The following is a 57671-nucleotide window of genomic DNA, read 5'->3' as shown; positions in this document are numbered from 1 at the left end:
GGAACATACCGCTATGGGGCGCCGCTCCTGCACCGTACCGATTCCGGCCGCCCCCGCCCCGTCCGGCAGGATGGACCCGCCCCGAAGGCCGGGGCCGGTGAAGGCGCGGCGGCGAGGAGAGCGGACGGTGCAGCACGGCGGGATGTCCCCGGAGTTCCTGGAGGGGTACACCACGCTCCTCGCCGAGGTCTCGGACACCGGGCGGCTGCCCCGGCGCGCGGAGCTGGACGCGCTGCGCGAAGTGGGGGAGCGGGCCGCCGAGTCGGGGCACGGGCTGCGCGAGGCGGTCGGGCTCTTCCTCGGGGAGACGCGGCGGGTGTGGGGCACGCTGCCGGGGGTCGCGCGGGCCGCGGGCGCCGCGGAGCGGGTCCGTACCGGCGACGCCGTGCTGGGGGCGGTGGACGCCGCGATCGCCGCGTTCGGCGAGGGCCACGAACGCGCGCAGCGGCTCGCCGTACGCCAGGAGGAGGCCGAGCGACGGGAGTTCGTCGACGACCTGCTGTACGGGCGCAGCGACCTGGGCCGGCTGGCCGAGCGCGCCGAACGGTTCGGGCTGCGGCTGGCCCACGAGCACGCGGTCGCGGTGGCCGAGGGGGACGAGCCCTTCGACGACATCCATCCGGTCGCCCGCCGGGTCGAACGCGAACTGCTCGGCCGGTTCGGCGACCGCGATGTGCTGATCACCACCAAGGAGGGTCGGCTGATCTGCGTCGGCGCGAGCCGCGAACGCACCGTGCTGGACGCCTTCGCCACCTACGCGCGCTGGCCCGACGTGGGCCGTCCCGGCGCCCGGCGGGTGGCCCTCGGGCGGCCGCACTCCGGCGCCGGCGGCGTGGTCCGCTCGTACGAGGAGGCCCTCGGCGCGCTGGAGCTGGCCGAGCAGCTGGACCTGGACGAACCGGTGCTGCGCGCCGCCGACCTGCTGGTCTTCCCGGTGCTGCTGCGCGACCGGGCGGCCATGGCCGACCTCGTCCGTACGGTCCTCGGCCCGCTGACGCAGTCGCGCGGCGGCGCCGGGCCGCTGCTGGAGACGATCGGGGCGCTCGCGGCCTCCGGATACGTCAACGCCGAGGCCGCCCGCCGCCTGAAGGTGAGCGTGCGCACCCTGTCGTACCGCCTGGAGCGCATCAAGTTCCTGACCGGCTACGACCCGTCCGACGGCCTCCAGCGCTTCACCCTGGAAACGGCGGCGATGGGCGCGCGGCTGCTCGGCTGGCCGGACAAGCCGCTGTAGAGCGCCGGGGAGCGGGCCGCAACGGCCCGCCCAGGGCGGAATCCGGTCGCGACCACCTACCCTCCGGCCGCCCCGGACGGCAAGACCGCTGCCCGTTAACAGGACATCAGGAACGCGTAAAGATTGCCGGAATCCGGCAATGTGCCGCACCCCCTCCCCTTGCCACCATCAAGGAACCGGCAGGAACACACGAACGGGGGACGGACGGCCATGGGCGACTTCGGGGCATTCACACGGGCCGCGCTCGCCTTCCCGGCCGTCCTGTTCACCTTCGCGCTGCTGGTGGTGGCCGCCTACTGGCTGCTGGTGCTGGCCGGCGGGGCAGGCGTCGACATCCTCGACGGGGGTGAGGGTGTCGACGGCGGCTCCGCCGGCGCCGCCGGACTGCCCGTGACGGTCACCCTCTCGCTCGGCGTCCTGATCGCCTGGACCATCACCCTGACCGGCGCCGCGCTGACCGAGAGCCCCCGGCTGCGCGCCGCCGCACTGGGCCTCGCGCTGTGCGCCGCCTGGATCGGCGCCCGCGCCGCGGCGCGCCTCGCCCGCCGCCTGCTGCCCCCTGAACGGGTCGCCTCCCGCGACGACTTCGTCGGCCGGGTGTGCGTGATCCGCACCGGCCGGGTCACCGCCGACTTCGGCCAGGCCGAGGTGCGCGCCGACGACGGATCGACGGCCGTGGTCCAGGTCCGTACGCAGGAGAGCGGCCTCACCGCCGGCAGCAGCGCGCTGATCTTCGATTACGACGCCGACGGCGAATTCTTCCGGGTCGCGCCTTTCGACGCCGCCCTGGACCCGCACGGCGCGGGCGCCTGAGCGCCGACCGGGAACCCGTACGGCCCGGCCGTACGGACGCCGACCGACCACCGACCGGAGCGCGCCGCGGCTCCGACCGCGCCGCCGCGCCCGTCGAACTCCCCGACACCATGCAGGGATTGATTCACCGATGGATGCCATCACCGTAGGAATCGGCGTGACCGTCGCCGTGGCCGTGCTCATCGTGTTCGTCACGGTGCTCGCGCTGACCCGGCTCTACCGCAAGGTCCACCAGGGCCAGGCCCTGATCGTCTCCAAGTACCGCAAGGTCGATGTGACCTTCACCGGCTCGGTGGTGCTGCCGGTGCTGCACAAGGCCGAGGTGATGGACATCTCGGTGAAGACCATCGAGATCGGCCGCACCGGCCACGAGGGCCTGATCTGCCGGGACAACATCCGCGCCGACATCCGCATCGCGTTCTTCGTCCGCGTCAACAAGACCCGCGAGGACGTGGTCAAGGTCGCCCAGGCCATCGGCACCGAACGGGCCAGCGATGTGAGCACGCTGCAGGAGCTGTTCAACGCCAAGTTCTCCGAGGCCCTCAAGACGGTCGGCAAGCAGCTCGACTTCCAGGACCTCTACACCAAGCGGGACGAGTTCCGGGACCGGATCATCGCCGTCATCGGCACCGACCTCAACGGCTACAGCCTGGAGGACGCGGCCATCGACTACCTGGAGCAAACCCCGCTGGACCAGCTCGACACCGCCAATATTCTCGACGCGCAGGGCATCCGCAAGATCACCGAGCTGACCGCGATCGAGCATGTGCGCACCAACGAGTACCGGCGCAACGAGGAGAAGGAGATCACCCGGCAGAACGTCGACGCCCGGGAGGCCGTACTGGAGCTGGAGCGCCGGCAGGCCGACGCGGAGATCCGCCAGCAGCGCGAGATCGCCACCGTACGCGCCAAGGAGGAGGCAGAGACGGCCCGTGTGCAGGCCGAGGAGCGGCTGCGCTCGCACTCCGCGCACCTCAGGACGGAAGAGGCACTGGGCATCCAGAACGAGAACCGCGAACGGGAGATCGCGGTGGCCCGGAAGAACCGCGAGCGGGTCATCGCCATCGAGAACGAGCGCATCGAGAAGGACCGCCTCCTGGAGGTCATCGCCCGCGAGCGGGAGACCCAGCTGACCCGGATCGCCGCCGACAAGGAGGTCGAGGCCGAGAAGCGGGAGATCGCGGACGTCGTACGGGAGCGGATCGCGGTCGAGAAGACCGTCGCCGCGCAGGAGGAGGAGATCAAGAAGCTCCGTACGGTCGAGGAGGCCGAGCGGGAGCGCCAGGCGATGATCATCCGCGCCGAGGCCGAGGCGCAGCAGCGGCTGGTCAAGGACATCAAGGCGGCCGAGGCCGCCGAGCAGGCGGCCACGCACCGCGCGGCGGAGGAACTGGCCCTGGCCGAGGGCCGCCGCAAGGCCGCCGACCTGGACGCCCAGGCCAAGATCCGGCTCGCCGAGGGCACCCAGGCCAAGATCCGGCTCGCCGAGGGCACCCAGGCCGAGGCGGCCGCCGCCGGACTGGCCGAGGTGAAGGTACGCGAGATGAACGCGGCCGCCGTCGAGAAGGCCGGCCGGGCCGAGGCGGAGGCGGCCGAGGCGCTGCTCAGGGCCGAGGCGGCCGGCCTCACCGAGAAGGCCGCGGCGATGGCCGCGCTGGACGCGGCGAGCCGGGAGCACGAGGAGTACCGGCTGCGGGTGGCCGCCGACAAGGAGGTCCGCCTCGCGGGCCTGGACGCCCAGCGGCAGATCGCCGAGGTCCAGGCGAAGGTGCTGGCCACCGGCCTGGAGAACGCGAAGATCGACATCGTCGGCGGGGACAGCGTTTTCTTCGACCGGCTGGTCGGCTCGATCGGCGCCGCCAAGGGACTGGACGCGCTGGTCGAACGCTCCGAGACGGTCCGCACGGCCGCCGGACCGTGGCTGGACAAGAACAACTCCACCTTCACCAAGGACCTGACCACCATGCTCGGCGGACTCGGCGCGGCCGGCCTGCGCGACCTGACGCTGGCAGGAGCCCTGACCAAGCTCATCGACCGCGGCGGCCCGCAGTCCGGCCGGCTCCAGAACCTGCTGGACGCCGCCCATGCCAACGGGCTGGCGGACACCCGGATCGGCGAGGTGGCGGCGGAGTCGTCGGTCAATGGTGCGGTGGTGGCGGGGGCGTAGCGGGGGGCCGCGTGCGGGGCGGGGTGGCGCCCCATGCGCGGTGTCGACAGGTGGTGCCGGTACGGGGGGTGGCGTGCGCGTGCGGAATGTGGCGGGCCGCGGGGGTTGAAGGTCAGCCCGTATCCAGGGGCAGGACCTCGTACTGGACGCCGCCCACGCCAACGGCCTCGCGGGCACCCGGATCGCCGAGGCCGCCGCGGCGAAGTGGTCGGGGGCGGCCGTGTGCGGGGCGGGTTGGCGCCCCGTACACGGTGTCAACAGAGTGCGGTGGCGCACGAGTTGGCGTACGCGTGCGGACCGCGGGCGTTGAAGACCAGCCCGTATCCAGGGACAGGAGAAAGATCTCGTGCAGGACCTCGTACAGGACGCCGGGCGGGACACCGCGCAGAACCCCGTGGCGGAGACGGACGCCGGTGCGCCGGACCAGGCTCCCGGCCACGGCGGCGGCCTCGCCGACGGTACGTACGAGGTGCTGCGCGACCGTCTCGCGCGCGCCGCCGCCGACCTCGCCGGGCGGGCCCGTGACCTCAACGCCCGCCGCGTTGCGACCTTCGGCGGTACGGACCTCGCCCTGCTCGGCACCGGCCGTGTGCACACCGCCGACCCGGTCGTCCTCCGCGACGCGGTGGCGGTCGGCGGTCTGCTGCTGACCGGCCGCAACGGGCTGCCGGAGCCCGGCGCGCCCGCGACCACCGTCCCGGACGTCTTCGCCCTGCACCGCATTCATGTCGGCGAGGACGACGTACGCCTTGAACCGGCGGACACCGACGCACTGCCCGGACTCCTGGACGACCCGCGCTTCCAGCGGGACTTCGAGGAGCTGTACCGCTACTACCGACAGGCCCGACTGCTCCGGCTCCGCCGTACGGGCACCCTGCTGCTCGCCGTCTTCCAGACCGGCGAACGCCTCGATGACCTGCGCGTCCTGCGCTGGAAGCTCCCCACGGCCGGGGACGCGGCGCCCGTCTACCTCGACGCCAAGGGCGACCGCGACCACACCGCCCCGCCCGCCCACGACTTCCCGTGGACGCCCGCCACCCGCGAGAACCAGATACCGGGCCGCTTTCCGCAGCTGTCCATAGAGGACGAGGTGTTCCTCTCGACCGCGGGCGGCGCGCTCACCCTGAAGGCCGAGCCCGACACGGAGACGGCCGACGGCCTCTACTCCGAGCCGGTGGACGAACCCCTCCAGTCCCTCGCCGACGCCGAGGTCGCGCACGCGCGCGTCGGGCCGCTGATCCTGGTGCGGGTCCGGCCGTACAAGGAATCCGGACACCGCCACCTCGTCTTCAACACCCGCACCCGGGACGTACGCCGCATCGACGCCATCGGGCAGGCGTGCCGCGCGCTGCCCGAGGACCAGGGCATCGTCTTCCCCGGCGGCCACTACCTCACCACCGGCACCACCCGGATCTTCGACACCGACACCACCGGCCTCGCCTTCGACCGGGAACAGCGCTCCCCGAACGGCGAGGACGTCCTCTACGCCTTCCACGACCGCGCCGACGGCCGCACCCTGCTCCTCCCGTACAACCTCGTCCGCGAGGAGGCCGCCACCCCGCTGACCGCGTACGGCCACGCGCTTCTCGACGACGGCACCCTGGCCGTCCTGCGCGGCGCCGGGGAGCCCGGCCGCGTCCACCCGGTCCAGATCTGGCGCACCCCGTTCACCTCCGACGCGCACGCCGCGGCGCAGCCGTCCGGCGGCGGCCCGCTGGCCCGCGTCGGCAACGCCGAGCTGGTACGCGGTGTGTCCGACGCGCTCTCGGTCGCCCGGATGGCCACCGACATGGCCCCGGCGGGACCGGTGTTCGAGGCCATCGCCGCGGCGGCCGCCCGGGTCGCCGACCGCCACCACTGGCTGGACGAGGCGGACCTCGGCGCGCTGGGCGAGCCGCTGGAAGCCGTACGGGCCGCCGCCCACCAGGTCGTCGAGGAGTTCGCACGCGTCACCGAACTGCGGCACCGGGCCGCGACCGCGCTGGCGGAGGCCACCGAACGCACCACCGCGCTGGTCCGGCGCATCCGCGGCGAGCAGCCCACGACCGCCGACGCGTGGGTCAATGGCCTCACCGAACTGCGCCACGCCCAGGGCCACCTGGAAACCCTGCGCGAGACCCGCCACATCGACCTGGACCGGCTCGCGGAACTCTCCGCCGGCCTCGCCGACGACCTGGCCGACGCCGGACGCCGCGCCGTCGCCTTCTTCAGCGGCGAGGACGCCTTCGCCGCCACCCACCGCGCCGTCGCCGAGCTGACCGCCGAAGCCGCCGCGGTCGCCACCGCCGCCGACGCCGAACCGCTGGCCGCGCGCATCGACGCCCAGGCCGAAGGACTGCGCGTGGTCACCGAGGTCGTCGGCACCCTCGACATCGCCGACACCACCGTACGGACCGCCGTCCTGACCCGCGCGGGCGACGTGCTCGGCGCCGTCAACCGGGCCCGCGCCACCCTGGAGGCCCGGCGCCGGGAACTGCTCGACGCGGAGGGCCGCGAGGAGTTCGCGGCCCGGCTCGCGCTGCTCGGACAGGCCGTGGCGGGCGCACTGGCCGCGGCCGGCACACCCGAGGCGTGCGACGACGAACTCGGCCGTCTGCTCCTGCAACTGGAGAACCTCGAAGCGCGCTTCGGCGCGTCCGACGCGCACCTGGAACGGATCGCCGCGCAGCGCGAGGAGATCCACGAGGCGTTCGCCGCCCGCAAACAGGCCCAGCTCGACGCCCGCGCCCGGCACACCGACCGGCTCGCCGGATCGGCCGCCCGCGTCCTGGCCACCGTCACCCGCCGCGCCGCCGCCCTCACCTCCCTCGACGACGTCCACGCCTTCTTCGCCGCCGACCCGCTCGCCGCGAAGGTCCGGGCCACCGCCGGCGAACTGCGCGACCTCGGCGACGGCGTCCGCGCCGACGAACTGGACGGGCGTCTGGCCGCCGCGCGCCAGGAAGCGGTCCGCGCGCTGCGCGACCGCACCGACCTCTACGACGCCACCGGCACCATCCGGCTCGGCCGCCACCGCTTCGCCGTCAACACTCAGCCCGTCGACCTGACGCTGGTCCCGCACCGGGACGGCCTCGCCTACGCCGTCACCGGCACCGACTACCGCGCGCCCGTGCACGACGCGCGCCTGTCCGCCCACCGCGCCTTCTGGGACCAGCCGCTGGTCTCCGAATCCCCGCAGGTCTACCGGGCCGAGCACCTGGCCGCACTGATCTTCGCGGGAGACGGGGCGGAGACGGTCCCGGACCTCGCCGCGCTCCAGGAGGCGGCGGCTGCCGACGCGCTGCTGCCGCTGGTACGCAAGGTGGCCGAGGCCCGGTACGACGAGGGGTACGACCGGGGCGTCCACGACCACGACGCCACCGCGATCCTCGCCACCCTGCTCCGTCTGCACACGGACGCCGGGCCCCTGCGCTACCCGCCGCACCTGCGCGCCGCGGCCCAGCTCTTCTGGGCGTACGGCACCGACGACCGAGCCCGCGCGCTGTGGACCACCCGCGCCCGCTCCCTCGCGCGCGCCCGGTCCGTATTCGGGCCGGCGCCCGGGTGGGGAGCGCTGGCCGAGGAGATCGAGGCGGCAGCGGTCGGGTTCATGGGGGAGACGGGGCTGTACGGTCCGGCGGGTGCCCCGGGCGCGTGCACCACGGATGACGCATCTGTGTCCGTACCCGACCCGGCCCTCCTCTCCGGCCTCGGCGACTACCTCATGCGCGAGCTGGCCGAACCGGCCGACGCGGACCCGTCCGCCGCCGCCCGCCCCCGCTTCGCCACCAGCGCCGCCGCCCGCGACCTGCTCGCCGGATTCCGGCAGGCCCTCGGCGGGCCGGACGCGCCCGCCCTCCAGGAGTTCGCCGCGGACCTGCGCGCCCTCGACGGGGACCTGGCCGCCCGCCACCAGCTCGTCACCGCCTGGCTCGGCGCGTACACCGAGGCGCGCGGCACCGCGCCGGACGCGCTGCCCGAGGCCACCGCGATCGAGGTCTGCGGCCCGGCCCTGGACCGGCGCGACCTTTCCGCGGCCACCGCCGCCGACGTACCCGGCCTGCTCGGCAGCCACCCGCGGATCACCGCCGGGGGCACCCTTCCCGTACGACTGGACGAGCTGCTGACCCGGACCGAAACGTTCCGCCGAATCCGCGTCCCGGCGCACCGCGCCTACACCCGCCGCCGCGCCGAACTGCTCGCCGCCGAACGCGACCGGCTCCGCCTGGACACCTACCGGCCCGAGGTCATGTCCGGTTTCGTCCGCAACCGCCTGATCGACGAGGTCTACCTGCCACTGATCGGCGACAACTTCGCCAAACAACTGGGCACCACCGCGGGGGAGGGGCGCCGTACCGACAGTCAGGGCCTGCTCCTGCTGCTGTCGCCGCCCGGCTACGGCAAGACGACGCTCATGGAATACGTGGCGGCCCGCCTCGGCCTCCTCCTGGTCACGGTGGACGGCCCGGCCCTCGGCCACCGCACCACCTCCCTCGACCCGGCCGCGGCCCCCGACGCCGCCGCCCGCCGCGAGGTCGAGAAGATCTCGTTCGCGCTGGAGGCGGGCAGCAACGTCCTCCTCTATCTGGACGACATCCAGCACACCTCGCCGGAACTGCTCCAGAAGTTCATCCCGCTGTGCGACGCGCAGCGGCGGATGGACGGGGTCCGGGACGGCCAGGCCCGTACGTACGACCTGCGCGGCAAGCGCTTCGCCGTGTGCATGGCGGGCAACCCGTACACCGAGTCGGGCCGGCGCTTCCGCCTGCCGGACATGCTCGCCAACCGCGCGGACGTGTGGAACCTCGGCGACGTGCTCAGCGGCAAGGAAGCGCTCTTCGCCCACTCGCACATCGAGAACGCCCTGACCGCCAACCCGGTCCTCGCCCCGCTCGCCGCCCGCGACCGCGCCGACCTCGACCTGCTGGTCCGGATGGCCGAGGGCGACGACTCCGTACGCGCCGACCGGCTCGCCCACCCCTACGGCACGGCCGAGCTGCGCGAGACCGTCTCCGTACTGCGCGGTCTCCTCCATGTCCGCGCGGTCGCCCTCGACGTCAACCGCGCCTACATCGCCTCCGCCGCCCAGGCGGACGCCACCCGCACCGAGCCGCCGTTCCTCCTCCAGGGGTCGTACCGCAACACCAACAAGATGGCGGCGCGCCTGGTCCCCGTGATGAACGACACGGAGCTCGCGTCGCTCGTCGACGACCACTACCGGGGCGAGGCACAGACCCTCACCACCGGCGCCGAGGCGAATCTGCTGAAGCTGGCCGAACTGCGCGGGCGCCTCGGCCCCGGGCAGGCGCGGCGCTGGGCCGAGGTGAAAGAGATGTGGAGATCCCGAGTGATCGAGAAGGTGTGAGCGGCCCGGCCCGTTAAGAAAGCGTAGAAATCCCGCGGCTCCGGACGGCGGTCTTCACGGAGGCATGGAAAACGCCCGGCGTTAAGAAGCCGTAGAGAAGGAGAAGGGGACCGGCGGCGTCGGCCCGCGCTGTGCAGGGACGATGAAAGCGCTGGTGGCCGTCGAGGCCGCGGATCGCGGTGCTGGCATACGGGCTCATCGCCGCCGCCCACACGGGTGGCGGGTGGGCGACCACCTTGACGAAGGCTTAGCATCCTCTGCGTGTCCAAACTGACCGACGTGCCCAAACGGATCCTTATCGGGCGCGCACTGCGCAGCGACAAGCTCGGAGAGACCCTTCTCCCCAAGCGCATCGCGCTCCCCGTGTTCGCCTCCGACCCGCTCTCGTCCGTGGCCTACGCCCCGGGCGAGGTGCTGCTCGTCCTGTCCGTCGCGGGTGTGTCGGCGTACCACTTCAGCCCCTGGATCGCGGTCGCGGTCGTGGTGCTGATGTTCACGGTCGTGGCGTCCTACCGGCAGAACGTGCACGCCTACCCGAGCGGCGGCGGTGACTACGAGGTCGCCAACACCAACCTCGGGCCCAAGGCCGGACTGACCGTCGCCAGCGCCCTGCTGGTCGACTACGTCCTGACCGTCGCCGTCTCCATCTCCTCCGGGGTGGAGAACCTGGGCTCGGCGATCCCGTTCGTCACCGAGCACAAGTCACTGTGCGCGATCGCCATGATCGTGCTGCTGACACTGATGAACCTGCGCGGCGTCAAGGAGTCGGGCAAGCTCTTCGCGATCCCGACGTACATCTTCGTCGCCGGCGTCTTCATCATGATCATCTGGGGCGTGGTGCGCGGCGTGATCATGGGCGACACCATGAAGGCGCCCACCGCCGACTTCACCATCCACGCCGAACAGGGCGGCCTCGCCGGCTTCGCCCTGGTCTTCCTCCTGCTGCGCGCCTTCTCCTCCGGCTGCGCCGCGCTCACCGGCGTCGAGGCGATCTCCAACGGCGTCCCGGCCTTCCGCAAGCCCAAGTCCAAGAACGCCGCCACCACCCTGGCCCTCATGGGCGGCCTGGCCGTCACCATGTTCTGCGGCATCATCGGCCTGGCCATGGCCACCAACGTGAAGATGGCGGAGACCCCGGCCACGGACCTGCTGCACAACGGCGTCCCGGTCGGCCCCGGCTACACCCAGAACCCGGTCATCTCGCAGGTCGCCGCCGCGGTCTTCGGCGACGGCACGTTCTTCTTCGTCGTGCTCGCCGCCGCCACCGCCCTGGTGCTCTTCCTGGCCGCGAACACCGCGTACAACGGCTTCCCGCTGCTCGGCTCGATCCTCGCCCAGGACCGCTACCTGCCGCGCCAGCTGCACACCCGCGGCGACCGCCTCGCCTTCTCCAACGGCATCGTGCTGCTGGCCGGCGCGGCCATCGTCCTCGTCTACCTCTACGGCGCGGACTCCACCCGCCTGATCCAGCTCTACATCGTCGGCGTCTTCGTCTCCTTCACGCTCAGCCAGGTCGGCATGGTCCGCCACTGGAACCGCCACCTGAGCGCCGAGAAGGACCAGGCCAAGCGCCGCCGGATGCACCGCTCCCGCGCGATCAACGCCTTCGGCGCCAGCCTCACCGGCCTGGTGCTGGTCGTCGTGCTGCTGACGAAGTTCACCCACGGCGCCTGGGTCGCCGTCCTCGGCATGGTCATCTTCTACGCCACCATGACCGCGATCCGCCGCCACTACGACCGGGTCGCCGAGGAGATCGCCGCCGAGGACGTCCCCGGTGACGAAGCGGTACGCCCGTCCCGCGTCCACTCGATCGTCCTGGTCTCCAAGGTCCACAAGCCCACCCTGCGCGCCCTCAGCTACGCCAAGCTGATGCGCTCGGACACCCTGGAGGCGGTCAGCGTCGACGTGGACGCCGCCGAGACCAAGGCCCTCAAGGCCGAGTGGGAACGCCGCAACCTCGACGTCCCCCTGAAGGTCCTCGCGTCCCCCTACCGCGAGATCACCCGCCCCATCATCGACTACGTGAAGTCCCTGCGCCGCGAGAGCCCGCGCGACGCCGTCTCCGTCTACATCCCCGAGTACGTCGTCGGCCACTGGTACGAACACCTCCTCCACAACCAGAGCGCCCTCCGCCTCAAGGGCCGCCTCCTGTTCACCCCCGGCGTGATGGTGACCTCCGTCCCCTGGCAGCTCGACTCCTCCGAAGCCGCCAAACGCCGCGCCCGCAAGCGCGCGGAGTGGAACGCGCCGGGAGCCGTCCGGCGGGGCCCGGTGTCACAGCCCAAGAAGGAGAAGGCGGCTACGCGGAAGTAACCGCGCGCCGCACTGCCCGGGGCCCGGGCCTGCCAACCGGTGGGTCCGGGCCCTTGCGCTTCCGCTCCCCCCGTCCGGTTCGGACTCCGCCCACTCGCCCCGTAGACTTGCAGGTCGGCATCGGCCGCCCCGTACCCCTTCCTCCACCCACCCAGGAGCTCCCCCACCATGCAGACCGAACCCAAGAAGTCGCTGGTAGGCGAGGAGTACGAGGTCGAGGTCGGCCCCGTCGCGCACGGCGGCCACTGCATCGCCCGTACGGACGAAGGCCAGGTCCTCTTCGTACGGCACGCCCTCCCCGGCGAACGCGTCGTGGCCCGCGTCACCGACGGCGAGGAAGGCGCCCGCTTCCTGCGCGCCGACGCGGTCGAGATCCTCACCCCGTCCAAGGACCGCATCGAAGCCCCCTGCCCCTTCTCGGGCCCCGGCAAGTGTGGCGGCTGCGACTGGCAGCACGCCGCCCCCGGCGCCCAGCGCCGCCTGAAGGCCGACGTGATCACCGAGCAGCTGTCCCGCCTGGCCGGCCTCACCCCCGAGGAGGCCCGCTGGGACGGAACCGTCGAACCGGCCCCGGGCGACAAGGTCCCCAAGGGCGAGGTCCCGGCCTGGCGCACCCGCGTCCAGTACGCCATTGACGCCGAAGGCCGCGTGGGCCTGCGCAAGCACCGCTCCCACGAAGTCCAGCCCATCGACCACTGCCTGATCGCGGCGCCGGGCGTCTCGGAACTCGGCATCGAAAAGCGCGACTGGCCTCAGATCGCGACGGTCGAGGCCATCGCCGCCACCGGCTCGAACGACCGCCAGGTCGTCCTGACCCCCCGCCCCGGCGGCCGCCTCCCCATCGTCGAACTCGACAAGCCCGTCTCCGTCCTCCGCGTGGGCGAAAAGGACGGCGGCATCCACCGCGTCCACGGTCGCCCCTTCGTCCGCGAACGCGCCGCCGACCGCACCTGGCGCGTGGCCAACAGCGGCTTCTGGCAGGTCCACCCCAAGGCCGCCGACCTCCTGGTGGAAGCCGTCATGCAGGGCCTGATGCCGAAGAAGGGCGACATGGCCCTCGACCTGTACTGCGGCGTCGGCCTTTTCACGGGCGCACTGGCCGACCGCGTCGGCGAAAAGGGCGCCGTCCTCGGCATCGAGAGCAGCAAGCGGGCAGTGGAGGACGCCCGCCACAATCTGCAGGACCTGGACCGCGTGCGCATCGAGCACGGAAAGGTCGAGCAGGTGCTTCCGCGTACGGGCATCTCGGACGTGGACCTGATTGTTCTGGACCCGCCGCGGGCGGGGGCCGGGCGACAGACGGTTGCGCATCTGGCGTCGTTGGGGGCGAGGCGTATCGCGTACGTGGCTTGCGATCCGGCTGCGCTGGCGCGGGATTTGAAGTACTTCGCGGGGGAGGGGTATGTGCCGCGGAGGATGCGGGCGTTTGATTTGTTTCCCGTGACGCATCATGTGGAGTGTGTGGTGATTTTGGAGAGGGCCGCGAAGGGGGTCTGACTGGATCTCGCCTGTACTTCTGTGCGTTGTGCGAGCGGAGGCGTCGGCGGTTCCGGCTGAATGAACAGTTGGCTCCGTCGGCTCCGTCGCCGAGGCAGACTCGACCGGTCATGTCTGACCGGTCGGTGTGGTGCGATTCTTCCGGGGAACCTTCAACGGATGAGCGGCGCCAACAGGTTCTCCGCATTCCACAAGTCGTCCACACTTCTGCGGAGAAAAAGCAGCGCGTCCTCTACGGTGACGTTCTGGCAATGCTGCTCACGGAGGGCTCCGGGTCCGGCAGGCAGGCTGTTGAGTGCGCTGAGAAGGTGGTATTCGACTGCGACTCGGGCGTCGCAGTGCGAGGGATGGGTGATGAGGCTCGCCACCACTTTGATGACATCCTGCGTTATCCAATCCGGCGCTGTTTCGTACTCGTATGCATGCACGAGGGAAATGACTTCCGCGTCGCCCTGATGGCTTATGGCTGATGGCGACATCGTGCTTCAGTGTGAAGCCTTCGCCGAGAGAAGGTCGTAAACGTCTTGCCGGGGCCTGTCTTCGAGGTGGTGAGTCATCTTTAAGTGCATGCGTCATCCGGCACAGTTCCTCCACGCCATCTTTGAGGAAAGTGAGGGCCTCTTCGAGAGGTACGCCGTCGAGCCGTCTCTCGTGCAGGATGCTCTCCCCTTCCGCGACGCTGCCCATTGCCGCGTCGAGATGGACGTCGACGGCGACCCGTGCCGCACAATCGGAGCGTGTCACTTATAGGCGCGTAAGCAGATGGCTGAGAAGAGCGTGCAGGGTCTGGCCGCTCTCGTCCTTTTCGATGCGAAATTGATGGCCCGCACCGGCTTCACGTCCGAAATCGTGACGCGCCAAGAGGTCGGTGGAGAATCCAGTGAGTCGATCGTGGATTTCCCGCATCGGCAAGGGAAGTGCGGATGTCCTGGTAGCGCATCTGTGTGTTGTTGTCTTCTTTCCTGGTGGCGGGGTGGCCGGCGGCGCCCTCAAGGGAAGGGGCGTGCGTGTGGCGTTCCGCGCTTATGGCCGCTTCCGTTCGAGCGGGCCGAAGACGGCCGGTCATTGGCCCGGCACGCCAGTCGGCACAACACTGCCGTCGCCGACCCCGGGCACCCGGTGCGTATCGTGTGCCTCGCGCCCGCCATGCCTCGGTCCGGCCCGTGGGGCGGCGGAGACGCGACTGGCGACGCTACCCTACGCACGCGAAGCGGATCTTCGCTATCGGTAGATGCCTAAGTAACAAGTAAGAAAAGACACAAAGGGTGTTTGGTGTGATTCATCGCCTAATGCCCGACTTGTTGCCCGGGTGACAGGTGTGACCATGTGCTTGGATCTGGCATCTCCGAGATTGAACTGCCCAACTGTCCAACTGCCTTTGCGCGCCTGAACACCGCCTCATCTCAGGGTGGCGCACGGCGCGGTCGATCCACGCTTCCCACGGGGGGATTTCGCATGAAGCTCGCACGGCGGATCACTGCCACCGCTGTGGCTGTCGCGGCTGGTTCCGCGACGGTGGCCGACACGTCACGCTTGCCGAGCGCTCCTCCGTCGTCGGGCTGCCCCCAAGGGGGAGTGGACGCCGGTCGGGGAGCCCACTGACCGAGGCAAGCGAGCGAGTAAGCAGGCAAGAACCGTACGACTCGGGCAAGACCGGCGCGGGCGTGCCTCCGTTGCCTGTCTTCCTCCCCGCTCCGTCATTGCTGTCATGGGCCTGTGCGGTCACGGGCCAAGCAACCTGAGCCCACCTGCCTGGGCGGACGGATTTCTTCCGGCAGGTCCGGCGCCGAAAGTGCCAGGCCCGGCCAGCAGGATCACCGCTCTCCTGCCCGCCACATCGGAGCGGCGTATCACCTACGTACCCGCGGGGCTTGTGCAGCCCGTGGATCCTTCGGACCAGGAGCGTTCCTGACCAGAGCGCTGGGGGGAGCAACATGAGCGAGCGTCGCTCGGGAAACAGACTTGCCGCACTGGACGGACTGCGGCTGCTGGCCGCGCTGATGGTGGTCTTCTACCACTACGTGGCCCTCGCCCGGCCCTGGGGCCATTCCACGGAGACGATCTTCCCGACCGCTCACTACGCGGCTCAGTACGGGTGGCTCGGGGTGGAGGTCTTCTTCCTGATCAGCGGCTTCGTGATCTGTATGAGCGTGTGGGGCCGTACGGTGGGCGAATTCGCCGTGTCCCGGCTCACCCGGCTGTTCCCCGCCTACTGGGCCGCCATCCTGCTCACCGCGGTAGTGGTGAAGCTGTGGCCGGAGGTCACGTCCCTACGGGGCTGGGGCCACGTGATCACCAACCTGACGATGCTCCAGGCCGGCAACAACACGCCCAACATCGACCCGGTGTACTGGACGCTCTTCGTGGAGCTCAAGTTCTACCTGATCGTGTTCGTGGTCATGCTGTGCGGCGTCACCTACCGCAACTGCCTGATTCTGTGCGGGGTGTGGACAGCGGCTGCGGCCCTCGCACCGGTCATGGACACGCCGTTGCTCACCGCGTTCGCGATGCCGCAGTACGCGCCGTTCTTCATCGCCGGCGTCGCCTTCTACCTGATGCGCCGGCACCGGCCCAACGCGATCCTGTGGGCGATCGTGGTGCTGCAACTGCTGCTCGCCCAGCGCTACATCGACTACCGGCTGGCCACGAGCCTCGGCAAGGCCGTCGCCCAGACGCTGCCCACCTGGCCCGCGCGCCTCGTCATCATCGCCGGCTTCGCGCTCGTCGGTGCCATCGCGCTCGGGCGCTTCGACCGGATCCAGTGGAAGTGGCTCACCACCGCGGGGGCGCTCACGTACCCGCTCTACCTGATCCACATGAACATCGGCATGACCCTGATACACCACTTCCGCAACCGGGTCCCCGCTCCGGTTCTGGTGGCTTCGGTGACCGTCCTCATGCTGATTGCCGCCTGGCTCCTCCACCGCCTGGTCGAACGGCCCGTCGGGAAGTGGCTCCGTACCACCATGCGGCGCGGCATCGATGACGTGCGCCGGCAAGTCGTACCCCGTCGCCGCCACGCCCGACGCCTCGGGCCACAGGCGCCCGTCGCATCTCACATACCAGAGGTGCCCGTCATGCCTCACGCATCACAGATGGCCGCCGTGTCGCACGCGGCGCAGGAGGACCTGGCGTTCTCCCGGGCCCGGATCACCGACTGAGCGCAATCGGCCGCGTGCCGGACCCGGGGACGATCACCCCGCCGGGCGGACGTTCCCGGGACGGGGGAACGGCGCGTCGAGGTGGGGGATCGCGGTGAGGGACGTGGTGAGGCGGGTGTGTAGGCAGGCTGCGGTCTCGGGTGTGAACGTGTCTGCCGAGTAGATCAGTTGGCCTGTGATGCCGGCCGGGGCGTTGTCGGGGGTGCGTTGTTCGTGGAGTTCCAGGAGAAGGTCGAGTTCGGTGTGGGGGCGGTGGCCCGGGGCCAGGTGGACGGTCAGGGGTTCAGGCCAGTGAGGGGTGCTGGTGCTGGGGGGATGGTGCAGGTAGGTCATCGCCACCTGGAACAGGGGGTGGTGGGTTTCGGAACGGGGTGGGTTGAGGAGGGTCACCAGGTGGTCGAAGGGGAGGGATTGGTGTTCGTGGGCGGCCAGTAGGCGGTCGCGTACCTGGGTGATCAGGGTTCGGGGGGTGGGGGTGCCGGTGGTGCGGGTGCGCAGGACGACGGTGTTGATCAGGCACCCGATGAGGTTGTCGAGGTCGGGGGTGTCGCGGCCGCTGAGCGGGACGCCTACGGGGATGTCGTCGCCTGCGCCTGCTGCGGTGAGGGCGGCTGCGAAGGCTGCGTGTACGGCCATGTAGGTGGTGGCTGAGCACTGTCGGGCCGCGGTTTCCAGGGCGGTGTGGAGGTGGGGGGTGATGGTGAAGGGGAGGGTGGCGGCTTTCCCGGTGCGTGCGGGGTGGGAGGGGCGGTGGGTTCGGGGGAGGGGGAGTGGGGTGGGGAGGTTGGTGAGTTCTTGGGTCCAGTAGCGGGCTGCTGGGCTGTCGGGGTGGACCTCGTCCGCGGTGTGGTGGTGCCGGGTGAGGGTGTAGTCGGCGTATTGGGGGGCGGGGGCGGGCCAGGTGGGGGGCTGGCCTGCGGCTCGGGCCGTGTAGGCGGTGGCCAGGTCGCGGTGGAGAGGGGCGGCCGAGTGGCCGTCGAAGGCGATGTGGTGGATGGCCAGGAGGAGGGTGTGCCGCTTGGCGTCGTGGTCATGGAGGTATAGGCGGGCGCGGAGGGGGAGGTGGTGCTGGAGGTTGAAGGGGGTGGCCAGTTCGGTGGAGATGGCGGCGTTTAGGGCTGTGGTTAGGTCTGGGTCTTGGGTCGCGGTGAGGTCTGGGTTCAGGGCTGCGGTCAGGTCCGGGTCTTGGGCCGCGGTCAGGTTTGGGTTTAGGGCTGCGCTCAGGGCCGGGTCTGGGGTTGGAGCCCGGTCCGAGTCCAGGGGGACAGCCAGGTCTGAGCCCAGGGCTGCGTTCAGGGCCGCTTCCTTGTTGAGAGTGGTGGTGCGGAAGTCCAGGGGGGCGGTGTCGGCGGGGAGGATGCGTTGTTCCGGGCCGGTTTCGCCGTACGGGAAGACGGTGCGGAGGACTTCGTGGCGGGTGGTGAGGTCGGTGAGGGCCGCCTGTAGGGCGTCGGTGTCCAGGGGGCCTTCGAAGGTGAAGAGGAGGGCGCTGATGTAGTCGGGGCGTCCGTCGCCGAGGTAATTGATGGTCCAGAGGCGGGCTTGGGCCGGGGAGAGGGGGAGGGGGGTGGGAGTGGAGCGGGGGGACGGTGGGGTGGCTGGCAGGGGCTCGTCGGGGGTGAGAGCGGGCGCGTTGGGTGTGGCATTGGTGAGGCGGGATTCCAGGGCCAGGACTGTGGGGGCCTCGAAGAGGTCGCGTACGGAGATCGGGTGGTGCAGGGCTGCGCGGACCCGGCCGATCAGCCGGATGGCGGAGAGTGAATTGCCGCCGAGGGCGAAGAAGTTGTCCGTGGTGCCGACCGCTGTGTCCCGGTCCAGGGCTTCGCGGAAGATGGTGGCGAGGATTTCCTGGCGGGGGGTGCGGGGTTCGGTGGGCAGGGTGGTGCGGGGGGTGGGGAGGGCGGTCAGGTCGATCTTGCCGTTGGTGCCGAGGGGTAGGGCGTCGAGGGGGACGATGTCCGCGGGTACGAGGTGGCTGGGGAGGCGGGCGGTGAGGCGGGTACGCAGGGCGGTGATGTCCAGGCTCGCGGTTCCCGGGCCCGAGTTGTCCGGGCCCGGGCTGTCCGGACCCGAACCGTCGGGGCCGTTGGTTCCCGGGCCCGCGCTGTCCGGACCCGCTCCGTTGAGGTCGTCGGTTTCCGGACTCGCGCTGTCCGGGCCCGAACCGTCGGGGCCGTTGGTTCCTGGGCCCGTGCTGTCCGGGCCCGCTCCGTTGAGGTCGTCGGTTTCCGGACTCGCGCTGTCCGGGCCCGCCCCGTCCGGACCGTTGGTTCCCGGGTCCTCGCTGTCCGGGCCCGCTCCGTCGGGAGCTTTGGTTCCCGCGCGCCCGGTGTGTGTCACGTAGGCGATCAGGGCGCGGCCCGTCGCGCCGGTGCCGCGGACGGTCACGACGGCACCGGTCACCTCGGGATCGCGGCGCAGGGCGGCCTCGACCTCGCCGGGTTCGATCCGGAAGCCGTTGATCTTGACCTGGCGGTCCTGGCGGCCCAGGAAGCGCAGCCGGCCCTCGGTGTCCCACCGTCCCAGGTCGCCGGTGCGGTACATACGGCTGCCGGGCGGGCCGTACGGGTCGGCGACGAAGCGGGCCGCGGTGCGCGCGGGGGCGCGGTGGTAGCCGTTGGCGAGGCCCGCGCCGGCCAGGTAGATCTCGCCCGGTACGTCCCTGGGCACGGGGCGCAGGGCGGAATCGAGCAGGCGGACGCGGGTTCCCGTCAGGGGGTGGCCGATGGGGAGGGAAGGTTCAGCCGCTGCGAGCGGGCGTCCGTCAGCGGCGATGTCGTGGCCGAGGGAGAAGGTGGTGTTTTCCACGGGGCCGTAGAGGTTGGCCACGTGGAGGTGGGGGACGGCCCGGCGGGCGCGGCTGACGGCGGCCGGTGGGACGACGTCGCCGCCGGTGGAGATCCGGCGCAGGCCGTGCAGTGCGCCGGGGTCCTGGTCGGTGAGGACGTCGAAGAGGCCCGCGGTCAGCCATGCCGCGGTGACGCCGCCCGTCGTGATGATCCGCCGGTAGTCCCCGGGCTCGAGGTCGCCCGGTGGTGCCACCACCACGCGGCGCCCGGTGAGCAGCGGCATCCACAGCTCGTAGACGGTGGTGTCCCAGGAGTACGGGGAGTGGAAGAGCATCCGGTCGTGGTCGGGGCCGCGCCAGGCCGGGTCGCCCGCGCGCGCCAGGATGTTGCGGTGGGTGACCTCGACGCCCTTGGGTTCGCCGGAGGAGCCCGAGGTGAACATGACGCAGGCGACCGCGTCGGGGAGGAGCGGGGCCCGGAGGTCGGCGGGGCTTTCCGTACGCGTTGCCCGGGCTTCGAGGGTGGCGAGGGTCTCGTCGTCGAGGACGAGTGTGGTGCCGGTGTGGTCGAGGATCCAGCGGACACGTTCGGCGGGGAAGCTGCTGTGCAGCGGGACGCAGATGGCGCCCAGCTTGGCCAGGGCGAGGAAGACGACCGCCACCTCGGGTGAGCGGCGGAGGGCGACACCCACGGGTGTGCCAGCACCGACGCCAATCGATGAGCCAGGGCCGACGCCCACCGGTGTGCCGAGCCCGGTGCCCACCGGTGCGTCAGGCCGGACTCCGGAATCGGTGCTCACCGGTGTGTCAGGCCCGGTGCCGGAGCCGGTGCCCACCGGTGTGTCAGGCCCGGCGCCGAGCCCGGTGCCCACCGGTGCGTCAGGCCGGACTCCGGAATCGGTGCCCACCGGCGCGTCAGGCCCGACGCCGGAATCGGTGCTCACCGGCGCGTCCAACCTCACGCCCCCGCGGGCCAGATGCCGCGCCAGCCGATTGGCCCGGCGGTTGAGCGTGCCGTAGCTGACCTGCTTGCCCTCGTACCAGAGCGCCACACGCCCCGGGTGGGCGGCCGCCACGGCTTCAAAGGCGGAGGCGAGGGACACCCCGCCCGGTGCCGGGTCGGCACTCTCGCCCACCGGGGCGACACCCTCGCCCACCGGGTCGGCACTCTCGCCCACCGGGGCAGCACCCTCGCCCACCGAGATGACCCCTTCCCCATACCGAGGCCGCCGTGCAGGCCCCCCGACCCCCAGGCCAAGAACTTCCGACTCCCGCTCCGCGGGCAGCAGTCGGACACGGCCCGCGAGGCGGTCCTCGCCCTGGTCGGCGAGCGCCGCGCAGGCGGCCAGCAGCCGTTCGCGGAGAACATCGGCTCCGCCGCACCAGGCGAGTGCGGCCGGGCGGACGGTGAGCCGGAAGGTGAGGCGGCCGTCGCGGGGGAGCACCACGAGGGCCACGGGGTAGTGCGTACCGTCGTGTACGTCGATGCTGCCGACCCGGATTCCGGCGGCCGGCGCTGCCAACTCGTCCGCGTCGAGCGGATAGTTCTCGAAGACCACGGCCGTGTCGAAGAGGGAGCCGGTGCCCGCCTCCTCCTCGATGGCCGCGAGGCCCAGGTGGTCGTGGTCCCACAGGCCCGCGCGGTCCTGCTGGATCTGCCGGGCGAGGCCGGACAGCGGGGTGCCGGGGCGTAGCCGTACGCGTAGGGGGACGGTGGTGAGGAGCAGGCCGACCAGGCGTTCCGCGTCCGGGAGGGTGGCCGGGCGGTCGGCGACGGTGATGCCGAAGACGATGTCGTCCTGCCCGGTGAGGTGGGCGAGCAGCAGGGACCAGGCGGTCTGGACGACGGTGTTGAGGGTGACGCCCCACTCGGCAGCCCGCGCCGCCAGCCCCTCCGCGACCGCGTCGGGCAGCGTGAACGTATGACACCGGGCACTTTCCTCAAAGGGCTCCCGTGCGTCCCCCGAGTCCCCTGCGTCCCGCCCCGAGTCCCCTGCGTCCCGGCCACCCTGCCCGTCCCGCCCCTCCCGACCGATCCGGGTCGGCACGCAGTCCGTCAGCGCCGCGCGCCAGGCGGCACGGGCGGCTCCGGCGTCCCGCTGGGTCAGCAGGCGCAGGTAGGCGCTGTACGGGGGAGCCGGCGCGAGCGGGGTGCCCTCGTACAGGGCGAAGAGTTCCTTCAGGACGCGCGGCACCGACCAGCCGTCGAGCAGCACGTGGTGGTGCGTGAAGACCAGCTGCCAGCGGTCCTCGGACAGTCGCAGGAGGCTGAAGCGAAGGAGCGGTGGTACGTCGGGGGTGAAGGGGCGGTGGTCCTCCTGCGCGAGCTCCGCCGCCCGCACCTCTCGCACCGGTTCGGGCAGGTCGGTGATGTCGGTGAGGTCGACTGTGCGCCATGGCACCTCGACGGCGGACGGTACGGCCAGCATGGGCCGGTGCGCGCCGTCGTCGGCCAGGAAGGCGCCGCCGAGGTGCGGGTATCGCCGCAGCAGGGCCTCGGCGGCGGTACGGAGTCGGTCGGCGGCGAGGGGGCCGGTGAGGTCGAGGGTGAGTTGGACGAGGTAGGGGTCGGGGTGGGCGGCGGACGCTTCGGCCCCACCCGTCCCCTCAGACCCGCTCGCCGCGCCTACTCCACTCGCCGCCCCCACCCCGTACAACGTATGGAAGAGCAGCCCCGTCTGGAGCGGGGAGAGCGGGAGCAGGTCGGCGAGTTCGCCGTGGGTGGCTTCCAGGGCGGCCAGCCGGGCGGGCTCCACGCGGACCAGCGGGAAGTCCGACGGCGTCCGCCGGGACAGTTCCGCCGGTGCGTCACGGTGTCGTACGTAAGAGGTCAGTACGGTGTGCCAGGAGTCGGCCAGCGCGCGGACCGATTCGGCGTCCAGAACCCCGTCCGGCCAGGTCCACACCGTGCGCATGCAGGGGCCGTCCGGGCCCTGTTCCACGAAGATGTCGACGGAGAGTGCGTGGGCGACCGGCAGTGCGGGGTCCGCCTCGCCGCGGAAGCTGCCCGGTTCCAGTTCCCAGTCGCCCGGCTCCTGGGTGTCGAAACGGCCCAGGTAGTTGAAGGCGATTCCGGCGCCGGGAAGGTTCTCCAGCCGTCCTCCGGGGCGGCGGAGCAGGCCGTGGCCCGCGCCGCGGTGGGGGATGGTGCGCAGGTGGTCGGCGATGTGCCGGGCGGCGCGGGCCAGCCCGGCGCCCGTCGTCCGCATGGCGTCCCAGTTCTCGGCGCGGGCGTCCAGCAGTACCGGATGCAGCACGGTGAACCAGCCGACGGTTCGTGAGACGTCCAGGTCAGGGGCCTGGCCATCTTCGTACGGCCGGTCCTGTCCGGCCAGTTCGCCCAGGTCGATGTCCCGCCCGTGGCCCTCGATGTCCACGAGCACCGGCCCGCCCGAGGCGTTGCCCGGCCACCGGTGCAGCGCCATGGACAGGGCGGCCAGCAGCACGTCGCGGGTCGCCGTGCGGAAGGCGTCCGGGACCTCGGCGAGCAGGGGCGCGGTGTCGTCGGTGCCGAGCACCGTGCTGAGCGATTCGGTGGTGGCGACGGTGTCCCGCGCCGGGTCGAGCGGGCGGCTGCCGACCGGACCGCCGGCGCGGGCGGCCAGGGCCCGCCACCACTCCGCCTCCGCCTGGAGGCGCGGGGACTCGGCTGCCGATCGCAGGGCCAAGGCCCAGGACCGCAACGGTACGGGTACGGGCGGTAGTTCGGCCCGCCCTCCGCGTACGGCCGCGGTGTGCGCCGCCGCCAGGTCGGGCAGCAGGATGCGCCAGGAAACGCCGTCCACCGCGAAGTGGTGTACGACCAGCAGCAGTCGGCCTTCGTCCGGGGCGTCGAGCCAGACGGCCTGGAGCAGCACGCCGGACGCCGGGTCCAGCCGCCTGCGTGCCTCGCGGCGCTGTTCGTCGATCAGCCGGTCCAGCCCGGCCCGGTCGGTGATGCCCTCGCGGGCGGGGGAGACGCGGTGCAGCAGGGCGTCCGCGCGTACGGCGCCCGGCGGCCGGACCTCGAAGCGCCACGGCGTCTCCGCAGGGCCGCTCCACCGCAGCCGCAACGCGTCGTGGTGGTCGAGCAGTTGTTGCAGGGCCGCTCGCAGGGTGCCGATCGTAGCCGTACGGGGCAGCCGGCACACCACGGACTGCGCGAAGCCGTCCACCGGGCCGCCGAGCGAGGCGAGCCAGTCCATGATCGGGGTGCCGGGCAGCTCGCCGAGGGCCTGGTGCCCGGTGCCTTCCGGAGCGGCGGCGGGGACGGCCCGGTCGGCCGCCGTGGCGAGGGCGCGCACGCTCTGGTGGGTGAAGACGTCCTTGGGGCTGATCAGTACGCCGCCGGCGCGGGCCCGGGTGACCAACTGGACGGCGAGGATGCTGTCGCCGCCGAGCTGGAAGAAGCTGATGTCGGGGTCGATCTGGGCTCGGCCCAGGAGGGAGCGGAAGAGGGCAGAGAGGAGTTCTTCGGTGGCGGAGGCGGAGGGGGCCTCCCAGGCGGTCGATGCGGATGGGATCGGGGCCGACGGAGTGGTGGGGGCTGGAGCCTCCGGAGCGGCGGGGACCGGTGCCGACGGAGCGGCAGGGACCGGTGCCGACGGAGTGGCGGGGGCCGGTGCCGATCCCGGCACACGCAGCGTCCCCACCTCCTCCGCCTCCACCACCATGATCGTCCCGTACGGCCGTTCCGGCTCCTCCAGCACGCCCCGCACCAGCCGTTCCAGCGCGCGCACCAGCAGCGCGGCCGTCTCCTGGCGGAAGGCGTCGGCGGCGTATTCGAGGGTGCCCTCGATGCGGCCGTCACCGCACTCCGTGAACTCGAAGAGCAGCGTGAACTTGGCCATCGCCCGGTCCAGGGGGAGCGGGGCGCAGTCGAGGCCGGGCAGTCGCAGCGTGGTCCGCTGCCGTCCATGCATGGTGATCATGGTCTGGAAGAGTGGGTGGCGGCCCAGTGCGCGGGGCGGGTTGACCGCCTCCACCACCCGGTCGAACGGTGCCTCGTGCGCGAACGCCCGGATATCGGCCGCGCGGACACGGTCGAGGACGGCGGCGAAGCCGGGGCCGCCGGACAGATCGGTGCGCAGGACGAGGGTCTGGGCGAAGAAGCCGACCAGGTTGTCGAGCGACGGGTCGGCGCGGCCCGCCGTGACCGTGCCCACCGCGATGTCCGTCCCCGCGCCCAGCCTGCTGAGCAGGCACGCCACGGCGGCGTGCAGGGCCATGAAGGTCGTCGCCCCGCGCGCCGCGGCGAGCTGGGTGAGGCGGGTGCCGAGGGTGGCGTCGAGCGCGAAGGTCACCGTGCCGCCGGGGTGGGCGGGTACTTCGGGCAGGCGGTGATCCGTCGGGAGGGGGAGCTCCGCCGGTGCGCCGCGCAACGCCTCGCGCCAGTGCGCGAGTTCGGCCGACAGGGGGCTGTCCGGATCGTCCTCGCTGCCCAGCGTGCCGCGCTGCCACAGCGTGAAGTCGGCGTACTGCAAGGGCAGGCGCGGCAGCGCCGGGGCGTGCCCGGCCGACCGCGCCCCGTACGCGGCGGCCAGATCGCCGAGCAGGGGGCGCAGCGCGTGCTCGTCGGCGGCGATGTGGTGGACGACGAGCAGCAGGACGTGGGTGTCGGGGGCCAGGGTGAAGAGCACCACGCGCCACGGGACTTCGGCCAGCAGGTCGAAGGGCGCGCGGGCGTGGGCGGACAGCGCGGCGGGCAGCTCGTCCTCGTCCGTCGGCAGGACGGTGAAGGGTGCGTCGGGGGCTTCCAGAATGTGCTGGCAGGGCTCGCCGTCGGTGTCGGGGAAGACGGTACGCAGGCTCTCGTGGCGGTTCTGTACGTCGGCGACCGCGGCCCGCAGCGCCTCGATGTCCAGCGGCCCGGAGAGCCGGGCGGCGAGCGGGATGTGGTACGTCGACTCCTGGCCGCCGAGCCGGTGCAGGAACCACAGGCTGCGCTGGGCGTACGAGGCGGGAATGCGCGCCGGGCGCGGACCGGCGGCCGGACGGAGCGGGGCCGCCTCCCGGGTCCCGGCAGCCCCGGATTCCGTGCCGTCGATCAGCGCCGCCATCCCGGCGACCGTCGGATGCTGGAAGAGGTCGCGTACCGAGACCGTCGCGGGGATCTCCGCGCACAGCCGCATGACGAGCCGGTTGGCCAGCAGTGAATCGCCGCCCAGGGCGAAGAAGTTCGCGTCTGCGCCGAAGGACTGCGTGTGCGGCAGATCGGTACCTGCCCCCGGCACCTCCCCGGCCGCCGCCCCCAGCACCTCCCCGAACAGCCGGTGTACGGCCGTCTCCAGCTCCCCCGATGGCGCGCGCCCGGCACCCGGGCCCGTCACCGGCCCTTCCGTGGCGAGGCGGCGCAGCGCCCGCTCGTCCAGCTTGCCGTTCACGGACAGCGGGAACGCGTCCACCACGACGAACGCGGACGGCACCATGTGGCCGGGCAGGACCCGCGCCGCCCGGCGCGCCACGTCGCCCGGTTCCGTCGGGGCGCCGTCCGGCACCAGATAGGCGACGAGGCGGCGGTCGCCCGGTCCGTACGTCGTGGCGAGGACGGCGGCGTCCGCGATGCCGGGCAGCTCCGCCAGCCGGGCCTCGATCTCGCCGGGCTCGATCCGGAACCCGCGGATCTTCACCTGCCGGTCGGCGCGCCCGAGGTACTCCAGGCTTCCGTCGGCCCGCCGCCGCGCCAGGTCACCGCTGCGGTACAGGCGGCTGCCGGGCGGGCCGTACGGGTCGGCGACGAACCGCTGGGCGGTCAGCCCCGGGCGGTGGAGGTAGCCGAGGGTCACGCCGGGCCCGCCGACGTACATCTCCGCCGGTACGCCCGGCGGCACCGGGCGCAGCGCGGCGTCCAGCAGGTGTACCCGCAGGTCGGGCAGCGGCCTGCCGATGCCGGCGACGGCGCCGGCGGCCGTTGAGGAGTCCAGCGGCCCGTCGGTGACGTGCACGGTGGTCTCGGTGATGCCGTACATGTTGACCAGGTGGGGCGCGTCGTCCGCGTGCCGGGTGTACCAGCCGGCCAGCCGCCAGGGCTCCAGCGCCTCGCCGCCGAAGACGACATGGCGCAACCGCAGTCGGGCGCCCACCTCCGGGCGTGCCGCGTCGGCCTCGGCGAGCTGGGTGAACGCCGACGGCGTCTGGTTGAGTACGGTCACCCGCTCGGCCACCAGCAGGTCCAGGAACTCGGCGGGGGAGCGGGTGATGTCCTCGGGCACCACCACCAGCCGGGCGCCGTGCGCGAGGGCGCCCCAGATCTCCCAGACCGAGAAGTCGAAGGCGTAGGAGTGGAAGAGCGTCCAGGTGTCCGTGTGGTCGAAGCCGAAGCGGGCGGTGCTGTGGGTGAGCAGGCGGGCCACGTTGTGGTGGGTGACCATCACGCCCTTGGGGCGGCCGGTCGAGCCTGAGGTGTAGATGACGTAGGCGGGGTCGGCGGGGCGGGGCGTATGGCGCAGGCCGTCCACGCTGCCCGCCGGGGCTTCGGCGTCCGGCCGGATCAGCGGGAGGTCGCGCGCCTCCGGGGCCCCTGGCGCGCCTGGACCGCCCGGCGCACCCGGCCCGCCCGGCCGCCGGTCCGCGATCACCAGCGCCGGAGCCGCGTCGGCCAGTATCGAGGTCAGCCGGTCCGGCGGGGACGCGGGGTCGAGCGGGAGGTACGCGGCACCGGTCCGCAGTACGGCGAGGAGGGCCACCACCAGGTCCGTCGACCGGGGCAGCGCCACCGCCACCAGCCGGCCGGGCCCCGCGCCCGCGGCGCGCAAGGCGCGGGCCAGCCGTTCCGCGCGGGCGTCGAGCGCGGCGTAGGACAGTCGGTCCTCGCCGCAGACCACCGCTGTCGCGTCGGGCCTGGCGGCGATCTGCCGCGCTACGAGGCTGACGAGGGTGTCGGAGGAGGCCGCAGGAGTGCTGCCAGGGGGCGCGGGCGTTTCTGCCGATCCCGACGAGCCGGTACGCAACGCACCGACCCGGGTCCCCTCCGGGCACTCCGCCACGGCCGTCACCAGCTCCAGCAATCGCCCCAACTGCCCTGCCGCGTCGGCCGGCCCGTAGCGGCGTCCGCCCGCGTCCACGTCGACGCGCAGGTCCGGTTCGCCGTTGTGGTAGACGCCGAGGGTGAAGCCGTCGGTCAGGCCGGGGGAGATCTCGTGGACGGTGGCCGCGATGCCGCCGAAGTCCAGGTCGCGGTCCATCGACATCATGTTGAGCCGCGGGCCGACGATCCGGTGCTCGTCGAGGAGGGCGGAGGCGTCGCGGAGCATGTCCTCCAGGCGGTAGCGCTGGTGGCGCAGGATGTCCCGGGTCTCCGTCGCCACGGCCCGTACCAGGCTCTCGACGGACGCCGCCGGGTCGACGCGCACCCGTAGCGGCAGCACGTTGGAGACCGTGCCCAACGCCTCCCGGCGCAGGCGGCCGTTGCGTGCCGGTACCGCCAGGCCGAGCACGATGTCGCGCTGCCCGGTGTCGGCGTGCAGTGCCAGGGCGGCCGCCGCCGAGAAGACGGACGGCCAGCGCTCGCCCCACGCCTCGGCCCGTTCCCGTACCCGCGCCCAGTGTCCGCGCTCCAGCCGCGCGCTGTGCCGCAGATGCTCCGCCGCGTCCGGCGCGACCGGACCGGCGGAGAAGTGGGGCGCCTCCCCGGCACCGGTCAGCCGCTCCGCCCAGAAGGCGGCGTCGCTCCGGAAGCGGTCCGAGCGGCGGTACGCGCGGTCCTCGGCGACCAGGGTGTCCAGCGAGTCGAACCGGCCCCCGGGCAGCGGTTCGCCCGCGCACAGCGCCGTGTACGCGGCGGCGACGCGGCGGATGAGGGCCGCCATGGCCACGCCGTCCACCAGCAGATGGTGCATTTTGATGCACCACAGGTACTCCGTCGCGCCGGTCCTGATCAGGTGGTGGTCGAAGGGCGGCGCGGCGGTGAGGTCGTACGGGACGTCGTACAGCGCGGCGATGTGCCGCTGCGCCGCGGCGGACGGGTCGGGGTGGCTGCTGAGGTCTACCCGGTGCGGCGGGCGGCCGGCGGCGTCCGGGTCGAGGATCTGGATGATGCCCTCCGACGTCCGCGCGAAGCGCACCAGCAGCGATTCGCTGTCGGCCATGGCCGCGCGCAACGCCTTCTCGAAGCACCCTTCGTCCAGGGCCCCGTGCAGCTGGACGTACTGCCCGACGTTGTAGCGCCGCCCGGTGGTGTCGAGTTCGTGGCCGAACCAGATGCCGGACTGGGCGGCGGTCAGCGGCCACCGCCGCTCCGCCGTGCCCCTCCCGCGCTGGGCCGCACGGTCCGTCCCCTCCGTCATGGCGTCCGGTTCCTCTCGTGCGTGGCGTGCGGTTCGCGGGTGCGCAGCTCGGTGGTCAGGATGCGGCCGATCTCGGCGAGCGCGGCGGGGCTGCCCAGGTCGGGGTGGGCGAAGTCGCTGTGGTGCACCGTGACGCGGCCCTCGGTGACGTACGGGGTCCACAGCTCGGGGGTGAGCGCGGGGACCGGGTCCGGCACGTCCCGGCGGGCGGCGACGAAGAGCAGGTCGCCGGCGAACTTCGCGGGGCGGAAGTCCGCGGCCAGGGCGACGTTGTTGCGGTAGACCCTGCCCATGGCGAGCAGCTGCTCGGCGCGGATGCCGGAGAGCGGGTTGTCGGCGGTCCGGACGATCTCCAGGAACCGTTCCGGGGTGAGTTCGTCGGTGGTCGTCCAGGCGCCGGGACCCTGCGTACCGGCGGGCAGCCCGGCGTAGTCCAGGAGCGCGCCGTACAGCGCGCGCTCGCTGCCGAAGGCGTCGGCCGGCGGCAGCCCGGGGGCATCGGCCATGACGTACGCGTCGAGCAGCGCCAGCAGGCGAACCGTTTCGCCCTGCTCCTGGAGGGCGGTCGCCATGGCGTGCGCGACCATTCCGCCGTACGACCAGCCGAGCAGGTCGTACGGTCCGGTGGGGGCCACCGTACGGATCTCGGCGAGATAGTCGGCGGCCATCTCCTGGACCGAGCGCGGCAGTTGACCGTTGCCGTCCAGGCCGCGGCACTGCAACGCGTACAAGGGGCGCTCGCTGCCCAGGTGCCGCATCAGGGCGGCGTACATCCAGCCGATCCCGCCCGCCGGGTGTACGCAGAACAGCGGCGGCGGGCCGTCCGGGGCGCGGACGGGGCGGAGCGGGAGCAGGACATCGAAGGCCAACGGGCGCTGATCGTCCGTGCCGAGGTGTCCGGCGAGCGTGGCGACGGTCGGCGCGGCGTACACCACCGAGGTGTCCACCCGCCCGGCCCCCGCCGTCTCCAGCCGCCGGGCCAGCCGGGTGGCGAGCAGCGAGTGACCGCCCAGGTCGAAGAAGTTGTCGTCGATGCCGACCGACGGCAGGCCGAGGACTTCGGCGAACACCGCGCACAGGCGGCGCTCCTGCGCGGTGCGCGGCTCCCGCCCGGCGGTGCCCGTGGAAAGCTCCGGGTCGGGCAGCGCGGCGTGGTCGGTCTTGCCGTTGGGGGTACGGGGCAGCGCGGGCAGTACGACGACGGTGGCGGGCACGGCGTACTCCGGCAGCGTGCCGCGCAGGGCGTCCAGCAGGGTGCCGGGCAGCCGGGCGAGTCCGGCCGCGACGGCGGGGTCGTGCACGGCCTCCGGACCGGCGTCCCGGTCTGCGGGACGGTGGACGTCCCGGAATCGTTCGGCGCAGTCCCCCGGGGCCCCGGGCACCAGCACCGCGTCGAACTCGCCCTCGGCGGCGGACGGCGTCGCCAGCACCCGGTAGCCGAGCCCCGAGCCCAGGTCGGCCAGGTCCTCCGGGTGGACGCCCGGTCCGGCCGGCGGGGCGGCGAGCGCACCCACCCGGGTGCCGGGCGGCGCGGACACCAGGGCGTCGAGCAGCGCCGTGTCGGTGGCGAGCCGGGCGTCCGGAATGCCGGACACCCGTACGGGCATCGGGGCCGCCGCCGCGCGCAGCAGCGCCGCCAGTTCCTCCGGCGTGCGCACGTCGGTGCCCCACCGCAGCTCGATGGCGTCGCCGACGGGCACCACCCGGGCGTCGGAGCCCTTGTGGAGCACCACGTCGTAGCGGTACCGGGTGAGTTCGTTGTCGCGACGGCCCCGCTTGAGGCGGACATCGGCCCCGGCCCACCCGTCCAGGGTGCCGAAGAACTCCGGTGCCACGGCCAGCTCTTCATCGAGGAGCGTGCGCCGCCCGGCGGCGAGCAGGACGGCGGACACCGGGGCGGTGGGGGCCGCCGCGGCGCGTTCCGCCGCGGTGAACAGCCGGTCGCGCAGCCGGGCGTCGCGGACATCGCCGAGGAACAGCGCGCCGCCCGGCGCCAGCAGCTCCCGCGCGCCCTCGATGACGCGCAGCAGATAGGCCCGCGACGGGAAGTACTGGATCACCGAGTTCAGCACGACCACGTCGAACGCGCCGGGCTCCAGGCCGCAGAAGTCGTGTGCCGCCTGGTGCCGCACCTCGGTCCGGGCCGCCAGTTCCGGACTGCGGGCGAGGTCGGCCCGCAGCCCCTCGACGGCGGGCAGCGAGAAGTCGGTGGCCACGTAGCGGTCGCAGTGCGGCGCGACCCCGGACAGGATCAGGCCGTTTCCGGCGCCGATCTCCAGTACGCGGGACGGCCGCAGTTCGCGGATCCGCCGTACGGTGGCCGTCCGCCACTCCCGCATCTCCTCGGTGGGGATGGGCGCGCCGTCGTACGTGCTCTGCCAGCCCGAGAAGTCCGCCGCGAAGGGCTCGCGCGGCGCGGGCGGGGCCTCCTGGGTGCGCAGGTCCGCGTAGACGGATTCCCACTCCCGGATCAGCTCCGCCTCGGTGGCGGCCCCGGTTGCCGCGGCCTCCAGGCGCTGCCGCTCCGGTACGACGTACGCCACGAGCCGGATGTCGTCCGGCGCCGCGGCCCACGGCCGTACCGCCGCGCCCGCCACGGCGGGGTGCCGCGCCAGCGCAGCCTCGATCTCGCCCGGCTCCACGCGGAAGCCGCGTACCTTGACCTGCCGGTCGGTGCGGCCGAGGAACTCCAGCTGCCCGTCGGCGTTCCACCGGGCCGTGTCCCCGGTGCGGTACATCCGGCCGCCGTCGGACGCGAACGGGTCGGCCACGAAGCGCTCGGCGGTCAGCGCCGCCTGCCCGAGGTAGCCCCGGGCCAGGGCGGCTCCGCCGAGGTACACCTCGCCCGGACGGCCGGGGCCGACGGGGCGCAGCGCGGTGTCGAGCAGGTGGACCACCGTCCCGTCGACCGGGCGGCCGACGGGCGCCCCGGCGCCGGGCGGAAGGGCCTCGGTGGTCGTCGCCGCGACCGTGGCCTCGGTCGGACCGTACGCGTTGACCAGGGGGTGGTGTTCCGCCCACCGCGCGGCCAGCCCGGCGGGCAGTACCTCGCCGCCGCACCGGATCAGCGTGCCCGGAGGCAGGCTCTCGCCGGGGGTCAGGACGGCGAGGACGGAGGGCGACAGGCAGACGCCGGTGATCCGTTCCCGGTGGACCAGGTCCGTCAGCGCACGGCCGGGCCGCAGCCGGTCCCTGGGCGCCAGCACCAGGGTCGCGCCGCTGGTCAGCGTCTCGAAGAAGTCGATCAGGCCCGCGTCGAACCCGGGCGAGGCGAACTGCAGGACGCGGCTCCCCGGCCCGGCGCCGATCGCCGGGACCGTACTGCGCAGCACCCCGGGCAGCCCGCCGTGCGGCACCACGACTCCCTTGGGACGGCCACTGCTGCCCGAGGTGTGGATCAGATAGGCGGGGTGGTCCGGGAGCAGCGGGGCGGTCCGGGCGCCGTCGTCCAGCGGACCGGCGGGCCGGGCGGCGATGGCCGCCGCCGTCACGGCGTCGTCGAGGACGAGGGTCGCGATGCCGTCGAGCGGGGCCGCCGCGGCGTGATCCCGGTCGGTGATCACGAGGATCGGGCGCGCGTCGTCCAGCAGCAGCCGCAGCCGCTCGTCGGGGTGGTCCGGATCGAGGGGTACGACGGCGGCGCCCGCCTTGAGCACCGCCGGCAGGGCCACGGCCAGTTCGGGCGACCGCGGCAGCAGCAGCCCGACGTAGCTCTCGGGACCGGCGCCGCGGGCGACCAGCTCGCGGGCGGTGCGGTTGGCGCGGGCGTGCAGGTCGGCGTAGCTCAGCTCGGTGCCGGGATCGTTGCCGTCCGGATCGCCGGCCCACCGTACGGCCGGAGCGTCCGGTGTACGGGCGGCCTGTGCTTCCAGCAGCGCGGTGACGGTGGTCCGGGGCGTGGTGCGGGCGGCGCCCCGGTAGGCGGCCACCGCGGCGTGCTCGTCCGCGTCGAGCAGGTCGAGTGAGGCGAGCGGGGTGTCCGGTGCCGTGACGAGGGTGGTGAGCAGCCGCAGCAGCCGGGCCAGCATGCGGTCGACGCTCTCGCGGGTGAACACGTCCGGCCGGTAGAGGAAGTTGAACTCCAGCCGCCCGTCGCGGGGGATCGCCATCAGCGACAGCGGGTAGTGCCCGGCGGTCTCGCTCGTGGCGCCGGTGATCTCGACCCCCGGCAGGGCCGCGCGCTGGTCCCCGGAGGTCGGGAAGTTCTCGTACACGAGGGCGGTGTCGAACAGTTCGTCGGCGCCGACCGCCCGCTGGATGTCGGTGAGGCTCACATGATGGTGGGCCAGCAGCCGCGACTGCTCCTGCTGGACGCGCCGCAGCAGGGCGCCCAGCGTCTCGTCCGGCACGGTCCGTATCCGTACCGGCAGGGCGTTGATGAGGAAGCCGACCATCGACTCCACGCCGGGCACGTCGGGCGACCGCCCGGAGACGATCGTCCCGAAGAGCACGTCCGGGCGTCCGGTCCACTCCGCGAGCAGCAGGCCCCAGCAGCACTGGAGCAGCGTGTTGACGGTGACGCCGTGCCGGGCCGCGAACTCCGTCACGGCCTCGGACCGCTCCCGCGTCAGGATGTGTTCGAGACGGGTGGGCCACATCGACGTACGGTGCAGTCCCGACGGGGCCAGCAGCGTCGGCCGCGGCACGCCGCCGTCCCCGGCGCCCAGCGCCTCGCACCACACACGGAGCGAGGATTGCCGGTCCTGGCTGTGCAGCCAGTCGAGGTAGTCGCGGTACGGGGTGGGCGCGGGGACCTCTTGCGGCGCGCGGTAGAGGGCGAACAGCTCCGGCAGGAACAGCTGGTTGGACCAGCCGTCGAGCAGGATGTGGTGGGCGGTGACGTGCAGCCGGTAGCGGTCCGCGCCCAGCCGCAGCAGGGTGAAGCGGATCAGCGGCGGGTCGGCCGGGTCGAAGCGGGTGCGCCGCCCCTCCTCGTTGATCCGGTCGGCCTCGGCCCGCTGCCGCGCCTCGGGCAGCCCGGAGAGGTCCACCTCCGTGAAGTCCGCGCCGCGCTCCGGAACGACCTGGACGGCGCGGCCGGACGGCAGCTGCACGAAGCCGGACCGCAGGTTGGGGTGGCGGTGGCACAGCAGGTCGCAGGCACGGCGCAGGGCGGCGGCGTCGAGGTCACCGGTCATGTCCAGCGTCATCTGCATGACATAGGCGTCCTCGCCGTCCCGGTCGTACCGGCCGTGGAATAGCAGCCCCTCCTGGAGCGGGGTGAGCGGCAGGACCTCGGAGAGGGTGGGGTAGCGCCGCGCCAGCCAGTCGCGCTCCTGGGCGTCGAGGGTGACCAGCGGCTCCCGCGGCGGGTCCGGGACCGGCGCTTCGGGTGCCTCTGCGGCTACGGAGGTGTGCCGTGGGCCGGGCGTGTGCGGGACGGCGACCCCGGCCAGCCCCGCCGGGGTCTTGTGCTCGAAGACGTCCTCGGGCTGGATCACCCAGCCCGCCTCGCGCGCCCGCCGGACGAGCTTGATCGACCGGATGCTGTCGCCGCCGACCGCGAAGAAGCTGTCGTGCGGGCCGACTTCGGCCCGGCCCAGCACCTGGGCGAAGACCTGCCGCAGGGTGTCCACGGCGGAGGCCGGTTCCCCGGGGCCGTCGGTGCCGCCGGTGGCGGGCAGCGCCGCCGCCCGCGCCTGGAGGGCCGGCCGGTCGGTCTTGCCGTTCGGGTTGAGCGGCAGCGCGTCGACGAAGACGACCGCGTCCGGGACCAGGGGAGCGGGCAGGTCGGCGGCCAGCCGTTCGCGGACCGCCGCCGGATCGGGCCGGTGCCCCTCGGCCGCGACCGCGAACGCGGTCAGCCGCCGGTCGCCCTCGCCGTCGTCGGTCGCCACCACCGCGGCGGCGGCCGCCTCGGGCAGCGCGGCCAGCCGGGCCTCGACCTCGCCCAGCTCGACGCGGTGGCCGTGCACCTTGACCTGGTGGTCGGTGCGGCCGATGAATTCCAGCTGCCCGTCGTCGCTCCACCGGGCCAGGTCGCCCGTACGGTACATACGGCCGCCCGGCGGCCCGAAGGGGTCCGCGAGGAACCGCTCCGCGGTCAGCCCCGGCCGGCCCGCGTAACCGCGCGCCAGATGGTCACCGGCCAGGTACAGCTCACCGGTGTGCCCCACCGGCACCGGCCGCAGCGCCGCGTCCAGCACATGGCAGCGGACGTTGGTGACGGGCCTGCCGATGGGCGGCGGCGTGGGGTCGTCCGGCCGCTGGGGCGGGCAGCTCCAGGACGTGGCGTAGACGGTGACCTCGGTCGGCCCGTAGATGTTGTGGACCGTCGCCCCGGGGGAGCGCCGCCGCACCTCGCGGACCAGCTCGGCGGAGAGCGGCTCGCCGCAGAAGACATAGTGGTCGGCGCGTTCGCGCACCCACTCGGCGGCGATCACCTTCCGGTACACCGACGGCACGGTGTTGATCAGAGTGCCGGACCAGTCCGGGACGGTGAGCAGGGACAGCAGGTTGCCGACCAGCTCCACGCTGCCGCCGGTCATCAGCGGGACGAGGATCTCGAAGACCGACATGTCGAAGCTGAGCGAGGTCGCGCCGAGCACCCGCGCGAACGCCTCCGGCCCCAGCGTGTCGGCCGACCAGCGGGCGAAGTTGTGCACGGCGCGGTGGGTGACGACGACGCCCTTGGGCCGCCCGGTCGAGCCGGACGTGTAGATGACGTAGGCGGCGTTGCCGGGCCGTACGGAGAGAGCCGGCGGCGGACTGCCGGTGGCGGGCGCGTCGAGGAGCACGGCGGGCGGGGCGCCGTCGGGCAGGTGCCGCGCCTGCTCCGTGGTGGTCAGGACGGCCCGGGGCCGCGCGTCGTCGAGCAGGAAGGCGATGCGGCCCGCCGGGTACGCGGGATCGACGGGCAGGTACGCCGCACCGGCCAGCAGCACCCCCAGCACGGCGGTGACCATGTCCGGCGTACGGGGCAGCAGGACGGCCACCAGGTCCTCGGGGCCGATGCCCTGCTGACGGAGCCGGCCGGCGAGCCGGGTGGCGCGCTCGTTCAGCTCGGCGTAGGTGAGCGTGCCGTCCCGGCCGTGTACCGCCACCGCGTCGGGAGTGCGGCGGACGACCGCCGCGAACTCCGCGGTCACCGTCGAGTCCGGCACGTCCCGTGCGGTGGCGTTGAACTCGGCCTCCACACGCCGCAGTTCTTCCGGAGCGGCGAGGTCGAACCGGCCCACCGGGACGTCCGGCGCGGCCACCAGCCGTGCCAGCAGCCGGGGCAGCCGGTGCCCGGCCCCGCGATCGTCGGGCGAGGCGCCCTCCCGTACCTCCAGGCGCCAGTCCCCGTCGGCCGTCTCCCGGGCCCGCACCGAAAGCCCCTCGCCGGGCGCGCCCCAGGTGCGGACGACGGTGCCGGTGCTCCCGGTGGCCGGTTCGAAGGCGGCGACCGCGCCGTAGCCGGCCGGTGCGCTCCACGGCAGGTCGGCGTCGGCGAGGAACCGGTGCCGCCGGGCGCGGCGCAGGGCGGCCCCGGCCCGCCGGGTGACCTGCGCGAAGGTCAGGTCCGGGGTGACGGTGATCCGTACCGGGACCAGGGTCGCGCCGCCGGGGCCCGCCGGCGTCGTCCAGTGGCCGAGCACCAGGTCGCGGGAGCCCGTACGGCGGTGGGTGTGGACGGCGAGCGCGGCGAGCAGCACGGCCGCCGGGCCGCCGCCGCTGCGCCGCGCGGCCCGCGCGAGGTCGGCGGGGGCGGCTCCGAGCGAGGCGAGGTGACCGGCGCTTCCTGCCGCAGGGGCGGGTGCGCCGTGCGGGGCGGGCAGCACCGCCGGTGCCGGGCCGGGGACGTCCGCCAGCAGCTCGCGCCAGTACCGGTGGTCGGCCGCGCGGCCGGGCGAGCGCCGGTACGCGTCCTCCTCGGTGAGCCGGTCGGCAGGCGCGGCCAGGGGGAGTGGCGGCGCCGATTCCCCGGCGGCCACCGCGGCACAGTGCTCACCCACCCGCGCGGTGAACGCGGCCATGCCCGCCTCGTCGAGAACCAGCCGGTGGAAGCGCTGGAACCAGCCGAGCCGCCCGCCGGGCAGCAGGAACAGGGCCACGCGGTGGGCCGGGCCGGTGAACGGGTCGAGAGGGCGCGCGAGTTCGGCGTCGATCCACGTCGTGACCGCGGGTTCCCCGGCATCCGGGCCGGTACGGACATCGACCTCGATGACGCCGGGCGCCGTGCCCGGGTCCGGCAGGGGGCTTTGCGCCGGCCCGTCCGCCTCCCACCGGAACACCACGCGCAGAGCCGCGCACTCGTCCACGGCGCGGCGCAGAGCCTCGCGCAGGACCTCCGGACGTACCGACTCCGCGACGTGGAGGTACTGCGCCAGGCAGTCGGCCGCCCGGTCCCGGCCGTCCAGCAGAACGGCGTGCTGCGCCGCGGTCAGCGGCAGCGGAACAGAAGTGGTCATGGGGTCCTCGTTCCGGTGGCCGGGGCGTCGGATGGTGGGGCGCCGGTGGCCGGGTCCTCGTCCAGACAGTCGGGTGCCACGTCGTGGACCGGCAGGTCCGGCGCGGCCAGCAGGCCGGCGAGCAGCCGCCGGAGGCCGGCGGCCAGCCCGGCGGCGGTGGCGGGATCGAACAGCTCGGGCGCGTAGGCCAGCGCCAGGACCGGGCCGGTGGCGCTGTTGTCGGTGCCGCTGTCGTCGGTGCGCCAGGAGAGGGCCAGTTCGGCCGCGTCGACCTCGGTGCGGGGGGTGTCGCCGGGCGGCTGGGGGCCGTCGCAGCGCACCCGTAGGCCCGGCGTTCGTTCGTCACCGGTCAGGGCCGACAGCGCCTCTCCCACCTCGGCGAGCAGTGAGCCGAACCCCGGCTCGTCACCCAGATCGACCGTCAGCGGACCGGCGGGCGTCCCCAGCGACACTTCGTCCTGCCCGCACACCCAGGCCAGCAGCACGGTCCAGCCGGTGATCAGCGCGAGGTGCAGGGGGTCGTGGTGCGGTGGCGCGCCGTCGGGCCCGCGGCGGGACGCGAAGGCGGCCAGTTCGCCGGCCAGTTCCGCGCCGAGCGGTGCCTCGACCGTGGCGCTCGGCACGGGCAGTGGGCCGTCGGGGCGACGGGGCCGGTCCGTGGGCACCAGCAGCTCGTCGGCGGGTGCCGGTACGGCCTCCGGGGCCGGGGCCAGCAGCGCGGACAACCGGCACCCGCCCGACCCCGGCGCCGCCAGCCGGCGCAGCAGCGCCATGTACTCCTCGACCAGCCCGGCCGCCGTCCCTGCCGTGAACAGCTGGGTGCTGAACTCCAGGCAGGCGTCCATCGCCGCGTCGCCCGCGCGGTCCGAGGTGACCAGCGTCAGGTCGAACTTCGCGGTGCCCTCCGGCATCCCGCCGAAGCGGTTGACGGGCGAGCTGTCCACGTCGAAGTACCCGACCGAGGCGCCGTCCATCTGCTGGATCGGCGGGAGGTCCTGGTGCACGTAGAACACGTCGAACAGCGGGGCGCGGCCGAGGTCGCGCTCCCCGCCCAGCGCGTGCACCACCCGGTCGAACGGGATCTCCTGGTGTTCCATGGCCTCCGCGACGACGGCCCGTACGCCGTGCAGCACCTCCCGCAGCTCCGGGTCGCCGGACAGATCGGCGCGCAGGGCGACCGTACTGTTGAAGAAGCCGATCAGATCCCGTAGCTCGCCGCGGTTGCGGCCGGTGGTCGGGGTGCCGACGATCAGGTCGCGCTGTCCGCTGCGGCGGGCCAGCAGCAGGTACAGGGCGGCCAGCAGCACCACGAACAGGGTGACCGACTCGCGGGCCGCCAGGTCCCGCAGCGCCCGCATGTCCGCGGCGGGCACGGAGAACGTGTGGAGCGCGCCCGCGAAGTCCTTGCGCGCCGGGCGCGGGTGGTCGGTCGGCAGCTCCAGCACGGGGGCGTTGTCCAACTGCCGCTTCCAATAATCCAGTTCGTCGTCGAGCGCGGCGGACCGCAGCAGGTCGCGCTGCCAGCGCGCGTAGTCGCGGTACTGGACGGGCAGCGGCGCGAGGCGCGGCGGGCGGCCCTCGCGGTGCGCCGCGTACAGCTCCGGCAGTTCACGCGCGAAGACCGCCGGGGAACCGCCGTCGTTGACGGCGTGGTGCATGGTCACCTGGATGACGTGCTCCTCCGGGGCCAGCCGTACGACCAGCACCCGTACCAGCGGGTCGGCGGCCAGGTCGAAGCGGTGCTCCGCCGCCTCGCGCACCAGCTCGCGGGCCGCGGCGGCCGGGTCGGGAGCGGTCCGCACATCGGCGTACCGGAAGAAGTCGCCGAGCTCCGGGCGTATCCGGAGCTCGGGCGCCCCGTCCACCTCCACGAAGTTGGAGCGCAGCACTTCGTGGCGGGCGGCCAGGCCCTCCCACATGCCGCGCACCGCGGCCACGTCGACCGGGCCGCGGACGTGGCTGACCATCGGCAGGTTGTAGAGCGTGGTGTCCTTGTCGAGCTGGTGGTGGAACCACATCCGCTCCTGGCCGAAGGACATCACCGGATCGGACCGGGGCACCACCGGGGGCAGCGGCGCGGCGGTGGGCCCCGCCGTTCCGGCGGTCGCGCCGGTGAGCAGGCCGGCGAACGCGGCGACCGTGGGGTGCTCGTACACGTCCAGCAGCTTCGGCCGGAAGCCGTAGCGCGCCTCGACCCGTTCGATGAGCTGAAGGGCGATGATCGAGTTCCCGCCGAGCGCGAAGTAGTCGGTGTCGGCGGTGATCTCGCCCTCGGTGCCGAGCAGTTCGGTGAAGACGGTACGGAGCCAGTCGGCCGCGTCACCGGGCTGCGCGGCGGGCTCGGCGCGCTCCGGGGCACGGCGGGTCGGCACCACGGGCGCCGCTTCCGCGACCGGCGGCGGACTCGTCCAGCACTGGGCCGGGATCATCGGATGCCCCGGCAGCCGCAACCGGCGCGCGGGCCGGTCCGCTGCCCCGTCCGCGCGCGCGGAGAGCGCGTTCACCGCGGACCATTCGAGATCCAGCCCGCGCTCGTAGAGCCTGCCGAGCACCCCCGGCAGGCCGCCGTCCGCGTCGGCCACCAGCACCTCGGCGCCTTCCCGCCCGGACAGGTGCGGCGTGAGCAGGGCGCCGAGTTCGCCGTCGGGCGCGGGCTCCACGAAGACCACCGCGCCGTCCGCCGACAGTCGGTCCGCCACCGCGCGCAGCTTCCCGGCATCCACCGGCTGTACGGCGGTATCGGCGTCCGGCGGCAACTGCTCCGGCCCGGTCAGCTCGCCGCGCAACTGTCGCGCCAGGTAGTGCGACGCGCCGCCGCTGAGTACGGCGTCGAACCGCACCCCGCAGCGGGTCAGCGCACGGTGCGCTGCCAACTGACCGGCGAGGTAGCCATGGCGCGCCGCCAGCGGTTCCAGCGCGGCGGGCAGCGGCTCGGGCTCCACTCCCGTGGGCCGGGCCCCGGGCGACAGCAGCAGGACGACCTTGGGTGCCGCGGGCCCGGCGACGCCTGCGGCCCGGTCAGCGGCGTACGGCATCGCGGCCTGACGCTCCGCCCGTTCGGCGAGCCGCCGGGCCAGCTCCTCGGTGTCCCGGGCCGGTACGGCGATGCGGTGCTCGTAGTGGTCGCGTCCGCTGTTGAGGGTGAGGGCCACGTCGGCCAGGCGCGGGCGGCCGTCGCGTAGAGCCCCCACCATGCGGTCGCACAGCGTGGCCAGCGCGTCCCGGCTCCGGGCCGACACCGCGACCAGCGTCGCCGCCCCACGGCCGCCTGCCATCGGCTCGTCCCCGACTGCCACCCGATCGCCTTCGGCCGCCACCGGCTCCGGCCCGTCCGTGTCCCGCTCGCCCCACTCCGGCGGCTGCTGCACCACACAGTGCGCGTTGACGCCGACGAGGCTGAACGAGCTGACCCCGGCGAGCCTGTGCCCGTCCTGCCCGTCCCGACTCCGGTCCGGCCACGGGCGCGCCCCGGTGACCACCTCCAGACCGGCGGCTTGGAGATCGACGCCGCCGGTGGCCCGGGTGAAGTGCAGCGACGGGTACAGCTCGCCGTATCGGACGCTGAGCACCGCCTTCACCAGGCCCGCGATACCGGCGGCGTGGTCGAGATGACCGATGTTCGTCTTCACCGAGCCGATCGGGAGGCGCGGGGGCCGGGTGGCGGCGTCGTCGCCCCCGTCCGCGCGGCGGGAGGCGAACGCGGTGGTCAGCCCCTCCAGTTCGACCGCGTCGCCGAGCCGGGTGCCCGAACCGTGCGCCTCCAGGTATCCGGCGTCGGCCGGATCGGCACCGGCCGAGCGCCAGGCCCGCGCGATCACCCGCGCCTGCGCCGCGGCGCTCGGTGTGCTGAGGGTGGCGGCGGCCCGCCCGTTGTGCAGTACGGCACTGCCCCGCAGCACCGCGTGTACGGGTGCGCCGTCCGCGCGGGCCCGCCCCAGCGTGGTCAGCAGCAGCACCGCCCCGCCCTCGCCGGACACCGTGCCGTCCGCGTCGGCGTCGAAGGCCCGGCAGCGCCCGGAGGGGGACACCAGCTCGTCCAGCCCCGCGGCCTCTCGCGCGGGCAGCGCGCCGCAGCGGACGCTGACGCCGCCCGCGAGGGCGTACTCGGCGTCACCGGCCGCCAGTTCGCGGCTCGCGTGGTGGACGGCGATCAGCGAACTGTTGCAGCCGGTGTCGATCGCGTAGCACGGTCCGGCCAGCCCCAGGACGTGGGCGATGCGCGCGGGCAGGCCGAAGGAGACGTTGCCCAGCGAGCTGAGCGCCCCCGGCTCGGCGGCGGGCGCGCCGTAACTGGAGACGGCGGAGCTCAGGACGACGGCCACCGCGTGGTCCCGCAGGCCCGCCGTCGCGTATCCGGCGTCCTCCACCGCCTCCTGCGCGAGCACCAGGGCGAGCCGCTGCTGCGGGTCCATGAGGGACGCCTCACGGCGCGAGAAGCCGAAGAAGGCGTGGTCGAAGCCGGTGATGTCGGCGAGGTGCCCCATGGGCAGGTAGTCGGCGGCGGGGTCCAGCCCGGTCGCCGCCGCGCGGGCCGGAGGGAGCGGGCCCACGGAGTCCCGCCCCGCGCGGAGGTTGGCGCGGAACCGCGCCAGGTCGTCCGCGTCGGGCAGGCGCAGGCCGATGCCGACCACGGCGATGTCGTCGGCCCGCGCAGGACGGCTCGTCATGTGCTTTCCCCCTGTAGTGCCGATGTGAATTCCTGGCTGTGCCGAGGTGCTTCGTACGGGCTGCGCGAAGACACGTGCCGTCCGGGGCGGTCACCCGCGCGGGGACGGGGCGCTCACACTTCGAACGCCGCCGGCGCGCCGGCCGGTCCGTCGCTCCCGGCGAGCGCCCGGCCGACGGCCTCCGCCTGGTCCCGTACGGTGACCAGGTCGAAGAGCTGCCCCACCCGGACCGCGCCCGGCCACCGCCGCTCCAGGCCCATGTGCAGCTCCACGACCCGGCGCGAGTTGCCGCCCGCCGCGAAGAAGCCGTCGTCGGGCCCGAAGCCGTCGTGCCGCAGTACGTCGGCCCACAGCGCGGCGACCTGCCGTTCCAGCTCGGTGCCGAACCCGTTCGCGGCGCCGCCGTCCGATCCGCAGGGCTCCGCCTCCGTGAGCAGCGCGCGCAGGGCGTCCTCGTCGGTCTTGCCCTGGGGCGTCAGCGGAACGTCCGCGACCTTCACGAAGCGCTCGGGAACGGCGTGCGCGGCCAGCCGCGACGCGCAGTGCGCCAGCAGTTCGCGGACCGCCGGCCCCTCCGCCCCGGGCCCGGCGGTCCAGAACGCCACGAGGGTCATGTCCATGCGCTCGTCGGGCACGGCCAGGACGCAGGCCCTCCCCACCCCGGGGTGGCTCTCCACCACGGCCTCCACGGCGTGCCGTTCGATCCGCGCCCCGCGCACCTTCACCTGGCCGTCCTCCCGCCCCGCGAAGCTGATCACGCCCGACGCGGCGGTCCGCGCCAGGTCGCCGGTGCGGTACATCCGGGCGCCGGGGGCACCGGCGTACGGGTCCGCCACGAAGCGGCCCGCGGTCTCGGCCGGGCGGCCCGCGTAGCCCAGGGCGACCTGCGGGCCGCCGAGGTACAGCTCGCCCAGCGTCCCCTCGGGCACGGGCCGGAGGTCGCGCCCGAGGACGTAGGCCCGGGTGGCCGGTCCGATGGGGCGGCCGATCGGCAGGCCGGAGTCCGCGTCGGGGGACTCCGGGGTGTCCGGTACGTCGTACGCGATGACGCCGACGGTGGCCTCCGTCGGGCCGTACTCGTTCCGCAGCCGGGTGCCGGGCAGTGTCCTGCGGTGCGCGTCGACCAGCGTGGCGGGGACCGGTTCGCCGCCGAGGATCACCCTGCGCAGGTGGCGGTCGGCCCCGGCCAGGTGCGGCAGCAGCAGCCGGTAGAAGGACGGCGGCGCGGCGATCTGCCGGGCCTGCCAGGTGGTGACGAGCGCCGCGCTCCGCGCCGCGTCGGGCAGTTCCCGCGCGTCCGGCAGCACGGCCGTACCGCCGGTGCACAGCGCGTGGAAGAGCAGCAGCAGCGACCCGTCCCAGGCCAGCCGGCACGGCGAGAAGGTGGTCACGCCCGGTTCCTCGGGGCGTACGGCCATCAGCTGGGCGAGGGCGTCGCGGCCGACCACGACGGCCTTGGGGGCGCCGGTCGAACCGGCGGTGCCGATGACGTACGCCGGTGCGCTGCCCGGCACCCGCGCCCGGGGCGCGCTCCCGGCGGCCGTCGCCCGGGACACCGCCGTCCCGTCCGGTCCGGACAGGTCGATCCGGCGCGTACGGGGTGCCGCCGCGGCCACCGCTTCCGGGGCGGTCGCGGGGTCGGTGCCGTCGAAGACGACGGCCGCGCAGTCGGTGTCGGCGAGTGCCGCGCGGAGCCGTTCGGCGGCCGGTCCTGTGGCGTGCGGGCCCGGCTCGACCACGTACCAGGCCAGCCCCAGGCGCAGGGCCGCCAGCATGCCGACGACCGTCCGGGCGCTCTGCCGCAGATGCAGCGCCACGACCTGGCCGGAGCCCGGCCCGACGCCCCCGCCGTCAGCTATGCGCCGTGCCAACTCGTCGGACGCCGAGTGCAGTTGTCCGTACGTGAAAGTGTGTCCGCCGATGGCCAGTGCGGTGCGCTCCGGCGCCGTACGTACCTGCTGCTCGAACAGCTCCAGCACGTCCACCGCGGCGCGCCTTTCCCCCGTGCCCGGCTTCACCGCACCGGCTCCGCCCCTATTTCCACCAGCAGCACGCTCCACGCGGCCACCGGACTCACGTTGATCAGCACCGCGCGGTCCCCCTCGCCCAGTTCCTTGCGTTCCAGCGCCGTGTACAGGTTGAAGAACACGTCGTTCGGGCCCAGGTGCCCGTACTCCCGGAGGTTGTCGCGGCAGGCCGGCAGCACGGTGATGCCGAGGGATTCCTCGGTGAATCCGAAGCTGCCGACGGAGAGGTTCTGCGTGAGATAACCGGCGACGTCCGTACGGGTCATGCCGTGCCGGGCGAGGAGCTTGTCCAGCAGCGTCGTCAGCCGGTTGCGGGTCTGCACCGCCAGCTGGAAGGAATAGACGGCGGGCTCCTGGCAGCGCTCCCGCCACTGCGCGCTGGGCACGTCGCGGAAGGCGACCTCGAAGAGATTCCAGTAGCGGCCGTCGGTCTCCTGGACGGAGTCCAGCAACCGCACCGGGCCGGTCCGGGAGAGCAGCAGCGCGCCGCCGCCGTCCCCGTTGACGGTCACCGGGTGGCGGTAGCGGCCCGGCGTCGCGGGGGTGCTGCCGTGCGCGACCAGTACGTGGCCGAGGTCCGGGTCGGCGGCGAGCAGGCCACGGGCGGTGAGCAGGGCGGGGGCGATGGAGACGCAGCCCAGTCCGCCCACCGAGAAGGTCACCGCGTCCCGGGCGCCGAGCAGTTCCTGTATGCGGGTCGCCTCGGAGCTGAGCAAGGTCTGCGGGGCGCGGGACTCGACGACGACCAGGGCCCGGACTTCCGCCACGGTCAGCCCCGCTGTCGCCAGCGCGCGCTTCGCGGCGCCGGTGGCCAGAGCGGCCGCGTCCGGTTCGTCGTCCGCCCGGATGTGCTCGATGCCCAGCCCCGCGAGGACGCCGCGCTCGGCCGGTGTCAGGTCCGATAACTCCGGTAACCGGGCGGTGTCCCGTACGGTCTCCGGGAACTGCCAGCCCGCGGCCCGTACGGCCAGCGGAGCCGGGCCTTCAGGAACGCGTGACACGGTCACCTGCCTTCATCACCCGGAACCCCCCTCGGCACGGTGCGGAGCACACGCTCGTGGCGTTCGTCCGCACCGTGACACCTCGCCTCGTGAGCGATTGCTCCGGGGCGGTTTCGCCCGGAAGGAGTATTGATCAGTACGCCCGGCCGGGTCAACGATCTACGGATTGGTCCGTATCCGCGCACCCGAAGCGGTCTGCCGCGGTCAGCCGCGCAGCATCTCCGCGGCCCGGAAGGCCAGGTCGATGGACTGGCCGTGGTTGAGCCGGGGGTCGCAGGCGCTCTCGTAGCGCAGCGGCAGGTCCGCCATGTCCACCGTGCTGCCGCCGCCCACGCACTCGGTCACATCGCTGCCGGTCAGCTCCACGTGCAGGCCGCCGGCGTGGGTGCCCAGCGCCCGGTGCACCTCGAAGAAGCCCTGCACCTCGTCCAGGATCACGTCGAAGCGCCGGGTCTTGTGGCCGGTCGGGGTCACGAAGGTGTTGCCGTGCATCGGGTCGCACACCCACGCCACCCGGGCGCCGTCCGCCACCGCCTTCTCCACCAGCCGCGGCAGCCGGTCGCGCACCCGCTCCGCGCCCATCCGCACCACGAACGTCAGCCGGCCCGGCTCCCGGTCCGGGTCCAGCCGGTCCACGTAGCGCAGCAGTTCGTCCGGGTGCGCGTCCGGGCCGATCTTCACCGCGACCGGGTTGCGGATCCGGCGGAGGAAGTCCAGGTGCGCGCCGTCCGGGTGCCGGGTGCGCTCGCCCACCCAGATCAGGTGCCCGCTGGAGGCGTACGGGGTCCCGGTCCGGTCGTCGGTGCGCACCAGCGCGTTCTCGTAGTCCAGCAGCAGCCCCTCGTGGCTGACGAAGAACTCGGCGGCGTGCACCTCGCCGGGGGCCACCCCGCACGCGTGCATGAACAGCAGCGACCGCTCGATCTCGTCGGCCAGTTCCTCGTAGCGCCGGCCGGCGGGGGAGTCGGTGACGAAGCCCCGGTTCCAGGCGTGCACCTGGTGCAGGTCCGCGAAACCGCCCTGGGTCAGGGCCCGTACGAGGTTGAGCGTGGTCGTGGAGGCGTCGTACACCCGCCGCATCCGGCGCGGGTCGGGCCGCCGGGCCGCCGCGTCGAACTCCGGCCCGTTGACCGCGTCGCCCCGGTAGACGGGCAGGGTGACGCCGTCACGGGTCTCGGCCGGCGCCGAGCGCGGCTTGGCGTACTGCCCGGCCATCCGGCCGACCTTGACCACCGGCACGGACGCCGCGTACGTGAGCACCACGGCCATCTGGAGCAGGGTGCGCAGCGTCGCGCCGACCGATTCGGCGGAGGTCTGCCGGAAGGTCTCCGCGCAGTCCCCGCCCTGGAGCAGGAACGCCTCGCCGCGGGCCACCGCCGCCAGCCGGTCCCGCAGCCGGTCGCACTCCTCGGCGAACACCAGCGGCGCGGCGGCGCGCAGTTCGGCGACCACCGCGTCCCGGGCCGCCTCATCGGGCCACTGCGGCTGCTGCCCCGGCGCCGGCGGGATCGCCGGTGCGGTACGGCTCTTCGGTGCGGATACGTCCATCACGGCCCCCAGAACGGGATCGAATGCGGCGGGATACGGCGCCTGGTGACCCCGGATACAACCGGCAGGCGGAAGCCGGGTCAAGAAAGGCGCGAGTGGCCCGTACCGGCGCCCGCCAATTGGTCTGGAACGCCTTGCGGCGCGGCTGTTTTCCTTACCGTGCCCCTTCACCCAGCACCTGGGGAAATCCTGAGAAAACGAGGAATCATATGCCCGGCATGACACCGGTGGCGCCGGCCGAAAAGGCGCCGGAATCCGCACCGGAAGCCCGCACGCAAAGAGCGGTCCCCCGATTTTCCGTACGCGTCGCGACGGTGCCGCTGCCTGGTCACGACCCGCTCGTGCTTCACCGAGCGCTGACCGCGGCCGCGGGGCACGGCGAGACGTTCCTGACCGAGAGCCTCGCCGGTCCGCGGGCCGACCGCCGGCCCGCCGTGGTCGGGCACGGCCGGCTCGCCGAGATCCGGCTGTTCGCCGGGCATGTCGAGATCGACGGCTCCGGGCCGCTGCGCCATGCCCTGGGCGCCGCCGCCGAGCAGGCCGGGCTCGTCCCCGACGCCACCGGCCACGGCCCGTACGACCGCTACCGCCTGGCCCGCTCCGGTCAGGCATGGCGTCTGCTGCGCGCGGCCCAGGAGATGTTCCGGGTCGAGCGCGACACCCCGGGCGGCTACGCCTTCGGCTTCCTGGCCACCCTCGGGTACGAGGCCGCCTGGCACATGGAACCGCTGCCCGCGCGGACCGCCTCGCGGGGCGGCCCCGACCTCACGGTCACGCTCTTCCGGGAGACCGTCTGGTACGACCACGAGGCGGGCACCGCCCGGCTGCTGAGCGCCGAGTGCGCGGACTTCCCGCCCGCCGGGGCCGTGGACGTGGCCGCCCTGGCCCGCCGCGCCGCCGAAACCCCGTCGGACGCCGACGCCTGCCCCGAGGCGCCCGCGCCGCTGTCCGTACGCGACAGTGTGGCGCGCGCCGACTTCCTGCGGTGGGCCGAACAGTGCCTGGAGCACATCCGGGTCGGGGACATCTACCAGATCCAGATCGGCCACCGGATCGACGTCCGCAGCACGCTGCGCCCCGATCAGGTCTACCAGCGGCTGCGCGCCCGCAACCCCTCGCCGTACATGTACCTGTGCCCGCGCGGCACCGGCACCCTCATCGGCGCCAGCCCCGAACTGCACTTCCGTATCGAGCCGGAGGCCGAAGGACCGGACGGGCCCGGACCGGGCGCCGCGGGCGGCGCGCGGATCGTGATGCGCCCGATCGCCGGCACCACCCGCCGCACCCCCGACCCCGAGGAGAACGAGCGCCGTATCGAGGAGATGGTCACCAGCTCCAAGGAGCGGGCCGAGCACGTGATGCTGGTGGACCTGTGCCGCAACGACATCGGCCGGGTGGCCCGCGCCGGGTCGCTCGACGAGAGCGGCCTGATGACGGTGGAGACCTTCTCGCACGTCTTCCACATGGTCTCGACTGTCAGCGGACGGCTGGCGCCCGGCGCCGGGGTGTGGGACGCGATGGCCGCCACCTTCCCCGCCGGCACCATGACCGGCGCGCCCAAGCTGCGCGCCATGGAGATCATCGACGGGATCGAGGAGGAGCCCCGCGGCAGCTACGCCGGGGCGGTCGGCCTGGTCGACGTGGCGGGCTGGGCCGAGTTCGCGCTGTGCATCCGCACCGTCGTGCACGACGGCGAGGTCTACTCCACGCAGAGCTCGGCCGGGATCGTCGCCGAGTCGGCGCCGGAGGCCGAGTGGAACGAGACGCTGGCCAAGATGGCCGCCGCCCACTGGGCGCTGACCGGGAGCGAACTGCTGTGAAGATCCTGCTGGTGGACGCCTACGACAGCTTCGTCCACATCATCGACCAGTACCTGCGCACCCTCGGCGCCGACACCGAGGTCGTGCGGGCCGGCACCCGCACCGCCGACCAGCTGGCCGCCACCGCGCCGGACGCCGTGGTGCTCGGCCCCGGCCCCGGACACCCCCTCGACTCGGGCCACGTCGCACTGGTGCGGCGCTTCGCCGGGCACACGCCGCTGCTCGGCGTGTGCCTCGGCCACCAGGCCATAGCGCTGTCCTACGGCGGCCGCATCGAGGTGGCCGACCACCTGATGCACGGCCGGACCAGCACCGTCGAGCACGACGGGCAGGGCGTCTTCCGCGGCCTGCCGGACCGTACGGTGGCCACCCGCTACCACTCGCTGGTCGTCGCCCGGCCGCTGCCGGACGAGCTCCAGGAGACCGCGACCGCCACCGACGACGGCTATGTGATGGGGCTGCGGCACCGGACGCTGCCCGTCGAGGGCGTGCAGTTCCACCCGGAGAGCATCATGACCGGCAGCGGTCTGCGGTTCTTCGAGAACTTCCTGGCCGCCGCCGTGGGGTGAGGCCGCCGTCACGCGCAGCGGGCGGGGCTGCGGGCCCCGCCGGTCAGTTCCGCGTACGCGGCCCCGATCTCGCCCAGCGCCTCGGTCAGCCCCGAGCGCGGCACCGCCGCGTACCCCAGCACGAGGGCGGGCCGCGCCTGCCACGGCCGGTCGTGGCAGTAGCGGCCGCCGCGCACCAGCACCGACCGCTGTGACGCGAGCGCGGTCAGCGCCGCCTCGTCGGTGCGGTGGGGGAGCAGGACGTAGGCGTGCAGCCCGGCGGCGGACCCGGTGATCCGGCCGTCCGGGAGGAAGGTGCGCAGGGCCCGCTCCAGGGTGTCCCGGCGGGCCCGGAGCCGGGCCCGCTGGCGCCGCAGATGGCGGTCGAACACCCCGGTGCTCAGCAGCTCCGCGTAGGCGAGCTGGGTGAACACCTCGCAGCCCAGGTCCCGTTGCGAGCGGACCCGGGCCAGCAGGCCGCGCAGTGGCGCGGGCAGCGCCAGCCAGCCCAGGCGCAGGCCGGGCGCCAGCGACTTGCTGGCGGTGCCCGCGTACAGCACCCGGTCGGGCGCCTGCCGCTGGAGCGCCGCCGGGCGGGCGCCGTGCGCCAGCCACAGGTCGCCGTCGTAGTCGTCCTCGACGATCCACCCGTCCACGTCCTGCGCCCAGCGCACCAGCGCCTCCCTGCGCTGCGGGCTCAGGGTGACACCGGTGGGGAACTGGTGGGCCGGGGTGACCAGGACGGCCCGTACGCCGGTACGGGACAGCGCGTCCACGTCGATGCCGTGCGCGTCCACCGGCACCGGCCGCGGCACGATCCCGGCCTCCGCCACGAACTGCCGCTGCTGCGGATGGCACGGCTCCTCCACGCCCAGCTCGCCGATGCCCAGCCGCGGCAGCGCCGCGCACACCAGGCCGAGCGCCTGGGCGAAGCCGGAGACCACCATGACCGCCCCGGCCGTGGTGTGCACCCCGCGCACCCGCCCCAGATAGCGGGCCAGTTCACCGCGCAGCGCCGGGACCCCGGAGGCCGGCGGATAGCCCACGTCGTGCCGGTCCGTGCGCTGTACGACCCGCTGGTACGCGGCCAGCCACTCCCGCTGCGGGAAGCCGCCCGAGACCGACCCGGCGCGCAGGTCCCAGCGGACCGACGGGGCGCGGCCCGCGCCGTCCAGCAGGGTGGGGCCCTCGGACCCGGCGCCCGGCAGACCCGCCGCGACCCGCGTGCCGGAGCCCTGCAGCGCCTCCAGATAGCCCTCCGCGATCAGCTGCCCGTACGCCTCCACCACCACGCTCCGCGACACGCCCAGGTCCTCGGCGAGCTGCCGGCTGGAGGGCAGCCGGGTGCCGGGGTGCAGCGCGCCGCCGGTGATCTCCTGCTTGAGGCTTTCCTGGATCTGGGCGGTCAGCGGGAGTCCGGAATCCCGGGACACATCGATCAGCGTATTCCAGGTCACCTTTCCGGTTCCCCTTCGCTCCGGGTGCGCTCCGCGGGAAATGGTCCGCCGACGGGCACCACAACTGGTCTGGTTACACAATTCCGGCGCGCCCACAATGGGGAGCGGCCGTCGTACGGCCCGGATATTCCGGCAATTCACGGCGGGCGGGCCGTTCCGCATGGCGTTCGCCCGGTATCGCGTGGTGCGCCGCGCCCTTTTCCACTCGTCCCGAGGAGAATTCCGTGACCGAGCCGCAGACGGCCCCCACCTGGCCCGGCGTTCTCGGCGCGCTGCTGGCGCGCCGCGACCTGCCGGCCGACAGCACGGCCTGGGCCCTGGACCAGGTCATGAGCGGCCGGGCCTCGTCCGCCCAACTGGCGGCTTTCCTGGTCGCGTTGCGCGCCAAGGGCGAGACCGCGGGCGAGATCACCGGCCTGGTGCGCGCCATGTACGCCCACGCGGTGCCGCTCGACGTGCCCGGCCCCACGCTCGACATCGTCGGCACCGGCGGGGACGGCAGCGACAGCGTCAACGTCTCGACCATGTCGGCCGTCGTGGCGGCGGCGGCCGGCGCCCGGGTCGTCAAGCACGGCAACCGCTCGGCGTCCTCCGCCTGCGGCTCCGCCGATGTACTGGAGGAACTGGGCGTGGTCCTCGAACTGGCCCCGGAGCACGTCGCGCAGACCGCCGTGGAGGCGGGCATCACCTTCTGCTTCGCGCCCGCGTTCCACCCCGCCGCCCGCCACGCGGGACCCACCCGGCGGGAACTGGGCGTGCCGACGGTGTTCAACTGCCTCGGCCCGCTGACCAATCCGGCCCGGCCCACCGCCCAGGCGGTCGGGGTGGCCGACCGCCGGCTGGCCCCGCTGCTCGCCGAGGTGCTGGCGCGGCGCGGCGGCTCGGCGCTGGTGTTCCGGGGTGACGACGGCATGGACGAACTGACGGTCTCCGCCACCTCGTCGGTCTGGTCGGTGGCCGCCGGTACCGTACGGGCCGAGACCTTCGACCCGCGCGACATCGGCATGGCCCGCTCGCCGCGGGAGGCGCTGCGCGGCGGCGACGCGGCGCACAACGCGCAGGTGGCCAGGGACCTGTTCGCCGGGGCGCGGGGGCCGGTGCGCGACGCCGTACTGCTCTCGGCGGCGGCCGGACTCGCCGCCCTGGACCCCACTGACGAACCGGTCACCGCGCGGCTCGCCGCCGGGGTACGGCGAGCCGGACACGCCCTGGACTCGGGAGCGGCCCGGGGCGTGCTCCAGCGCTGGACGGAACTCACCGCGAAACTCGCCGCGGAACGCTGAGCGGCGCGGGGCGGGCGGCGAGCAGCGAGGCCACCGCGTCCGCGGGGCTCCCGTGGGTGACCAGGTGCTCGCCGACCAGCACCGCGTCCGCGCCGTGCGCCGCGTGACCGAGCACGTCGTCGGGGCCCCGTACGCCCGACTCGGCGACCTTGACCACATCGTCCGGGATGTGCGGCGCGAGCCGTTCGAAGACCGACCGGTCGATGCGCAGGGTGCGCAGGTCACGGGCGTTGACGCCGATGACCCGCGCCCCGGCGGACAGCGCCAGGTCCAGTTCGCGCCGGTCGTGCACCTCGACCAGCGGCGTCAGCCCGATACGCCCGGCCAGGCCGATCAGGTCCACCAGCTCGCCGCGGGACAGCGCCGCCACGATCAGCAGCGCCAGATCAGCGCCGCAGGTCCGCGCCTCCCACAGCTGGTACGGCGTGACGAGGAAGTCCTTGCACAGCACCGGCACGCCGACCCGGTCGCGTACGGCCCGCAGGTCCGCCTGCGTACCACCGAAGCGGCGCCCCTCGGTGAGCACGCTGACGGCCGCCGCCCCGCCGCTCTCGTACGCCGCGGCGAGGTCGGCCGGGTCGGGTACGTCCGCCAGCGCGCCCTTCGACGGGCTGCGGCGCTTGACCTCCGCGATGACCTGAACGCCCGGCCGGAGCAGGGCCGCCACCGCGTCCCGGGTGGGCGGCATCGACCGCACCCGGTGGATCAGCACCTCCAGGCCGGTTTCCCGCTCCCGCCGCCGCATGTCGGCGCGGGCTCCGGCCACGATCTCGTCGAGCACGCTCATCTGCCGTTCCTTCCGGTACGCGGCGGGCGCCGCCGGGTGGGGGCCGGGAGCGGCGCGCCGGCCCCCGGCCGTCGGGGCGTCCTCACCGGACGCCGTCCTCGTCGTCCCCGGCCAGCGCGCGGCGCACGGCGGCACCGGCGGCGCGGGCGGCGCGGGCGGCCGCGGCGTCCTCGGTGTCCGCGATGCCCACGCCCCAGTACGAGCGCGAGTCGGCCACCAGCTCGCAGAACGCCGTCATCGCGGAGAGCGGCGCACCGGCGCGCGTCACGTCGAGGCTGTGCACGTAGCCGTCGAGCCCGGCCGCCTCCAGCGCCCGCTGCCCCACTGCCTCCCAGCCGCCGGTGTCCGCCACGGACGGGCCGGGCTCGGACTCCTGGCCGGGGCGTACGTAGCGCTCCTCGAAGTGGCGCCACAGCTCGTCCCCGGTGACCTCGCCGCCCGCGTCCTCGCAGACCCGCTGCATCACCGCGGCGAAGTCGATCTGGAGCCGGCGCGGCAGCTCGATGCCGTACCCGGACCGCAGGAGATGGGCGATCCCGCCCTTGCCGGACTGGGTGTTGATCCGGATCAGCGCCTGGTAGCCGCGGCCGATGTCGCGCGGATCGATGGGCAGGTACGGCACGTCCCAGACCCGCTCGCCCGACTCCTCGCGGGCGCGCAGGCCCTTGGCGATGGCGTCCTGGTGCGTACCGGCGAACGAGGTGTAGACGAAGTCCCCGGCCCACGGGTGGCGGGCGCCCACCGGCAGCTGGGTGCAGTGCTCGGCCGCCCGCCGGATGCCGTCGATGTCGGAGAGGTCCAGCATCGGGTCGATGCCCTGCGAGAAGAGGTTCATGGCCAGCGTGACCAGGCAGACGTTGCCCGAGCGCTCGCCGTTGCCGAACAGGGTGCCCTCGACCCGGTCGGCACCGGCCAGCACCGCCAGCTCCGCCGCCGCCACCCCGCTGCCCCGGTCGTTGTGCGGGTGCACGCCGAGGATGGTGCGCTCGCGGTGCGCCAGGTTGCGGTGGGTGTACTCGATCCGGTCCGCGAACTCCTGCGGCGGGAAGCACTCCACCGTGGCGGGCAGGTTGACCCGCAGGGTGTGCCGGGCCCGCGGCGCCCAGAAGTCCAGGACGGAGTTGAGGATCTCCAGCGCGAAGTCCGGCTCGGTGTGGGTGTAGGACTCCGGCGCGTACTGGAGGAAGATGTCCGTGCCCGGTATCGACTCCTGGAGCTTGAGGGCCTGTTCGGCGCCCTCCAGGGCCAGGCCGAGGGTCTGCCGGCGGTCCGTGCGGAACACCACCCGGCGCTGGATCGCCGAGGTGGGGTTGAAGACCTGGAGCACCGCCCGCCGGGCCCCCTCCAGCGCCTTGACGGTCCGCTCGATGAAGTCGCCGCGGATCGGCGTCATCACCTGGATGACCACGTCCTCGGGAATGGCGTCGGTCTCGATGAGCCGGCGCAGGAAGTCGTGGTCGTCGCGGGAGGCGGTCGGGTAGCCCACCTCGATCTCCTTGAACCCCATCGCCACCAGCAGGCGGAACATCCGCATCTTGCGGTCGGGGTCCATCGGGTCGGTCAGCGCCTGGTTGCCGTCGCGCAGGTCCACGCTGCACCACAGCGGCGCCCGCTCGGCGCGGCGCCCCGGCCAGGTCCGGTCGGGCAGCCCGACCGCCTCGTACGGCGGGTACTTGTCCACCGGCATCCCGCCGGGGCGCTGGATTCCGCGGTCGGCGGTGCCCGGGGCTCGGTCCGCGCCGGTCAGGATCGTCGTCATCTCTCCTCCACTGCGGTTCTCGGGGCGGGTACGGGGCGGAAGGTCAGCGCGGACCGCGCAGTTCGAGCGTGCAGCACTTGACGCTGCCGCCGCCCTTGAGCAGTTCGGTCAGGCCCGCCCCGATCGGGTGGAAGCCCCGGGCGCGCAGCTGCCCGGCCAGCCCGGTGGCCGCCTCGGGCAGCACCACGTGGTAGCCGTCGCTGACCGCGTTGAGGCCGAACACGGCGGCGTCGCGCGGCGTGGCGAGCACGGCGCCGGGGAAGAGCCGCTCCAGCACCGCGCGGCTGCCCGGGGCGAACGCGGCCGGGTTGTACATGACTTCGTCGTCGTCCAGGACGGCGAGCGCGGTGTCCAGGTGGTAGTACGCGGGGTCGGTCAGCTCCAGGCCGATGACCGGACGGCCGAAGAACTCCTGCGCCTCGGCGTGCCCGTCGCGGGAGCTGCGGAAGCCGTGGCCGGCCAGGACGTACCGCCCGGTGACGAGGAAGTCGCCCTCGCCCTCGTTGATGTGCGCCGGGTCGTGCACCTCGAAGCCCCGGTCACGGAACCAGTCCAGGTAGGCGGGGCCTTCCGCGGCGCGCTCGGCGTTGCGGAAGCGGGCGCCGAGGACCTTGCCGTCGACGACGGTCGCGCCGTTCGCGGCGTAGACCATGTCGGGCAGGCCGGGCACCGGCTCGATGAACTCCACGGTGTGGCCGAGGGAGAGGTAGAGGTCGCGCAGGCTCTCCCACTGGGCCACCGCCAGCCCGGTGTCGACCGGCTTGGCCGGGTCCATCCACGGGTTGATGGCGTAGGTGACGTCGAAGTGGGTGGGGCGGCACATCAGGTAGTGACGTGGTCCGGGGGTGCGGGTGCGCGTGGTTGCGCTCATGAGGGAGGTGTCTCCTGTTGCTGGAGGGCCGCGCGGGGGGGCGCGGAGGGGGTCAGCCGGCCGGCCAGACGCCGAACCGGCGGTTTCCGTACAGCAGCGGGGGCTCGTCGGTGGGCCCGCTGATCCGCAGGACCTCGCCGAAGACCATCCGCTGTCCGCCGACGCGCACGGACTGGCGGACCCGGCAGTCGGCCACCGCGTGGGCGTCGCGGGACAGATGCGGTCCCGCGGCCTCCTCGGGGGTGTGCCACGGCGTGGTCTCGAAGCGGTCCGGCGCGCCGGAGGCGAACAGCTCGGCCGTCGCCTGCCCCTTGTGGTGCAGCAGGTTCACGGCGAAGGAGCCGCTGAGCATGACCGCGCGCAGGGTGGGGCTCTCCAGGCGCATGCCGACCAGCAGCGTGGGCGGGTCCAGGGTGACGCTGCACAGGGAGGAGCAGGTCATGCCCCAGGGCCTGCCCTGGGCGTCGGTGGCCGTGACGACGGCGACCCCGCTGGGGAAGCCCGCCATGAAGTCGCGGAATCCGGTGGGGGTGCTGACCTGGCTGATGGGGGTGACGAGTTCCACGTGACTCACCGCTCGACTGGGTGGAGGGAGTGGTCCGCGGCCTCCGGGGTGCGCCCCGGGGCACCGCGGCCGACGGCCCACAGAAGCGGGCCGGCCAGCGCCGTCGTGACGAGTGCCATGACGACGAGTGCGAGGTAGAGGGCGGGCGTCAGGATGCCCGCCTGGTAGCCGATCTGGAGGAAGGTGATCTCCGTCAGGCCGCGGGTGTTGAGCAGCGCCGCGAGCCGCATGCTGGTCCGGGTGTCCTGGCCGCCGGCCCGGGCGCCGAGGTAGGAGCCGACGAGCTTGCCGGCCAGGGCCAGGGCGACGGCCAGGATCGTCGCCTGCCAGGAGAAGATCCCGGCAGGGCCGCCGCCGAGGCCCGCGCCGGTCAGCACGAACAGCAGCGGCAGTACGGTCCGGCCCCACTGCCCGACGGTACGGGCGGCCCGCGTCCAGGGGCCGGTGCCGCCGTCGGCGGGCAGGGCCAGCGCGACCAGGACGGCGCCCAGCACATCGGTCAGGCCCAGACCGGCGGTGAGCAGCGCCGCCGCCACCGTCGTCAGCGCCACCAGCGCGGTGGGGAGCGCGGGCCGCGCCCGGTGCGCCAGGGCGCGGGCGGCGGGCAGCTCACCGAGCCGGCGCAGGCCCCGGGCCAGCAGCAGCCCGGCCGTGAACACCAGGGCCGGGGTGGCCTGTCCGCCGCCGGTGGCCAGGCCGACGGCCACCGCCAGCAGGGCCCAGTTGACCGCGTCCATGGTCACCGCGGCGGCCATCGCCAGCCGTCCGGTACGGGTGTGCAGCATCCCGCGGTCCTGGAGGACCCCCGCGAGCACCGGAACCGCCGTGACCGACAGCGCGCCCGCCAGCATCAGCACGAACGCGGTGGTGGGAGCCGTACCGCGCAGCGCGGGATCGCCCCCGAGGAGGATCCAGACGGCCAGCAGCGTGCCGCAGGCCATCGGCAGCAGCGCGGAACCGGCCGCCGTCCAGGCCACCACGCGGCCGCCGAGCTTGCCGGCGCCGGCGCGGATCTCCTGCACGGCGCCGACCACGAAGAGCGCGAGGGCCAGGTGCCCGGCCTTCTCCAGCACCGGCAAGCCGTCGGTGGCTTCCCCGCCCCAGCCGAACCGACCGGCCAGCACGGCCCCGAGGAGCAGACAGGCCATGATCTCCCCGACGATGGCGGGCTGGCCGAGCAGGCGGGCGGCCCGCCTGCCGAGCCACACGGCCGGGGCCACGGACGCCACCAGCACCACGGCGGGGACGTACGTCAGCGCCTCCACGGCTCCTCCTTCCAGGACGCGACGGTTCGGCTCGTGGTCAATGCATCTGGGCCAGGTACTCGTACTGGCTCGGCAGGCGCTTGGCGAGCTCCTGCGACTGGGCGCGCAGCAGCTTGAACTCCGCCTGCGCCGCCGAGTCGTCCATCAGGGCCAGCGCGGGCGGGGCCTTGAGGTCGACACCGCCGAGACCGAGCAGCATCGAGTGGTACGAATACGGCTCGAAGCCGTGGTAATTCGGGAAGATGGTTTCGGTGGTGGGGAGCTTGGAGCGCCACATGTCCAGGCGCTCGGCGAGTCCGTCCGGCAGGGCGCGCGTCTTGGCGTCCTTCCAGTACTGGTTGTCGTTGCGGCCGGCCCCCCGGTAGTGCATCACCAGGAATTCCCGTACACCGTCGATCGTGTTCCCGATGGCGCGGTTGTAGGAATCGCGGAGCTGCGGGTTCCAGTCCGCGCCCGGGAAATGCTTGACGAGCTGTTCGATGCCCTGCTGGATGAAGAAGATGCCGGTCGACTCCAGCGGCTCCACGAATCCGCTGGAGAGCCCGACGGCCACGCAGTTGTTGACCCAGGCGTTCCGGCTGCGGCCGATGCGCATGCGGATGTGGTTGGCCTCCACGTCCTTGGCGTCCGGGCCGACGAACTCGCGCAGGGTGCGCTCGGCCTCTTCCGGTGTGGTGTAGTCGCTCGCGTACACATAACCGGTGCCGATGCGCCCGAAGAGCGGAATGGTCCAGATCCACCCGGCGTCCTGCGCGGTGGCCGTGGTGCACGGGCGCAGCCCGCGCTTCTCCATGTCGACCGGCACCCGCAGGGCCACCGCCCGGTCGTTGGGCAGCGTGTCCTGGAAGGAGATGACGGGCTCCTCCAGCGCCTCGTTCAGCAGCAGGCCCTTGAAGCCGGTGCAGTCGATGAAGAGGTCCGCGGTGACCTCCCCGTGCTCACGGGTCCGCAGGTGGCCGATCCAGCCGCGGTCGTCCCTGGCGACCTCCACGACGTCGTCCTCGATGTGCCGCACCCCGCGTTCGGTGGAGTACGCGCAGAGGTAGTCGGCCAGCAGGCTGGCGTCGAACTGGTAGGCGTACGGGAACTGGGTGTCCTGC

The 57671-nt window shown here is 73.6% G+C and carries 24 protein-coding genes (1 of these 24 running past the window's edge); 10 read left to right on the top strand and 14 right to left on the bottom strand.

Annotation, left to right across the window (positions count from 1 at the left end; genetic code table 11):
- The first annotated feature begins 142 nt into the window (after positions 1 to 142).
- The 6 genes from CP984_RS09695 to CP984_RS09670 all read left to right on the top strand — a co-directional run bounded on the left by CP984_RS09695 (position 143) and on the right by CP984_RS09670 (position 13368).
- A complete protein-coding gene (locus CP984_RS09695; protein ID WP_030185053.1) occupies positions 143 to 1234 on the top strand; it encodes a PucR family transcriptional regulator in 1092 nt (363 codons plus the stop codon).
- 210 nt (positions 1235 to 1444) lie between these two features.
- Positions 1445 to 2047: a hypothetical protein gene (locus CP984_RS09690; RefSeq protein ID WP_003982510.1), complete on the top strand. Its 603-nt coding sequence runs from the start codon at positions 1445 to 1447 to the stop codon at positions 2045 to 2047.
- A gap of 130 nt (positions 2048 to 2177) precedes the next feature.
- Entirely contained in the window at positions 2178 to 4214 is a 2037-nt protein-coding gene (locus tag CP984_RS09685; RefSeq protein WP_003982509.1) for an SPFH domain-containing protein, read from the top strand.
- A 346-nt stretch (positions 4215 to 4560) separates the two neighbouring features.
- Positions 4561 to 9558: a DNA repair ATPase gene (locus CP984_RS09680; RefSeq protein WP_003982508.1), complete on the top strand. Its 4998-nt coding sequence runs from the start codon at positions 4561 to 4563 to the stop codon at positions 9556 to 9558.
- Positions 9559 to 9819: 261 nt separating this feature from the next.
- Positions 9820 to 11871, top strand: coding sequence for an APC family permease (locus CP984_RS09675; RefSeq protein WP_003982506.1), 2052 nt, complete (start codon positions 9820 to 9822; stop codon positions 11869 to 11871).
- Positions 11872 to 12039: 168 nt separating this feature from the next.
- Positions 12040 to 13368: a class I SAM-dependent RNA methyltransferase gene (locus CP984_RS09670; protein WP_030185058.1), complete on the top strand. Its 1329-nt coding sequence runs from the start codon at positions 12040 to 12042 to the stop codon at positions 13366 to 13368.
- Positions 13369 to 13520: 152 nt separating this feature from the next.
- Here the strand turns inward: CP984_RS09670 and CP984_RS09665 are convergent, their stop codons facing one another.
- Positions 13521 to 13847 carry a hypothetical protein gene (locus CP984_RS09665; RefSeq protein ID WP_129820891.1) on the bottom strand — a complete coding sequence of 109 codons (327 nt, stop codon included), beginning with the start codon at positions 13845 to 13847 and terminating at the stop codon, positions 13521 to 13523.
- Positions 13848 to 15302: 1455 nt separating this feature from the next.
- Here CP984_RS09665 and CP984_RS09660 point away from each other — a divergent pair.
- Positions 15303 to 16529, top strand: a complete 1227-nt coding sequence (locus tag CP984_RS09660; RefSeq protein WP_003982501.1) for an acyltransferase family protein — start codon at positions 15303 to 15305, stop codon at positions 16527 to 16529.
- A gap of 33 nt (positions 16530 to 16562) precedes the next feature.
- On the opposite strand, the gene CP984_RS09655 is transcribed toward CP984_RS09660, so the two are convergent.
- The 6 genes from CP984_RS09655 to CP984_RS09630 all read right to left on the bottom strand — a co-directional run bounded on the left by CP984_RS09655 (position 16563) and on the right by CP984_RS09630 (position 46216).
- Positions 16563 to 28580 carry a non-ribosomal peptide synthetase gene (locus CP984_RS09655; RefSeq protein ID WP_129820892.1) on the bottom strand — a complete coding sequence of 4006 codons (12018 nt, stop codon included), beginning with the start codon at positions 28578 to 28580 and terminating at the stop codon, positions 16563 to 16565.
- The gene (locus CP984_RS09650) at positions 28577 to 36973 is read right to left on the bottom strand and encodes a non-ribosomal peptide synthetase (protein WP_050498885.1); all 8397 of its coding nucleotides are present in this window, start codon (positions 36971 to 36973) and stop codon (positions 28577 to 28579) included. Before CP984_RS09650 ends, CP984_RS09655 begins: the two co-directional genes overlap by 4 nt.
- The gene (locus tag CP984_RS09645; protein ID WP_003985914.1) at positions 36970 to 41640 is read right to left on the bottom strand and encodes a condensation domain-containing protein; all 4671 of its coding nucleotides are present in this window, start codon (positions 41638 to 41640) and stop codon (positions 36970 to 36972) included. Before CP984_RS09645 ends, CP984_RS09650 begins: the two co-directional genes overlap by 4 nt.
- 113 nt (positions 41641 to 41753) lie before the next feature.
- Complete coding sequence (locus CP984_RS09640; RefSeq protein ID WP_003985915.1) at positions 41754 to 43658, bottom strand: non-ribosomal peptide synthetase; 1905 nt, start codon at positions 43656 to 43658, stop codon at positions 41754 to 41756.
- Entirely contained in the window at positions 43655 to 44668 is a 1014-nt protein-coding gene (locus CP984_RS09635) for a beta-ketoacyl-[acyl-carrier-protein] synthase family protein (protein WP_030181832.1), read from the bottom strand. The genes CP984_RS09640 and CP984_RS09635 overlap by 4 nt, the downstream gene beginning before the upstream one ends.
- 204 nt (positions 44669 to 44872) lie before the next feature.
- Positions 44873 to 46216: a class II 3-deoxy-7-phosphoheptulonate synthase gene (locus CP984_RS09630; protein ID WP_003985917.1), complete on the bottom strand. Its 1344-nt coding sequence runs from the start codon at positions 46214 to 46216 to the stop codon at positions 44873 to 44875.
- Between the two features lie 209 nt (positions 46217 to 46425).
- On the opposite strand from CP984_RS09630, the gene CP984_RS09625 reads away from it, so the two are divergent.
- Together CP984_RS09625 and CP984_RS09620 are read left to right on the top strand one after the other, a co-directional pair.
- Positions 46426 to 48036, top strand: coding sequence for an anthranilate synthase component I family protein (locus tag CP984_RS09625; protein ID WP_003985918.1), 1611 nt, complete (start codon positions 46426 to 46428; stop codon positions 48034 to 48036).
- Positions 48033 to 48605, top strand: coding sequence for an anthranilate synthase component II (locus CP984_RS09620; RefSeq protein WP_003985919.1), 573 nt, complete (start codon positions 48033 to 48035; stop codon positions 48603 to 48605). Before CP984_RS09625 ends, CP984_RS09620 begins: the two co-directional genes overlap by 4 nt.
- 8 nt (positions 48606 to 48613) lie before the next feature.
- On the opposite strand, the gene pdxR is transcribed toward CP984_RS09620, so the two are convergent.
- Complete coding sequence (pdxR, locus tag CP984_RS09615; RefSeq protein ID WP_003985920.1) at positions 48614 to 50041, bottom strand: MocR-like pyridoxine biosynthesis transcription factor PdxR; 1428 nt, start codon at positions 50039 to 50041, stop codon at positions 48614 to 48616.
- A gap of 224 nt (positions 50042 to 50265) precedes the next feature.
- Between pdxR and trpD the strand changes: the two genes are divergently transcribed.
- Complete coding sequence (trpD, locus tag CP984_RS09610) at positions 50266 to 51324, top strand: anthranilate phosphoribosyltransferase (RefSeq protein ID WP_003985921.1); 1059 nt, start codon at positions 50266 to 50268, stop codon at positions 51322 to 51324.
- On the opposite strand, the gene trpC is transcribed toward trpD, so the two are convergent.
- The 6 genes from trpC to CP984_RS09580 form a co-directional block, all read right to left on the bottom strand.
- Positions 51296 to 52111: an indole-3-glycerol phosphate synthase TrpC gene (gene trpC / locus CP984_RS09605; protein ID WP_050558033.1), complete on the bottom strand. Its 816-nt coding sequence runs from the start codon at positions 52109 to 52111 to the stop codon at positions 51296 to 51298. The two genes, trpD and trpC, sit on opposite strands and share 29 nt — an antisense overlap.
- An 82-nt stretch (positions 52112 to 52193) precedes the next feature.
- Positions 52194 to 53870, bottom strand: a complete 1677-nt coding sequence (locus CP984_RS09600; RefSeq protein ID WP_226048634.1) for a 2-isopropylmalate synthase — start codon at positions 53868 to 53870, stop codon at positions 52194 to 52196.
- A gap of 43 nt (positions 53871 to 53913) precedes the next feature.
- A complete protein-coding gene (gene ddaH / locus CP984_RS09595; RefSeq protein WP_003983574.1) occupies positions 53914 to 54741 on the bottom strand; it encodes a dimethylargininase in 828 nt (275 codons plus the stop codon).
- Positions 54742 to 54793: 52 nt separating this feature from the next.
- Positions 54794 to 55315 (bottom strand): flavin reductase family protein, encoded by a 522-nt coding sequence (locus CP984_RS09590; RefSeq protein WP_312026848.1) that lies wholly within the window; start codon positions 55313 to 55315, stop codon positions 54794 to 54796.
- Complete coding sequence (locus CP984_RS09585) at positions 55312 to 56571, bottom strand: cation:proton antiporter (RefSeq protein WP_003983577.1); 1260 nt, start codon at positions 56569 to 56571, stop codon at positions 55312 to 55314. The genes CP984_RS09590 and CP984_RS09585 overlap by 4 nt, the downstream gene beginning before the upstream one ends.
- Positions 56572 to 56608: 37 nt before the next feature.
- A protein-coding gene (locus CP984_RS09580) for a tryptophan halogenase family protein (RefSeq protein ID WP_003983578.1) crosses the window boundary here: on the bottom strand, positions 56609 to 57671 show its 3' portion. It continues 500 nt past the right edge of the window; only the last 1063 of its 1563 coding nucleotides appear in the window; its start codon lies beyond the right edge, outside the window; its stop codon occupies positions 56609 to 56611.

Origin of the sequence: Streptomyces rimosus (assembly GCF_008704655.1) — a bacterium.
GTDB classification, from domain to species: domain Bacteria; phylum Actinomycetota; class Actinomycetes; order Streptomycetales; family Streptomycetaceae; genus Streptomyces; species Streptomyces rimosus.
Note: the sequence above shows the minus strand (reverse complement) of the source record. Positions and strands in the feature narration are given on the sequence as shown.

What these genes read in the sequence shown, in the direction of transcription:
- ddaH (WP_003983574.1), bottom strand. Translation starts at nt 54,741, where the DNA reads ATGAGCGCAACCACGCGCACCCGCACCCCCGGACCACGTCACTACCTG.
- trpC (WP_050558033.1), bottom strand. Translation starts at nt 52,111, where the DNA reads ATGAGCGTGCTCGACGAGATCGTGGCCGGAGCCCGCGCCGACATGCGG.
- CP984_RS09695 (WP_030185053.1), top strand. Translation starts at nt 143, where the DNA reads ATGTCCCCGGAGTTCCTGGAGGGGTACACCACGCTCCTCGCCGAGGTC.
- CP984_RS09665 (WP_129820891.1), bottom strand. Translation starts at nt 13,847, where the DNA reads ATGTCGCCATCAGCCATAAGCCATCAGGGCGACGCGGAAGTCATTTCC.
- CP984_RS09630 (WP_003985917.1), bottom strand. Translation starts at nt 46,216, where the DNA reads ATGGACGTATCCGCACCGAAGAGCCGTACCGCACCGGCGATCCCGCCG.
- CP984_RS09645 (WP_003985914.1), bottom strand. Translation starts at nt 41,640, where the DNA reads ATGACGAGCCGTCCTGCGCGGGCCGACGACATCGCCGTGGTCGGCATC.
- CP984_RS09660 (WP_003982501.1), top strand. Translation starts at nt 15,303, where the DNA reads ATGAGCGAGCGTCGCTCGGGAAACAGACTTGCCGCACTGGACGGACTG.
- CP984_RS09690 (WP_003982510.1), top strand. Translation starts at nt 1,445, where the DNA reads ATGGGCGACTTCGGGGCATTCACACGGGCCGCGCTCGCCTTCCCGGCC.
- CP984_RS09600 (WP_226048634.1), bottom strand. Translation starts at nt 53,870, where the DNA reads ATGACGACGATCCTGACCGGCGCGGACCGAGCCCCGGGCACCGCCGAC.
- CP984_RS09670 (WP_030185058.1), top strand. Translation starts at nt 12,040, where the DNA reads ATGCAGACCGAACCCAAGAAGTCGCTGGTAGGCGAGGAGTACGAGGTC.
- CP984_RS09650 (WP_050498885.1), bottom strand. Translation starts at nt 36,973, where the DNA reads ATGACCACTTCTGTTCCGCTGCCGCTGACCGCGGCGCAGCACGCCGTT.
- CP984_RS09685 (WP_003982509.1), top strand. Translation starts at nt 2,178, where the DNA reads ATGGATGCCATCACCGTAGGAATCGGCGTGACCGTCGCCGTGGCCGTG.
- CP984_RS09625 (WP_003985918.1), top strand. Translation starts at nt 46,426, where the DNA reads ATGCCCGGCATGACACCGGTGGCGCCGGCCGAAAAGGCGCCGGAATCC.
- CP984_RS09655 (WP_129820892.1), bottom strand. Translation starts at nt 28,580, where the DNA reads ATGACGGAGGGGACGGACCGTGCGGCCCAGCGCGGGAGGGGCACGGCG.